Below are 54,260 nucleotides of genomic sequence, written 5' to 3'. Positions count from 1 at the left end.
ATGGCGTGGGGTGTGGGTGAGATAGGCGGGTACGGGGTGGGCGGCCACGTCGCGCAGCCACGCCTCGACGCCCAGGGTGTTCTCCAACGCGGCACCGCCGCCGGTCTGAAGGCCGGGGCTGAGCAAAGCGCGTCGTAGCCCGTTCTCTTCCGCGACGCCTGCGGCGACCAGGTGCGACGTCTCGGCCCATGCGGCGAGTTGACGCCGGTGCTCTGCAATGCCGCGGTACCACTCGATGTCACAGTGGTCCTTGGTGGTACGCAACAGGAGGTGTTCGGGCACCAAGCCCTCCATCGCGGCGGCCAACAGAGGTTTGTAGGACCAGGGGTGACCGGCCTGGTGCGCGCGTACGGACAGGCAGGCGTCCAGCACCGTGTCGTCGCAGAAAGGGCTGTCCGCCGGCAGTCCGTCGGCCGTGGTGTCGTCGTGGACGAGCCCGGCGATTCTTCCGGCTTCGCGCATCTGGTGGATCCAGGCGTGCCGGGAGCAGTCGGCGGCCAACGGGATCGTCTGCTCGGCGGCGGAGCGCAACAGTGCGGCGAACTGGTCGGCGGCCTGTGTGCTCGCCCACTCCGGAAGCACCGGCCGTGGCCCCCACGTCTCGCATGCTGGAAGGGGAACTGCGGCCTCGCGGAGCCTGCTGCCCCCTGCCCTGTTCAGCCAGTCCGCATAGGAGCCGCCCCTCAGCAGCACGCGGGCGGTGGCGCCCAGCGGCCAGCGCCGTTGCGCTCTGAACCCGGCCGTATGCCGCAGCGCCAGTACCGGATTGCGGCGCACCAGGGCATGGATGTAGGAGGCGGGGGGCACGACGACGTGGTCGCCTCCGTGCCCCGTGAGGCGCAGCTCGGCTCCCCGGGCACGCAACGCGCGGGTGATGTGCTGCTGGATCTCCCGGTCCCGCAGAGCGGGGGAAGGCTCCTCCGCGGGCTCCTGGCGGCGCTTCAAGCCCGCGAAGCAAGGCGGGAGTTCGGCGGACGGGAAGAGCAGGGACTCTACGTCGGGCAGGCGGTCCACCGCATACCGGGCGTAGTGCTCATCCTCGTTGCCCAGTGCTTCCCAGCGCAGGGTCGCGGTGACCAGCGATGCGCCGGCCTCGGCGGCCAGGAAGCACAGGGAGGTGGAGTCCATGCCGCCGGACAGGTCCGCCGCGAGCACTTGCCCGGGGCGCACCCGCAGGGCGACCGCGTCACTCAACGCCTTACGCAACGCGAGCGCCGCCTCGGCCAGGGACAGTCCGGCCTCCGGTGCCTGCCACCACGCGACGGTACGGCAGCTTCCCCCGGGTTCCAGGTGCAGTGCGTGTCCTGGTGAGACGGTGTCCACTCCGCCCCACATCGCCGCGCCTGCCAGCGGGTGCGGCAGGGAGGAGGCGAGGCGGCCGGCGAGTTGGGCGATGTCCGGCCCGGCGTCGGTGAGCCAGGCCAGAGTGCGCGCCCGGTCCGCGCACACCGTCACACCATCGACCACGGCCCGGTGGACTCGACGGGCCCCGGAGGCACTCCCGCGCACATAGCCACCCCCTTTCAGGGACGCGATCACATGGAAACTGCCATGCACGCCACGCAGTGCACCCTCCACGTCCGCGACCGTACTCACGCCCTTCAGACGAGCCTGCAGGTCTGGGGTGGTCACCGAGGACCTGCCCACCAAGGCCAGCGACTGCTCGCCCGCCGACGCCACCACCATCCGCTCCGGATCCCAGTCCCCCAGCAGCCACGGCCGCCCCGACGGGTAGCGCACCACTCTGCCGACTCGCCGGCTCAACCGGCTCAGCAGGCCGGGTGGCAGTCTCTGATCCGGGACCACGATGAACCAGCTCCGCGAGGTACCACTCGCCATACTCAGCTCCTCATGCCTGCCGCTCCGCCCGGGGGGATCGGCCGTGCTCTGTGGTGTAGTGGCAGTCGAAGCCAAGGCCTCGTCCCGTGTGCTGGGAGTGTGTCGGGACTCGGCTTCGCTTGGCGTACCGGTTCGGATGTCGAGGCGGGCGGACACAACGGCGACGCCCCCGCCGCCCCGGCCGAAAGGCCAAGGCGACGGGCCGATCTCGGGCTCATCAGCGATGGGTGTCGGTGCGGACCCCGATGGTCGGGGGCCGACACCCATGAAAACCGGTCAGCACCAGTAGTACCTGTTGTACAAACCTTCGGCACACCCCGTGTACGAGGAGCCCTGCGTGGCTTCGGCGAACTCGCCCGCCTCGACCAGCAGCGGCGGCTCGTAGACGTCCTCGGTCTCAATGTTCGCCAGCGCTTCACCCACGGCACTCACCTCCATCGGATGGGAAACGGAATGTCCGTCTCCCCGCTGCAGTAAGGCAGACTGCGCGGAACCTGACCAGAGATACTCACGCCAGTCCACCCGTGTGAGGTAACGGCGCGTGAGGCACAGCACCAACAGGAACGCACCCTGGGCGCCCTCGCCCCCGGCGCGACAGAAGATCAGCTCACCCGAAGAGGCGTTCGGACACACTAGGGGACGAGGAGGAAGAACGGCGTGTGGAAGCCGCCGCCATCACATCTGGCGGGCTTGTTGAGCTCGGAAGTGAAGTCTGGCCGGCCCGCCTGCATGGGGCGAACGGCCCGTCACGGTGCGCACGTTGGCACGGGACGCTGTACGTCGGCAGGGAGGAGCGGTACCCCCTCTCCCGCGGGGGTATAGGCCATCCCCAGGTGTCGGCCGAGCACTGCGGTAGCTGACATCGCTTTCCTGGCGGCCGTAACGCAGGTCATCGGCGTATGCGCCGGCAACCGGTCCGGGTCGTCCGGCGCAGTTGTGCATGGAGTGCGAAGTCGGTGTCGGGAGCGTCCTTCCGGCCGGGGGAAGCATCCACCGGCCACGGCAACGGCGAAACGTTCTACATGCGAGACACCGGCACCGGCCAGACCGCAGGTGGGCACCGCCAGGGCACCGAGACCGTCCCGGACAACAGCGTGATCATCCGCAGAGGAAGGGCACTTGGCACCCTCGACGCACCGCAGGCCGGGGCAGCGACGGCGCGTACAGCCACCTGCTCGGCCTCGTCTCGCGTGCAATGCTGGTCATCCGGTGAGGAGCAGTCGCATGCCAGGAGCCAGGCCCGAGCACACGTCCCCGCCGCAGACGGAGACCCGCTACATCCTGCACGAAGATGGCGCGCTCTTCCGGTTCACGCTCCAGGGCGGTACCGAGCCGCCGCCCCTGCCTGACGGCGCCCAATGGGTCACCCAGGCGGCGTACGAGGAGGCCCGCGCAGCGATGCAGGAGCGGCACGAGGCCCAAGTGGCGGGCAGACAGGCGGCTGAGGCAGCAACCCAGCGCGCTCACTTCGACGCACTCCTGGCGGCCGGCAACGCCGAAGCCACCGCTCGCGCCCTGTCCGGCTACGCGGGACCCGTCACCGACCCAAGCGACAGGTGAAATTGGGTCGGGTGAGAGGCCTCCAGGCGGTTTTCGGGGATCGGTCTGCGCGCGAGGATCGCCGCAGACGGTGTTCGGCGCAGCGCGGGAAGGAGCGGGGAAGGTGGAGGACACGGCGTGGCGGCGGTGGCTGGGACAGATGACGCACGAGGTGACCGGCGCCGCCCTGTACCGCCTTGCGGACAGACGGCTGTTCGGGGATGGCGTCTGGCAGATCACCCGGGAGGAAGCCGAGGCCGCCGGAAAGGTGCTGGACGGCCTGCGGGCGCGCGCGGCGTTGCAGGGTGCGGGAGAGACTCTGATGCTGGCCGGCACCCGGTTCGAGGTAGGGATCAGGCACACGGGGTCCGGCCCGCAGGATCCCGAGCGAATCCTCGCCCTCGCCGACGGCCACGCCCACCGGGCCACGGTCGTCTGCCTCGCCCGGACCCCGCAGGCCCTGGTCCTCGGCAAAGTCAACGGCACGCTTCTCAGCGGCCAGTTGGATGCCGCGGTCAAGCATGTCGCCGTGCGCATCACCATGACCGGCTGACCTTGCACGTACCCCTCGGGCGCCACCGGGACTTCCGCCCAGGTGCCCTGCCACGGAGTCATCGCGCCTGACTGCCGACCGTCCCGGTCCCGCCGCCCGGCACATGGCTGTGCCAGGCACCTCACAGCGGCCGGGCTGCCGCGCCGCGCGCCCGCACCAGGAAGCGAACCGTCGCGCTCGTCAGCGGCCGACCGCGCAAATGGCGGCCAGGGTCAGGACGCCTACGGCGCCGAACAGCACCGGCCGCCACCGGCCTGGCCGCACCGGTGACGACCGGCCGTCCAGGTGACAGGCGCACAGTCCCGACCGCCGCAGGACGGGGGCATGCCGCTGGGGACTGGACGGCCATGCGGCCGTCCCGGGTGCGGTGTGTCCATGAGTCATGCCGTAGTAAACGAGGCGGTCCCGTCGCACGTACGGGCGCCGCGGGCGGTCTCACTTGCTCTTCACCGCGTCGCATCGACGGTGCAACCCGCGTGAGCGGTGAGTGTCAGGGAAGTGTCGGGCGTCAACGCGGAGTTCATGGGATGCCCGCAGCGCAGGGGCGACAAGGGGGTGGTGCAGGCGTCATGGCGCGTGGGGCGAGTGGTGGTTGGGCAGATCCTTCAGGCCGTCCGGTGGTGTTCGTTCCCCCACGGGCCGTCGGGCGGCGCACCGCGAGGCGGGTTGTCCGGCGGGCGGCTACGGACCCGCGCGCGGGTGGGGAGGGGAAGAGGACAACCCGGGAAGGGCCGGTGAGGAGCCGGGGTCTGCCGTGACCCGCTTCGCAGCCGGGCGTTGGACCGGCCGAGCGCGCGTTGCCCCTCCCCCGGGGAAACTGCTCGCCTGCGGGCCCGGCACGGCGGACGCCTCGACCCGTCCGCCGGGTCCGCACCCCTGCGACTGCAACACACTGCGTCCCGAGCTCTTCCCGTACCCGCGGCGCGGACGGTACAGGTCAACACATCGTCAAGCGCGGGTAGCACCCCTTCGCCGGCCATGCGGGAGGCGGTAGAACATGACCACCCCGCAGCACAGCACGCGCGCCGTGCCGGTGAGGTCGGGCGCTTCACTTCCTGCGCGCGAAGCCGGGCGGGGGTGCCGGGCCCTGCTCCGCCCGGCGCCCCGACCGCCACCGCCCGTGGCCGCTTCACCAGAGGAGCAACGCAGACGTGGGCACACCATCCCCGACCGGCCCGCCCGGCCTTCAGGTGCAGGTCGTCGACGCCGGTGCCAGTGTCCTGGTGCGGGTGGGCGGTGAACTCGACATCGGCACCGCGCCCCGCCTGCAGAGCGTCCTGGCCCCGCTGGCCGGCCGCCGCTGCGAACTCGACCTGCAGCACCTGACGTTCATCGACTCCAGCGGCGTCAACCTCCTCACCCTCCACCACCGCCACACCACTCAGGCCGGTGGCCATCTGCGCCTGGTCGCCGCCAGCCCCGCCGTACGCCGCATCCTGGACATCACCCACGTCACCGACCTGCTGACCGGCGAGCCCGGCCCGCCGCCACCCGGCGACCGCCCTGCCCTGTGAAGCGCCCCTGGCACACCATGCGCTGGGGTTACGGGAGCGCGGAGAGGGTGCGTACGCAGCGTGGGAAGCGGCCCGAATGCGGTACGCGGGCCTTATCAGCACCAGGCCGGGGTTGGTGCGCTCGCCCGTGTCAGGGGTGCGGAGCCGGACCATGGCCTGCTCCATGGCGTCGAAGGCCCGTTCTTCCTCCTGCAGACCGCCGCGCCCGACCGCCAAGAGACGGTTACGCGCGGGGTGTCCGTTGCCGCGGGTGCTTCGTCGCTTATGCAGAGGCCCGCACCGACTCGACTGTCGATTCGGCGACATTGTCCCGGAATATCTGACAGGGTGCCGACCCACGGCGTGTTGCCAGGCGAGGACGCCCGCGAGTACCTGGCGGTTGGCCGGCCGCTCCTGGTTGCGGGCGAGGCAGGTGTCCAGGGGCGGCAAGAAGCGCAGGGCGACGACGGGCCGGTGGTGACGGCGGGCGCGTGCGATGAGTTCGGCGCGGACGTGGGGCTCAACGTTCATGGAGTCGAGGTAGAGGGTCGTCCCCTCGCTCAGGTACGCCTCCAGGAGGCGGTTCTGCTCCGCCACGGCGGCCGCGGTGAGCGCCGGGTTCCCGGCGGGCACGCTGGCCAGGGTCCTGGGCGGTGGGGTGCCCCAGTGCTCGGCGAGGAGCAGCAGGTTGTGCCGGGCCACGGCGAGGGCTTCGGTGTCACAGGGGCGGATGACTGACCTGTACGGATTCTTGCAGGGTGTGCCAGCCTCCTTGACCACGCCGGGCAGGGTGCCAGTGAGGGCCGGAACGGCGGCCGCCACCACCTCGTGAGTTCGGCCGGTCCACCTGGCCGGCTCCACCGTTCGCATCGACGCCGACGCCAGACGCCGTAGAGGGGATCTATCCGCCCCAGGCCCACCAGAGAGACGGGACCAGGATTCAGCTCCTGGTGTTCATGGCGGGCGCGCTCGCCGCGGAGTGCACCGCGTGCTGAGCCGCTACCTGCTCCAGCACCGCGTACAGCGCCTGCGCACGCTGGCTGCGCCGGCTGCCGAAAGACGCACGGTCAGTGGTCAGCAGCAGGATCCAGTGCGCGCCGGTCATCCGCATCCGGCTGGCCGCCCGGACCGCGCGCAGCAGTTGTCGGTTGTCCCGCTGGTCCAACGGCCCCTGGGGTGGTGAGAGGAACTGGTGTGCGGGTCCCCGCAGCCGTTGGCGCAGGTGCAGGGGCACCGTTTCCCATGTTGGGTCCTCCGCCTGCGGCAGCCATCGGCCCTGGGCGGCCCCGGACTCGGCCAGCGACGCTGTAGCGGGGCTGGTGACGCCGAATCCTGCGCTTGCTCCGGCTCGGGTCCAGGTGTGGCGGGGTGACCGGCGGTGCAGGTGTGGGGGGCCGGCGTATGGGCGTATGCGCACGCGGGGCAGGGCGCCCCGTTCGTCAGCTCGGCGGCCAGCTGCACCACCGACCGCTCGGGGCCGAACCCCAGTGACATGAGTTGGTGCGGCAGGCGCAGTTCCTCCACAGCGCGCAAGGCTGCGGCCGCAGTGACATCGTGGCCGGCCGTGAACCATCTGCCCGTCTCTGCGTGCTCGCCGCACCCGCAAAAGCAGCGCCGGTGTCCTCTCGTCTGTGTCACGCTCGGGACGCTAACGGTTTCAGCAGCCGCAGATCGGCCACGCCACGCGGCCTCGCCTCGATACGACCCATGGCTGCGCGGGGAGTGGGTGTCGAGACGGTGCACCGGCGTGCGCCCGGCCCTCAGGACGGCCCCGCGGAACGTAGGGCGCTGCGGGCGGCTTCGCCCGCTCCTTGGCTGGGGCCCAGCGCCGACGTCGTGTCCGTCGCCGCCGCCCACCTGCGCGATGTGGTGGTGCGGCTGAGACGTTGATGGACCAGCCAGTCGAGTGCCGCGTGACCGAGGCATCCGCCGCCAGGATCGAGCCCGGAGCGGCAGCCAGGAACGCCAAATTATGACCTCGTGAGATAGATCACCCGGCAAAAAAAGAGATCGCCTTCCTTACACTTTGCACGAGAAGGTCACACCTAGATCATGAACACCCCTCGCCCTGCGCGGATGCTTCGGCGTCGCACGCAGTGGTCCGCGCTCGCCGCAGGCGGGATATCCGGCGTCGTCTCTCTTGCGTTGCTGGGCCCGGCTGTACCGGCGACAGCGGAGCCCCGACAGCCGGTAGACCCCATAGCGGCCACGGTGTCGCCTCCCCACCCCTCTGTCGTCACTGAGGCAGTCACCGCTGACTCGGCACTCGCTGCTGCGGCTGCCGGTGGAAGGCGTGTGGAGGTCCTCGACCGCCGCACGGAGACCTCCACCACCTGGGCGCTGCCCGATGGGTCGTTGAGCACAGAGCTCAGCTCCGGTCCCATTCGGATGATCCGCGACGGCGTGTGGACCGACATCGACACTAGCCTGATCCGCGACGCCGGCGGAGAAGTGGCGGCGAAAGCGCATCCGAACGATCTGCGCATGTCTGCAGGCGGCGGCAAGACGCTCGGCTCGGCACAGGCGGCAGCGACGGCCCCGGACTCGGCCAATCGTGACCTTGTAACCCTGGGCATGGGACGCCAGCACGTGGCGATGCAGTGGAAGGGCGGCCTGCCCGCTCCCCAGGTACGAGCGGACAAGGCCACCTATCGGGAAGTGGTCCCCGGGGCTGATCTCATCGTGGAGCCCACGCGGACGGGGTTCGAATCGTTCCTCTCCCTCAAAGAGCGTCCCGCGGGGGCCGGCGCCCCTTGGGTGATCCCGCTGCGAGTGCCCGGGGTGGATGCACGCCAGCAGAACGACGGGTCGGTCCTGTTCACCGATGAGAAGACCGGTGACGAGGTAGCCACCATGCCGGCACCCGTGATGTGGGACGCCGCGGTGGATCCCCGTTCGGGCGAGCACACGCACTCCCAGCAGGTCCCCATGACGGTGCACCAGGACGGCGACGTCGTGGAGCTGTCGCTGACCCCCGGGCAGGACTTCCTCGACGACCCGGACACGGCCTACCCGGTCACCGTGGATCCCGCCACCGACAGTCTCGACACCCTCTTTGACACCTTCGTCCAGCAGGGCGACACCAGCGACCAGTCCGCCTCGACAGATCTCAAGCTCGGCTGGCCCGGCGACTGGGCGGACACCGCCCAGAAGCAAAAGCGCATCGCCCACTCGTACATGACGTGGGACACTTCCATCTTCGCGGACGCGCTTGTCAGCAGCGCGAAGCTGTCGCTCTACAACTACCACTCCTGGTCCTGCGACAGCCGCCCTTGGGAGGTGTGGGCCGCCAACCCTGCCGACGCCAGCACCCGTTGGACGAAGCAGCCCTCCCTGCTGCAGAAGATCGCGACCTCGTCGGAGACCCGCAGCACCGCGTGCAAGAACGCCGGCTGGGTCAGCGCGGACATCTCCTCCCTGGCCAAGACCTGGTCCAGCGCGAAGGCAGAGACCGGCAGTATCGCCCTGAAGGCAGCAGACGAGGCTGACACCTACGCCTGGAAGCGCTTCTACTCCTCGGAGTCGACCGAGGATCAGGTCCCCACACTCACCGTGGACTACAACTACCGGCCCCGCGCGGGACGAAACCTGCAGGCGGGTGCCCCGTTCTACACCGTGGGCGGCGTCTACCAGGTGAATACCAAGACTCCGGTGCTGCGCTTCACCCCGGAGGACTTCAACGAGGACGACCTCGTCCGCGGCACCTACCAGATCACAGACCAGTCCACCGGTGACGTCGTCACGACGCTGACCGCCGATCCGGTACCCACCGGTGAGACGTCCAAGGTCACGGTCCCTGCAGGCAAACTGGTCAACGGGAAGACCTACACCTTCCGCACCACCACCGACGACGGGACCCACTGGAGCAACGGCTGGTCCGAGCCGGTCACCTTCAGCGTGAACACGGCCCTGAAGATGACACCCGAGCTGCAAGCCCTCTCTGCGGTCAACAGCGCCGTGGACGCGGACGACATCGTCCCTGCCACCAGCAACGACGGCAACTACGCGGCGATCGCAGACGACGGCAAGAACGTCGTCGGGGTGCCGTGGGAGACCCACAACGCGATCAGCGTGCAGTCGGCCGACCGCGGTTCGATGGCGATGGGCCTTCCCCTCGGCCAGCCCCGAGGCGCAGCGCTGAACGGCAACGTCATCTACGCCAACCCGAGCGGCCCGGTCGACACCGTCGCCCAGCCCACCCCGGACGGCGGGGCGCGCACCTTCCAGGTCATCAAGAACGCCACCGCCCCCCACGAGTACACCTCTTCGATGAAGCTGCCCGCAGGGGCGAAGCTGTCATCGTTCGACGGAGGCATGACCCTCATCTCCTCGGGTACCGACGACGCCCCCGTCACACACGGGCTCATCGACGCTCGCGGGCCAAGGACGCCCAGGGCAACGAGGTCCCGACGTCCTACCGGATCGAAGGTGACCGACTGATCCAGGTCGTAGACTTCTCCAGTACGACGAAGTTCCCGGTCGTCGTCGATCCGAAGCTCACCTTCGGCTGGGGCATCTACTTCAACGCCACCGGCGCCGAGTGGAAGGCCTACGCCATGGCCGGTGCGACCGCCGGCTGGGCAGGGTGGCTCTACGGCTGCACGGTTGGCAAACTCCCCGCCAAGCTGGCCAGTCTCGGGAAGATGGTGTGCGGAGCCGCGGGACTCAATGCCTGGAAGAACCTCGTCAGCGTCCTCAAGAAGATCAACAAGAAGAAGCTCTCCGCGGTCGGCTGCTACCAGGTGAGGATCTGGCCCGGCGGCAAGGGGCTGACCAAGGTCAACAAGAAGAATTGCCGGTAATGCCGCATGGAGAACCGTGTGACCGTACGCACCCCCTGGTGGGTCAACCTCATCGCACTTGCCATCGCTGTCGCGATCTGTGTGGCACTGGGCCTTCCCTGGTGGGTCGCGGCTCTGGCGGCGCTGGCCACCGGCACGGCCGCCGACCGCATATGGGCGGCATTCGCACACCGTAAAAAGCGCGCCAGGCAGCACGACCGCTAAACGGCCGCCTGCACGCGCCGACCGGGCCGGACAGGAGTCTCTGTCCGGCCCGGCCCGTTCCCACGCCCGCGCACCGCGCCGCCACTCAGCCACTGTGCCCGAATGGGAAGCCAGGGCGAGGAGGACCCGGAAGTGTTCGGCAGGCGGGGAACAAGACGGCCCGGCGCGGCCACGAACGGGTGGCAGGAGCCGACCATGTTGTTGGACGCGTTGCCAATGAGGCGGCCGAGCCCAACACCGTGCGCACCGTGAAGATCCTGCCCTGGGCACTGCGCCCGCACCCCGGACCGCGCGCGTCACCCCAGCCGGGGACGTCGTAGCAGTCCTCGGCGAAGCGACGGGCGGTGCGGAGCATCGGGTGCAGCGCATCGCCACACGCGAGTGCCGAGCATCGCCGCACGATGCGGTACGCCGCCTCGGTGGCGTCCATCGTCATCCGGCGCGCCAGAGCGGAGGCCACTCAGTGGAGCCCACCCGATGTCGTGCATCGCCATTGGATGCCGAGTGGAGCCCACTCGATGCCCGGCTTACTCCCTTCACCGGCCCGCTTGCCGGGCCGCGAGCGCGGAGGCCCCGGCCGACGCGCCACCAGAACAGCGACCGCGGCCACATCGAACCCCGAGCACGCGCGCGCCGCCGTCCTGCCCTGTCCTGCCTTCCTTCTTGTTCTTCTTCTGTCTGTCCAGCCTGACGGTCGGTGCGTGTGTGTGAGGGGTTGTCGACGCCACTGGTACGCCTTGGCTTAGGGCCTGAGCTGCGGTTTCGGGCGGGAGGCGCTTGGGGTGGGGGTAGTGCTGTTGACCCCTGGTGTAACCCTGGCTTCGGTCGTCGACCGGTATGGGATACGGGGGCTGGGTGCCGTACGCCGGGCCCAACCACGGTGGGCGCACGGCACCCGGCGCCTGCCAAGGCACCGGTTCAACGCGGACGCGGCGGCCAGGTCACTACACGCCGGCGTCGGCCGCCGGTTCCAGTTCGCCGGTCCCGGGATGAAGAGCGACCTCCATGGAGCGAGGGCGGCCACCGCGTTCGGCAAGACACCACCTCCCCACGGCCCGCGCCCCTGCAGCCGGAAAGGCTTTTTGTTGATCTCAATGGCTGCTGTACCTAGGTGGACCGTAGGCCCGCGACGGGGGAGACACGGGCCTACGGTCCTGATCAACTCTACTGTCCGGATGCGTCGGTCAGACTGGCTTCGAACTGGCCGACCATCGCTACCTCGTACGCGGTGTGCCAGGTCCGGCCCGCGTGTTCCAGGCACCACTGCTGAGCCACGCCCCCTGACGTGACGTCGGGGCTGGGCTCCAGGCAGGTCAGGCACGTCGCCCTGAAGCGGTTCGGCGTCGGTGACTCGCGCAGTCGCCATGGTGCGAACGCGAACCTGCGGCGGGTCACCCGTCGTCCTCCTCCTGGTCCGCGCCCGTCTCCGCGTCCTCGATGGCCGGCGGTGTCAGGCGGGCGCCGCGGCTGTCGGCCACGCGCAGCACGTCACCCAGGGCTCGGGTCACGAGGGCCAGGGAGCGCCGTAGTGCCTCCTTTCCGGCCTTGGGGTCGTCCAGGACGGCGCGGGCGCCTTGAAGGACGTGCGCGCCGTCGGTGAGCTGTCCGTCCTCGATGCGGTCGGCCAACCGGCTCACGACGCTGCGGCTGTAGCCGAGCTGTTCGGGGTCGGCAGCCAGATAGCACGCGTGCCCCATGTCGCTTTCCCACGGCAGTATCCGCAGCCCTCGAGCGACCATCGGCGCGGCGTTCGACCGGTCGTAGCTCACGAGGCCCTCACCGCCAGGGTGAGACCCCGGGGCACGACGTGCAGCGTGCGGCGGCTGGCCGCCCGCAACGCCATCCGGCGCTCATGCGCGACGGCGTACGGGCGCACGTGGCCGCTCTCCTCGCCGCTCACGGAGGCGGGCGGCGGGGTAGCAGCGGCGGGCGCGGCGGTGGGAGGTGTGGGGTGCGTATCCGGCGGTCGGTGGCGTCGGGTGGCGAGTGTCAGCAGGCGCAGTGTGCACCGCCAACGCGGGCCGTTAGCGTGGAACATGTCGTCAACCTCCGGTGGTTGGTGACCGTACCCCGGGTCCGTTCGCGCGGTCGCCGGGGCCTTTCATGGGATGGCTTCATGCAAGCGCGGGTGACTGGTTGCGAGAGGAGCCGCGCGGGGGGCCAGCAGGGGGCCAGACTGGACGCGGATAGGGGGCCCCGGTGAGACAGAGGCGAGCGGCGGCGGCATGTCGGTGTGTATCTCGCGGGCCTGCGCCGCGTCACGGGCACGTCGCAGCGCCAGCTGGCGGCGCTGCTGTGCGCGGTCTCGGGGACGCAGCCGTCACCCGCACGGAGGTGTCGCGCTGGGAGCGCGGCCGCCGCGTTCCCGAGGTCTGGCTGCCCTGGCTCGCGCAGCTGTTGGCCGTGCCGCTGCGGGAGATGGAGCAGGCTGCCGCGTACGCCCGCGGCGAGGAGTGGGCCCGCCTGCCTGGCCCTGCGGTCTCGGCGGTGCTGCTGCCGGAAGGGGACCTGCTGCGGTCATCGCCGGATATGCGAGGGCGCCGGATCGGAGCCGCGGACGTCGGCGCGCTCGCCGGGCGGGTCCATGCGCTGCGGATCGCCGATGATGTCCTGTCCGGCGGCGACCTGATCGACCCCGCGTTCCGGGAGCTGGGGTCAGCGCTCGCCCTGTACCGGGAGTCCACGTTCACCGAGGACACCGGACGCGGGCTCCTGGTGCAGATCGGCGAGTTGAGCCAGATCACCGGCTGGATCGCCTCCGACGCCGGTCGCCTCGAGGACGCGGAGCGCGCCTACCGCGTCGGGCTGGACGCCGCCCGGCAGGCGGGTGATGCGCCCCTGGCGGGGAATCTCGCGGGGTCGCTGGCCTACCAGTGGTCCAACAACGGGCGGCCCCGCGAGGGCATGGACCTGGCCGAGGCCGCGCTGCGGGAGGCCGGGCACGCGGCGCCGGCCGTGCGGGCGCTGTTCGCGGACCGAGTGGCCTGGGCCCACACGCGCGCGGGCACCCCCGAGGGGGCCCAGGCCGCAATGAAAGCGCTCGGACAGGCGCACGAGGCGCTCGACAGCCAGAGCGGCGGCGAACAGGCCCCGCCGTGGGCGTACTGGGTCTGCCGTGAAGAACTCGACGTGATGGACGCCCGCGTGTTCACCGAGCTGCGCCGGCCGCTGCGCGCGGTGCCGCTGCTGACCGACGTCCTCGCCCGCTACGACGGCACGCACGCCCGCGAGTTGGCGCTGTACCGCTCCTGGCTCGCCGTCGCCCTCGCCGACGCGGGCGAACCCGAACAAGCCGCAGACGAAGCACGCCGCGTCATCGCACTCTCCGGCGACCTGTCCTCACAGCGCACCACGGACCGGACCCGAGTGGTCCTGCAACGCCTGGCGCCGTACGCATCGGTGCCCGAGGTCCGCTCGGTCCTCACCGACCACGGACACCTGCTGCACGTCGTCTGAGCAGAGCGCTCTCGGGAGCAGCCCTTCGGTTGGCTGACCGGCGCACAGGCCGACACCCCGTGTGCGGTGGCGTGCTGGCCGGGCGAGGAGTCACAGCAGCCGCTGTGCCCGCACCGGGCGCAGCGGCGCAGGTGGAACCACCAGCCCGCGCCCTCGCCCTGCAGGCATTCCACGCATCCGTCGCCGCTGGGCAGGGAGGATGGGTTGGTCCCGGGAACCGCCGTCTCATTACTCAGCCGGTGACACCTCCTGCTGCGCGTGGGCGGCGAGTTCGACATCGCCACCGCGCTCCGGCTCCGGGCGGTCCTGGCCCCGCTGACGCAGCGGCGCTGCGAACTCGACTTCGGACACGTGACTTTCCTCGACTCCACCGGCATCAACCTCTTCACCCGCCATCGCCGCCACGCCGTGGCGGCCGGCGGCCACCTACCTCACCGTGACAGAGGGATCTGGGGCGCGTGACACTCCACCGGGGCTCTATCTCCTACGCGCCCTCGCCATCAAGAACGCCCCTGCGACGATGGCGATCAAGGCGATGGCGATGACCCAGAGGGGCGGAGAGCCCTGCCCCGCTCCTTTGGCCAAGAACTGCACGTGCGACATGTCTTCCCCGATCCGTCCGTAGCGGCTGTCTGTGGCAGTCAGCCGGGTACCGGATGCACGCGTACCCCGTGAACCCGTCCAACTTCGCTTCGGGGTGGTCAGTCCAAGTTCACTGGCACGGAGCGCAGTCACTCAGTGAGAGTTGGGGTCTGTACCTCTCAGGTCGATCATGGGGAGGCTGCGACGTCGGGCAACCTGCGGTGTGCCTTGACCGATCGTCCAACGGCATTCGGCGTCGACCGCCGCTGTCCGTCTCTGTTGGTGTCAGGAACTGAGGTCAGCGGCGCATGGCTCCCTTGACATAGCCAAGACAGCGCTCACGGCCTGTACTACCTCATAGGCTCCGCGCCATGAGCAACCGCGATCACGCTGCAACGTTCATCACCCTTGGTGTCCTGGTCGTCGTGTTCGGCATCACCTTCACTGTGTTCGTCATACCGTCTGGCCGGGAAGCCCAGGCGGATGAAGACGCAGCCACCAATGCCGCCAACACGCTGCTGCATGCGCTCGGCCGAGGAGACGGAGCAGAGGCCTGTGACCTCCTGACAAAACCTGCTGCCACTGCCCTGACCACCCAGCAGGGAAAGGATGGCTGCCCCTCCGCCGTACGAGATCTGGCCGACTCACTGACCGCTGCGGACCGCGAAGCCGTGGCGGTCATGAAGCTGACCGACGACGACACCAGAGCGGAGAAGCGGGGAACGCAGCACACCGTACGCCTGGGCGCCAATCCCTTCGGCTACTCCAGATTCCTGGTGGACCGGCAGGACGGTGCGTGGCGCGTGATCCGCATGGAATAACAATCCTTCACCGTCCGTACGAATGACGGTCGGCACCCATCACCCTCAACCCACCACTCACCCCCGCTCCCATCCCGTCCGCCGTCGACCCACACACCGTGGAGCGGGCGTGGTCCAGGGCGTCCAGGTGGAGCGCGCCAATGTACGAACGACCTGGACGCCCTGGGCCGCGTCTGCTCAGCTCTGCCTGGGGCGACGGCGGACGCGGCGCGACGGCGCACCGACCGGCGACGTGACTGCATGCTGCGTATGCACTGCTCCCGCGCAGCGCGGCAACGCGGCAGGATGGCGGTGCACGTCAGGTGCAGAAGGTGCTTGCCGTGCGGCATCGCCCTTGGTCAGGGTCGGAACTGGCCGGCCGCCTGCCGTTCGGCCAAGAGTGCCCGCATCGCGGTCGGGTTGCCCGCGGCCTGGTGGTAGCGGCCGCACAGGGCGAGGTTGGCGTCGTAGTGCGGGCCCTTCTTCTTCGCCGGGGGGTGGTGGAGGGTGTAGACGCGGCCGGGGTGCCGGGCGAGGGGGGCGCCTTTGAGGGTGTGGTGGGCAAGGTGGAAGGAGGGGTCCTCAAAACCCCAGCCGCGAAAGCGGGTGTCCTGGCCGCCGAGGGAGAGCCAGGTGGCGGGCGCGGTGACGTAGACGGTGCCGACAGCCCCGTCGACGGTGACGGCGTCGCAGGCGGGCAACGGCACCCCGGCGAGGAACTGCTTGCTGCCCCGGGGCCCCAACGCGCGCAGTTCGCTGTAGGGCAGGTGCACCCGGCCGCTGGTCGCAGCCTCAGCGATGGCGGCGGCGACGGGTTCTGCTTCGGTGAGGGCGTCGGCGTCGGACAGGATGACGACGTCGGCGCCGACCTTCTGCGCGTGCCGGACGCCGGCGTTACGGCAGGCCGCGATGTTGAACGGCTTGTCGTCGGTGTCGATGTCGATGAGGTCGGCGTCGGGCAGCAGGTTCTTCCAGTGCGCGCTCGTGACGCGGTGGGCGTAGGCACGGCCCCGGGCCGGCCGCCAGACCACGGCGATAAGGACTCTGGCCGCGCCGGGGCCGGTGGGGCGAGCGGGCGTCGTCGAGTCGGGTGCGGTGTCGTCCATGGGTTTTCCGATCTGGCTGTCAGGGGCCGTCGTGCGTGCGGGGCTGCATGGCCCCCGGCCGGACGGCCCGTGGTGGCAGGAGGTTCAGGTGCGGTGCCGGGGCCGGGCGCCGCGGGGGCCGGCACGGCCGAGCGCTTCGACGGCGTCGCACCATCCATCGAGGTCGTCGGTGGCGCTCAGGGCGGCAGAGCGGGCGGCGGCCCGACGGGACGCCGCCCGCCAATGGCGGGGCCGACTCAGGTGGTTGAGGGCATCGGTCCAAGCGTTCAGGTCATCGCGGTAGGCGAAAATCCCGGCCTCGCCGAGTGCCTCGACCAGACCCGGGGTGGGGTGGGCGATCACCGGGATGCCGGAGGCACAGGCCTCGATCGCGACCCGGCCCCAGGACTCGTAGATGCTCGGCATCAGCACCACCCGGGTACGGGCGTAGACCGTCTCGCGCATCTGGTGGCCGGGCACGCCGTCGATGACCTCGCAGTTGGGCAGGTCGGTGGGGGGGCTTGAGCTGCTGGCCGTAGGCGCCGCGCACGCCCAGGAAGTGCCACTTGGGGGACCAGGCGGCCACCTGCCAGAACATTTCCGCACCCTTGTCCGGATTGAGGTTGACCAGGGTCGCGCTGTTGCCGGGGGCGGGTGGCGTAGTCGGCGGCGGTGACCGGCGGGCGCACCACGATGGCGCGGCCGGGCATCAGGTTGTCCGGGTAGCGGGCGTAGTGGACCTCCGCCTCGCGGCGGATCCACTGGCTGTTGTAGACCACCAGGTCGGCGCCGGCCGCGTTGTGGAACGTGGTGGCGAAATTGTCGTGGCAGAGCACCACGGTCGGGGTCGCCCGGGCGCGGGCCAGGCCGGCGACGACCGGCACATTCTCGTAGTGGGACAGCAGTACGTCCGTCTGCTGGGCGGCGGCGGCGAAGGCGGCGCTCTGCTGGAACGGGATCACGCGGACGCCCTCGAAGTCGTACGCCTTCTTGATCTTCCCCGGGTGGGAGAGGTAGATGCTCACTTGGTGGCCGCGCTCGATGAGCGGGCGGAGCATGGAGTGCAGCATCCACTCCGAACCCGCGTTGTGCGCGGGCGGATAGCCGAACACCCGCCCGACCAGGTGCAGGCTGCGCTGCCGGGCGGCCGGCCGACGCAGCCTCGACGGCGGCCCCGGCAGGGACGGCGGAGACGGTGAGGGCGGGGAAGAACGCGAGTGGAACATGAGGGGCACTTCCTAGGTGAGCGGGCGGGACGGCGGCAGCGCCGGACGCGTCCAGTGCGACGGCAGGACAAGGGCCGCCTTCGGGCGTCCCCGCAGGCGGAAGGGGGGTGCCCCGCGGGCGGGTGGGGGTGTGGCGGCCTCCCGCCATGCCAGGGGCGCGGCGGGAGGCCGCCTGGGAGCGGGCGGGCGGCTTTCAGTCGGTGACGTGGATGGTCGAGGAGCGTCCGCTCTGCTCGTCCACCCGGAAGTCCAGACTGGTGTCTCCCGTCTGGGCCCCTTCGGTGGCCTTCACCAGGACCAAGGCGGTGACCTTGGCACCCTCACCGCTCAGGCCCAGGTCCACGTCGGTGAAGGTGAGCGTCTGACCGTCCCGGGACAGGCTGCCCTCCGCGCTGTGAGTGCCGTCCTTGCCCATCACCATCAGCCCGTAGGTAGGCTCGCCGACGAACTCAAGGCCCTTGTCCTGCGGCAGCGACACCGTGACGGTGTGCTTGCCCGACGCGCCATCCTTGCCGGCGGACAGGTACACGCCCGGATAGCCGGGCTTTCCGCCCCGCGTGAGCGTTACCTTCCCGCCCGGCTCCACCTGCACCTTGCCAGACGGCGGCTTCGGAGCCGGGGTCCCGGACGACTTCCCGGCACCCGTGACCTTGTAGACCTGCTTGGCCGTGTTGATGGTGTAGGCGGTGCCCTGGCTGTCCAGCGCGATGTCGTAGTCGACATCGCCGAGTCCGGTGGCGAGCTTGACGGCCGGGGAGGCCTGCGCGCCACCGGCGGGCGGGGTGAAGCGGAACAGCTCGCCGCCGTCGGTGGCATAGATCAGATTGCCCGCGCCGTCCTTCTGCATCCCCGACATGTCCCCGAGGTTGTCGGCGATCTTCTTGGGGGCGTAGCCCTTCTCCATCCTCTGCCGGTACAGCCGGCCCACGTCGGTGCCGACGTACAGGTACTGCCCGGCGTCGTCCAGGGCGATCCCGCTGGTGGTGTCACCCACCGTGGCCACCTTTTCCGGCGGCGACGTGGCGCCCAGCGTCTGCTTGTACACGTCGTCGTCCTGCGCCACATACAGGTGCTTGCTGCCGTCCAGGGCCAGAGCGCGGACGCCGTACTGGCTGTCTCCCGCGTAGGCCTTCTGGTAGGTGAGGTCGCTGCTGTTCAGGTCGGCGGAGTAGACGATCCCGTCAGTGGTGCCCGCGTAGAGGGTGTTGGTGGCTTCATCCACCATCGCCACGCTCATGTCCTCCTTGCTCAGACCCTTCAGCTCCCGGTTCTCGTCCGCATTGACCTCGAACAGCCGGGTGTCCTTGCTGCCGCTGATCGAGTCGTAGGAGGCGGCGTAGACGCGGCCGCCCTTGTCGGCGCCGCCGACGGCGATGGCCGCGCCCCACTGGTCGGAAGCGTCCAGCGTGGACAGCCGCGTGCAGACCTGCTGGTCCGTCTTGGAGCAGTCGGCCGCCGCGGGCGGGTTGGAGTTGTCGGCGGCCACCGCCGGCAGCGCGGCCAGGCCGCCGGTGGTGAGCGCGGCCACCGCCAGCGCCGCGGCCGCCGTGCGGATACGGCCCCGGCCCCGGCCGCGAGTGCGGGTGCGGGTGCGGGTGCGGGAGAGATGAGAACGCATCGTCGTCTTCCTGTCTGTGCAGTGCGCGGACGGCGGCTACGGAAGGGAAATCCCGAGACAGACCGCCGTCCCTTCTCGGCTATGCGCACCCCTGGCCCGCAACTACCGCACCCACGTGTGTTGTTGGACAGGCTGTCCTCACCTGCACCGCCGCCCGTCAGCCCCGCCGCCACCCGGGGATCTTCACCGCACGGCAGGCCGCAGCAGGCGGCCGCCATCACGCGACGCCAAGGGAGATCCCCGATGTACTACAACCCGATCAACAGCATCGTCCGCTCGGCGTGCGCGCAGAACCCGGTCCTGATCGTCCACCGGCACTCCGGCAGCCACTTCAAGCAGGGCGGCGACCTCCAGCTCGTCGGCGACGTCTTCGACCCCGACAAGCCCGACAACGCCGCCCTGTGGCAGTTCCAGGTCATCCAGGTCGATAAGGCCGGCAACGCGCTGTACCAGATCATCAACCAGCAGTCCAAGCTGGCGATGGGCATCAACAAGGACAACCCGCTGGACGGCATCCAGTTCCTCAAGCCGCACGCCGCGGACGAGACCACCAAGGAAGCCCGCGCGCAGATGTGGACCGTCGAGGTCTTCGACCAGTGGAGCCAACTCCTCGTCCCCATCCTGCGCCCGGACCTGTACCTGGCCCCGATGGGCAAGAACCCCGGCGCCAACGGCGGCTGCTTCCGCCCCACCCAGAACGCCGGCGACCAGCCCTGCGACCTCAACCCCGTCCAGGTCGTCCCCCCGAAGCCGCCCAAGGACCCGGCCTGCAACGCCGACTGCACCACCTGCTGAACCAGCCGGGCGCCGGACACCGGCCACACGCCGGTGCCCGGCGCGGCGTCCCGGGGCGGCCCCCGTGAAGCCACCGCCCCGGAACCGGCCAGGACACCCGCCCCGCCGCCGGGTGTCCTGGCCCCAACCGCCTCGAGAACCCCGGGCGCCACTCACCCCCGGGCCCGCGCCCGCCCCCGTTCCTTGCGCGGAAGTCGTATGAGGCCGGGGGAAGAACCGTCGGCCGCAGTTCCCCGGCAAGGTCCTGGTGATGGGCGTCGACGGGGGCGAGTACCGGCTTGTCCCCGGCGGTGTTGGCGCGATGGCGGTTGAGTCGATGACGCCCGCACGCCACGCCCACCGCGGCCGCCGCTCGTCCGGGACCAGCCGCCTCGCCGGCCTGGCCGAGTTCCTGTGCACCTGGGAACGACGATGAGACGCAGTTGCCACTACGGCACTGGTCCTGCTCCGCCGCCGGTTGGAGGCCCGCGACAGGGTCAGGACTGTCACCTGGAGGCTCCTCGAACTCCGCATCCACGCGGCGTTGGTCCTGGACGGCGCAGGGGCTTGCCCGTCTCACGGCGTTCCACGGCAGCATGTTGTCCACCGGCGAAGAAACCGAGCGGCCGTCTTCAGCCGGGCCCGCTGCGGGGACTGAGCCCTCATGGCCGGGCGGGCCACCGCTCCTGCCGCGCCGGGCCGAGTGGGCTTCGTACCGGTAGTCGACGACGTCGTGCGTGCTGGAGCGGGGGCGGTAGGCAGCGCGCTGGCGGTCGGCGCCGGTTCCTTCGGTGCGCAGGCGCTGCCACTGCTCGCGTACCAGGTCGAGGTCTTCGTGCCGGCGCAGTGCCGGGGTGATGGTGTGCAGCAGGCGCTCGACGAGTGCCCGCTGTGGTGCCAGGTGGCCGGTGAGCGGGTCGATGCCGTGGCCGGCCAGTCCGTCGCGTGCCGCGCGCCAGCAGGCTGCCCGCAGGAGTTCCGGTGCCGGGCGCGGGGTCGGTTCTGCGGCCTGGCAGGCGGTGAGGGCGGTGGCGGTCAGGGCCCGGACGACGGCGGCGAGCAGGAGGGTGTCGTCCGGGCTCAGGGCGGCGTCGGCGACGCGGATCTCGATGGTGGGCAGGTGGTGGGAGGGACGGATGTCCCAGTACAGGCCGCCGCGGTCGAGGAGCACCTGTGTTTCCAGGAGGGTGTCGACGAGGTCGTCGAAGTGGGCGGGTGATTCGAAGTAACGGGGCGGGCCGGCCACCGGCCAGCGCCCCCAGGTCAGGGTGCGCCAGCTGGCGTATCCGGTGTCCCGGCCCGTGTGGAAGGGGGAGTTGGCACTCAACGCGGTCAGGACCGGCAGCCAGGGACGCAGGTGGTTGCTGACGTGGACGGCGTCGCGGGGGTCGGGCAGGCCGACGTGGATGTGGCAGGCGCAGGCGGTCTGCTCCTCGTCCAGGACGCGGAAGTGGGCGGCGCTTCGTGCGTAGCGGGCGCCGGGCGTGATGGGGACGGGGGCTGCCTGACCGAGGACGGGAGTGCCGGTGGAGGCGAGGCGCAGGCCGAGGCGGGCGGCGGCGCGGGCGGCGGACGTTCTGGTGGAGCGGATCAGGTCACCGGCTTCCTTGCAGCAGGTGTGCGGGTCGGTGCGCAGTTCGACCTGGTAACAGGTCAGCTCGGTGCCCACCCGGTCACCGAGCTCACCGGCTGCCTCACCCACCAGCCGAGGATCTTGCGGGCTGAGGACCCGGCTGTCCGGTTCGATCAGGAGGAACTCTTCTTCCGTCCCGACGGTGAGCGGGGCCGGGGCCAGGCCTCATCCCGGGGTGCGGGCCGGTGCGGGGGCGTCTGTGGGGGCGGACTCGCCGTTGCCGTGAGGTTCACTGCTCATAGTGAGGGAACTGTCTCAGACAGTAGCGGGATTCGGTGTGCGGTCACGATCTTTCACGACGGGTGGGGAGCACAGCATGCAGGAACAGACCGACGTCCTGGTGGTCGGCGGCGGCCCGGCAGGCGCGACCGCGGCAGCCCTCCTCGCCCGACAGGGGCATCAGGTGCGCGTGCTGGAACGCGAGCGGTTCCCGCGCTACCACATCGGCGAGTCCCTGCTGCCGTCCCTGCTGCCGCTGCTGGACGTGCTGGGCGCACGCGAGGCGGTCGAGGCGCACGGTTTCGTCCAAAAGACGGGGGCGTACTACAGCTGGGGCGGCCAGGAGTGGTCGCTCGGCTTCGACGAGCCGGGCAGACCCGCGGCCTACAGCTTCCAGGTGATCCGCTCCCAGTTCGACCAGCTGCTGCTGGAGCACGCCCGCGCCCAGGGAGCCGACGTGCGCGAAGAGGTCCGCGCCAGGCAGGTCACGTTCGAGGACGGCAACGCCGGCCCCGGCCGGCGGGCCGTGGCAGCGGCCTGGAGCTCTCACGGCGGGGCTGAAGGGCGCATCCGGTTCGCCCACCTCGTCGACGCCTCCGGCCGCGCCGGGCTCCTCGCCGCCCGGCAACTGCGCACCAGGCGCGTTCACGACATCTTCCGCAACGTCGCCACCTGGAGCTACTGGCACGACGCGGCACCCCTCGCCGCCGCCCCGAAGGGCGCGATCGGGGTGTTCTCCCTGCCGGACCACGGATGGCTGTGGGCCATCCCCCTGCACGACGGCACCCTCAGCGTCGGCCTGGTCACCGACCAACGCTCCTTCGCCCACGCCCGGCAGGCAGCCGGCGGCTCACTGCAGCGCGTCTACGAGGAGGCCATCGCCCGCTGCCCGCTCCTGGCCGGCCTGCTCACCCACGCCCGGCAGGCCGCGCCGCTGAAGACCGAGAGCGACTACTCCTACGTCAGCGATGCCTTCACCGGACCGGGGTGGTTTCTCGCCGGGGACGCCGCCTGCTTCCTGGACCCCCTGCTGTCCACCGGAGTGCACCTGGCCATGTACAGCGGCCTGCTCGCCGCCGCCATCAGCAGCATGCTCACCGGCGACATCGACGAAGACGCCGCCCGCGCCTTCTACCAGAGGGCCTACCAGCACGCCTACGAACGACTCCTGATCCTGGTCAGCGCCTTCTACCGCATCCACGACGGCCGCGACACCTACTTCCGCACCGCCCAACAGCTCAGCCGCCGCGACCAGGCACCCCTGCGCCTGCACGAAAGCTTCCTCAACATCATCACCGGCGCGGAAGACCTCCACGACACCCAGACCGACGACGCCGTCGACACCTTCCTGCGCACCGTGCGCCAACCCGTCAACGGCCGGCCCCCGCACGGACTCGCAGGCCACGGAACAACCGACCTCCTGCCCCTGCCCACCACCCCCCAACTGGCCGCCGCCGGGCTCTACCTCACCCTCACCCGCACCCCCACCTCACGACCGACACCGCATGAACGCGAGAGCGGCGCCAGCCCCGGACCCCCCGCGGCCAACTGCACGCCCTGGGCTGAAGCGTCCAAAGACAGCCATCGTCCTCATCGCCGACGGCCTCGCCCGCCCCCCACGCGCCGCTTTCGAGCGCGGGCTGACCGGTCATACGGCATGCCGCCGCCGACCGCCCACGAAAGTGCCGGCCCCCAGGCGCCGTCCAATTCCGTGCCGGTCCGGTCCCGCCCCGGGTAGGAGCGGTCAGGCAGAAGTAGTGGCGCGGCGGTTGCCCCGCGCGTCGCACGGCAGCTTGGCCGCGCGGAGCTGTGCTGGAAGAAGTCGCGTTCGGCCTGCCGCCCCGTCTCAGCGATCGCGCTCGGACTCACCGAGGTAATTCCGCCGAAGGGCCGGTCCACGTCCCGGATGATGCACAGCGTCGTCGTCAGCAGCGCCGTGATCACAGCCTGGGTGATCATCTGGCCCCGGCTGTTCCGGTGGGGCAGACACACGGCCAGCGCCATGACGGTGACGATCAGCGTGGCCAGCAGGAACCAGAAGATGGCGCTCGGGATGCTGGCCGTGGCCTGGGTGAGCCGTTCATCGCGCTCCTCGGAGCGCTTGTTGTCGGCCGCGACCAGCATGCCGAACACCGGCTTGCCCTCCGCCTGGCCGAAGGTGCGCCGCAGATCCGTCGACCAGACACTGGGGGCGGGCGAGCCGTGTCCGTCGGACATCGCCGGCCACTCCTGGGCCCTGACGGACCGGGCGTAACAGAGGGCATCAGCCTGCACCATGGCGCGTTGCTTCGCGGGGGGGGCGTACCACCACCCAGGCCGAACGCGGACAGCAGCAGGCCCAGCAGTCCGCAATGGACGCGCAGGGGACGTCGGCAACCCAGGAAGCCAGCAACGGCGCTTCGGCCAATGCTGAACGGTCCGCATCAGCCCGCGCGGCGCCCGGCCCTCGGGCCGGTGCGCCACCCTCAGGGTGCCGCTCTGGCTTGCCAGCAGAGTCGGCCGATCAGCGGGCAGTGGGTTTCAGAAGTCGGGTGAGAACCGGGCGAGCGGGGCGCCCTTGGGCTTCACTGGGCGGCGTTGGTCTGCTGGGCGTGGGTGAGGGTGATCCTGCGGGCGAGGCGTCGAAGCTCTCACGGTCCTGGCGGTAGTTCCGCGTGGCTTCGTTGTTCAGGACGGTGTGGTCGAGGTTCGGCTCGGCCAGGAGTTTCGGGAGCAGGAGAAGCACTGCCTGGACGGTCAGGGCTGGCGACCACTTGTCCTTCAGGACGTCCAAACCGATGGGACCCAGGGGGGTCGATGTTGAGATGGTAGATCGGTGTCTTGAACTTCAGCCGTGGCGCTGTGAGGGGGTATCCATGGGGAAGGAAGAGTTCGAGATGGAAGGTGCCGGACTCGTAGGGTGAGCTCGTAGGGTGAGCTCGTAGGGCCCTTCATGTATACGTCCCTCTGGCGATCGTCGGAGCTACTGCGAACGTGAAGGGAAAAGCCCTGCGGCGGTTGCTTCTTGAGTCGTTCGACCTCGTGTCGATCCTATTTGTGGCCATGGCTGTGTTCCTCGCGGCAGCGTGGTGAGGTGACCGGAATCCTTGTCCCGTCCTGCCGTCGTGTGAGGCAGCCAGGCCGGGCCCTCAGGCGGGGCGGTCACCGGCTCGTACACCGCTCACCACCGGCCACCCGGCCGAGCGGCTCGTCTGGCCGGCTCGGACACGGGATGCGACGGTGTCCCCAAGGGGGCCCCACGCCAGGAGTCCCAGATCATGACCATGGACAACCAAGCCGAGCACTCTGTTCACGTCTGGCCTGGTCGGCGGCGGCCTTCTTGGGGCGCGCCGCACCGTGCGGAACGCACCCGCGAACTCGATCCCGCTCCTGTGACGTTCTCCGGCTCCGGCCCGCCTGGTGAACACCAGGCGGGCCATTGGCCGCGTCCTGGACCTGCCTGCTTCAACACGGCGCTCTCGTAGTCCGCCTCGGCCGGGCAGCACAGGGGCCGCAGCCTTTCCGTAGACCGGGGCCGGAGGAGCGCACCCTTTGATTCCCCGCTCGGCCGCACTCGACCTGTACAACCCCTCGGTTGACTGCACCGTGCTCATCGGCACCCGCGACGGTGCCCGCTGATACAGGTTTCCCGATGCACTGATGTGCACCCGTGGGAAACTTCTTCCTTCGCCATATGAGGCGCATGGCCAAGGCCATCCTTGTCCCGGGACGTCAACGCTGAAATCAGGTAAAACCTTTCTGCATGCCCCGGTGGAGTGAATGAAGACGTTCACGCATGCAATCTTTTCGTAGTCACTATACAGTCCGTCCTGGCCGACGGGATTGCACGATCAGCCGCTCATGAAAAACGCTGGACTCGAAGGGGAAAATCAATGGAAGTCAGGCGAGATCGCACCTATCGACTCCGGAACAGGCAGTACAGCGACAAGTATCTTTGCATCGCCAATTTCGCAGACACGAAGGTGACGATTTGGCGCAAGGAAGAGAATGGCGCCGGTAGGAAGGCAGAGTCCTGGTATTTCTTCCCGCTGGGGAACAAGGAGTATGTGATTGCCCAGTTGAGCCGTGGCCTCCTCCTCACGCCCAACGAGTTCAAGCAGGATGCCACCACGGTATGGCTTTACAAGCCGGTGCCGGAAAAGATGCAGGGGCAGATCATGCAGGACGCGGGAGACGGGTACATCACCCTACAAAACGGTGGGGGATCCTATCTGACTGTCGACAATGAAAATAGGTGGGAGGTGACCACCTACAGTCAGCTCGACGATCACAACCAGAGAAGTCAGCACTGGATGCTGGAGGAACTCGACTCACTGCCCGACGTCAAACGGGCGGAAGACATCGAGGTGCACGACAGCATCGGAGACGTTATGCGACTGGAGGGCTTCAAGCCGCCCGCCAAGAGGACGACCCGCGAGGTGCTCGTCGGTAAAACACTCCTGCCCTACCCGCTTGTTGCAGACCGAGGAATTCGGGACCCGAAGTGGCAGGCCAAGAACAGTCCGTACTACGTGCTGAAGCGGTACGGTTATTGGAGGTGCGTGGCCGACGACGAGAAACCCGGAAACGTCGAAGAAACCGTCAAGAAGGTTGTGACGGTCGGAACCAGTAAGACTCAGGCGTCCTCGGTCGAGGAGACGACGGGTATTTCCGTCACGGCTGAAGCGGAATTCAAATATTCTGGCTTCAGTGCGAAGTTGAGCACGACGATCAGCAATGAGCTCAAGGTAAGCAGGAGTCAAAGCGCGACCAACACCACCACGCGTGAAGATACGCAGGAGCTGAAGTTCCCGGCAGGCAAGCGCACGTATCAGGCGTTGTGGCTGCGCGGTGACCGCTTCGATCTTGAGAGGCTGGACGGAAGCGTCGCGCTCAGCTGGGAGAGCCTCGACGGAACGAGTCAGGTGCGCGACGCCTGGCCCAAGGCGTGACGCGTCCCGAAAGGCCGTGACTTCGCGCCTTGAGGCTGAACTGAGCGGCGGTGGGCTGCCACGGACTGCCATCGGGATGATTTCACGCAGCGAGCGTGAGCCATCCGGCGTCATCGACTTGCGTGCGGTATCCGCAAAGCCGCTGCCTGTGGTCGCCTAAGGGTAAAAGGGGCGGACGCCCCACTACTCGGCGCACCAGGAGAATCTCGTGAACACCGAGCATGACGGAGACCGCGGAGACGGCAGTTCGGCGACGACGATTGTGAACCTCATGGACGAAAACGAACGCGGCTGGCTGAAGGGGGTCCCGGAGGACAGAGCGGCTCGCTACCTGCAGACCCTGGCGGAGCAAATGAAGCGGGATGGACTGACACTGGAGTCCGAGGCAGGCAAGCACGCATTGCATTACTACATCCAGCTGGCGCGGGAGGAAGAGAGCAACACAAGGGCCACGGAGAATAAAAACTGGTCGCGCTGGTGACACCCCGGCGCCCCCGCAGCACCCGGCGGCCGAGCTTGGGCGCGGCCGCCGCCCGCCCCCGTCACCGACGCTGGGTGTGCTGCGCAGCCCGACGGCCGGCGGCGGGGTCGTCAGCGGCGAGCGCCTGACGCTCAGAAGTTCACCGGCGCTCGGCTCGGGATTTCCGGGCGAAGACAGCCCGGCGCCAGCAATGACGAGAGCCGAGTCTCCGGGTGAGCTCGGCCAGGCCGGGGCAGAATGCGGAGGCTGTGGGTCCGCCCCCGGGCAGCGTGGCCACCCGGCCGAGTGTCGCATCACGGGCGACAACAGTCGGTTGCGAGACACCGGATGAGGCCAGCTAATGCCCGATGCAGGCAATATGTTCAGCTTGGTGATGTTAAAGGCGGGTAGCTCACGTACGGGCCGCTTGCGGGAAGCCGCAGGCCGCACGGCCCGGGTTCGGCAGCGCAGCTTGGGGTGCTGTTCGCGTGGCCGGCCGACCAGCCGCGGGCCCGGTGCCGCAGGCCCGCTCTCACGTGCAGACTGCGGCGTCATCGTGGAGGGGCAGCGACGTGCGTACACCCTTGCGTGCCAGTGCACGTTGGACACTGGGGCTGGGGTTACCGAGCGACAGACTGCCGCCCATCTCGTGCAGGGCCTGCCGCACGCCGGAAAGGGTGTAGAGGGCGGCGTTGTCGCAGCGTGTCACAGCGGACAGATCCACCAACAGGTGACGGCTTCCCTCTGCCAGCACTTCGGAGACGAGATCGCAGAGCGTGGGCACACTGCGCACATCCAGCTCGCCGCAGACGGCCAGCACCATGAAATAGCCGGGGGTGTCAGGCGTGCGGGACACCGACATCCGCCGTCCGCTCGCCAGTCGTTGTGGTTCACGGCACATGCGCCACGCACCTGAGCGCCGGTACAGCCGTCGCGGCGCGCCAGGACGGACATCGCGGCGGCTTGTCGCTGACCACCGACGCACCCATGATGCCCCCGGTTCGAGACGCGCACCGATCGTTCCACCGTCCCGTCTGAAGGGTTACCCGAAGCGGCGCGACATCACCCGAAAGGACCCGCGTTGACGCTGGACAAGCCGGTCAGACAGGTCACGGGTCAAGCGACGGGCTGGGGCGCTTCAGGTTCAGCCGGCCCGTTATCCGGGATGAGAGAGACAGGAGGAGGGCAGGACGACCGTGTCAGGGACGGGGCTGCCGACGGCAGCGGGGAGCCCACCGGGGAGCGGGCCTCGCGTGTTGTCGAAGGACACCCGGCCGCCGGAGAACTCCGTGTCGGTCCTCCTGCACCCGCACGCGGCCGCCGCTCGCCGGGGCCGCTACGCGCCGTGCGGCGTCTGCGGGCCGCCCCGGCGCACCCCCGCACGTACCGCCTGCACCATCAGGCGCTGCGCCCGGCTCTGTGCGACCAGGTTCTTCGCCTGCTGGCGAAGCCGCGCCGAGTGCTGCCGCGTCGCCTGAGCCCTGCGGTAGGCCTGGCGCACCGCGTCCTCGGCGTCCTGGGCGTTGTCCGCGTTGTCAGTCTGCTCATCGTGGGAGGCGGCGGGGTGGCGTGCCGGTCTCATGCGGACCCGCTCCTTCTCGTGCTGGAGGCGGCAGTGCGCCGCTGCGCGCCCGGGTGGCCGGGCGGATGCCCTGCCGCCCCTCCCTTACACACCGCGGCGACCCCGTGGCGCGCTCCCCGATGCGGGGGCCGCTGGCGCAGGCGGGCGGGCGGCGGCGTTCGATGATTCCCTTTGCGGGTCCTGCCGCCTCCCCCCGCCGGCAGGACCCGCTCCGCTGCTACGGGCAGCGCAGACGCAGGGTGTGGAGCCGGTCCCAGCCGCGTTGCCGCAACCGCACCCCCAGGCCCAGGCCAGGATGGGCCACGAGGCACAGCATCTGGGGCGGGCGCATAGTGCGCGCGAGGCCCACCAGGGTGGCCAGCGCACTGTTGGACAGGTACTCCACCAGGCGGAGATCGACCGTTATCTTCTGGGCGTGCTGCGCGCATTCGGCCACCGCGGTGGCGAGGGGGACCTGGTGAGCGCCAACGACTTCGCCGAACAGCCGCACCCCCTCCTCACGGAGCAGCGAAGTGATCAGACAGCGGTCGTCGACGCAGAAATCAGGCATCCGGGGTCCAGGGACGACAGGCACCGCACACCCACACGGGGGCGACAAACTTGTGGGGGAAGGCTTCGAGACGGGCGGGCGTGGGCGGTGCGTATGAGGCGGGCACAGGCTCCCGCCGAGGGCAGCCGCTGGCGCGGAGGACCCGCCCCCACGGGCCCCGTGAGACCGCCTGAATAGACCCGCTGCGCTGACGGCGAGGCATATTCACGGACTGCCCAGGACGCTACTCCCCCATGGACAGGGCCGACAGTCCTCAACGGAAGCAGAACGAACCCGTACACGCTCCCTCAACCCCCGTGCACCGTCGCACAATTGGAGGCACGCGACGGGCACTGCGGATACCGGCGGGGCCCGCCGGGCTCCTTCTGGAGTCAACCGGGCCTGCGGCGGCCGGCGCGTCTTTCTCGAGCGGCGGTGTCGCCCCGCAGTGCCGGGCGGCGCTACACCAGCGTCCCGCCTCCGCCCCTCGCGGCCGCCGGGAGAGTTCAGGTGAGACCGAGGGGCAGGCGGGCGGCCGCGGAGCCGCCCGCCCGGGTGCAGCCGGCCATTGCGTATCCGGGCATCGTCGCGCCGGGACCTGGGACTGAGGGGGCGGGGCGTCAGGGTGCGCGTATCAGCGGTGTCCGGAGCCGAGTTGCCGGACGAGTTCGGTGTGCAGGGCCGGGGGCAGGACGCTCGGGGTGTGGGGCCACTGCACCAACAGCGCGGCCACCCGCCGGAGCCGGGTGTTGGTGTGCTGGGAGACGGCCACCAGGATGTCCCAGGCGCGGGCGGGCGGAACGTGAGCGAGGGCCATGACCACACCAATCGCCTGGTCGACCTCCGCGTGCGCGGTGACCGCCTCTCTCAGCTGGGCGATCTCGCCCTCCAGCTCGGCCACACGGGCTGCGCTGTCCTCCCGCTCCTGGGGCTGGGTGGCCGGTTTTGTGGTGGTCGTCATCGGGCGCCTCCGGGGTTCAGGGGCGGCGGCGTCAACTTCCCGGTCCCGTTCCGCCTACCCCGCAACGCGGAAGCGACCCACGCCCCATGGCCGGACGGCAGGCCGCACACGCACGCCTGACCTGCCCGGACACCGACGCAGGCACGCACCTCGCACACGTGCGCGATTCTTCGCATCAGGCAGGAAATCTGCCTGATGCGGTATACGTGGTGCGCTCGACCATGCCTACCGCCGTCCCTGCGCCCTCCCCGCTCCCCGAACGGGCCCGGCCACCCAACCGCCAGCCCCGTCACCTCTCCACTGTCGGCTGGGGGCGCGGGCCACGGCAGCATCATGCCGGATTGCCTTCCGGCCCTTCGCCCGGGGTGGGGCGGGGCGGCCGCTGCCGGTGTCGGCAGCTTTCTCACCCCGCATGCGTGGGTGCTGCTGGCCCTGGCCCGCGACCCCGGCGCCTCGCTGCGAGAGATCGCCCAGGTCTGCCGGCTCTCCCCGCGGACCGTGCAGCGGATCCTGCGCGACCTCACCGCCAGCGGCTACCTGACCCGGCACCCCACCGGCCGCAGCAGCCGCTGCACCCTCACCCCGGACGGACTTCACCGGCGCCCCACCCGAGCCGACCCCCCCCCGCCGAACTCCTGGACGCCACCAGCAGGCACCGGCACGGTGTGACGGACACCGGCGGTGTGGTCCGGGCGAGGGAGACGGGCGGTTGAGCGGGCAGCGCCCGCCACCGGCAGGTCTTCGAAGGCCTGTTCAGGCGGGATCCAGGTGGAGAGGGTCGGCGACCACCTCGTGCGCGATCTCTTGCAGCGAGTACCCGTCCATCCAGGCGTGGGCGCGCAGGCGCAGCAGGGCCGCGTCGACGGGGAGGTTGAGGTCGACGGCGGTGATGCCGGCGGCCTGGTGCACGGCTGCCCGCTGCAGATCGACCACTCCTGCCTGCCCATCACGGTGCGCGGGGCTGTCTGATCCGGGCCAGTGGGCCAGCACATGGGCGATCAGCGCGTGGGCGAGCTGCCGGCCGTGGGTGCGCTGGGTGGGGGTGAGCGGGCCTGGGGCGCGGCGGAAGCCGGTGAAGATGCCCGCGCCCGGGGCGCCGGCATGGACCGGCCAGACGAACATCGCCGCGACGCCCAGGGCCAGGGCCTCGGGTACGAACTGCGGCCACACGCGCAGGGGCAGGGTTTCCAGGGCGGGGATCTCCAGGAGTATCTGGGCGCTGGGGGTCTCGAGGCCGGGGCCCTGTCCCAGGACAACCTGGATGTCCTCCAGGCGGGTGCTGGTCGGATCGCTGAACCACAGCAGTTCCCCCTGCACGGATACCGCCACCCCGTCCAGCCCCAGCATCTGGGCGCAGCCGGCCGCCCACCGCCGCCGCTCACCGGCGCCGGCTGCTGTGTCGAGGCGGCCCACAAGATCCTCGACTCCCATGCCGTCGCTGTTCACGCCCCCTGCCCCGGACAGTTGGGCGTACCGGGCCCGGCCGGAGCCGGAGCGCCGGGCGGGCCGCCGCGTGCGGCGGCCCGGCTGTGTGGTGACAGCCCGGCTCCCGCCCGGGGTGGCGGGCGGTTCGCGTAGGCGGCCTCAAGCCGGTGCCGGTTGGCCGTCCGCATGACGGTGGCGATGGCGGCGGCGGTGCGGGCGGCCTCCCGCATCCGCCGGGCGCGCGCACTCGCGGCGAGAGCACGGGCCTGCATCGCCTCCGCCTGCACGCGCACGGCCGCCTGGTCCCCCCACACCGGTTCCTCCACGCCTTCCTTCACGACGACGGCCCCGCTCCACCGGCACCCCCGGCTTTCCCGGCGCGCGGGATGCGCAGGCGCAGGGCGGCGCTCTCTTCCCAGCCGCGCTGTCGCAGCCGCAGGTGCAGCAGCAGGCGTGGGCGGGCCACCAGGCACAGGGTCTGGGGTGGGTGCAGCGCGCGGGCCAGGGCGATCAGCGCGGCCAGGGCATCGTGGGAAAGGTCGTCGACGCCGGTGAGGTCGACGGTGATCTCATTCGCGCGCTCAGCGGAACCGGCAGCCGGAGGCGTCAGGGGCGCCTGATGCCGGCCGGTGGCCTCGCCGGAGCGGCGAACCTTCTCTTGTCTGCGCAGCGGCGTGATCATGCAGAGGTGGTCGGCGAGGAAGTCACGCATGGGGGCAGTTCCGTATCGGCAGGCACCGCGCAAACAGTGCGGTCACGGAAGCGCCGGCCGGAGTACAGGCCGGGGCTCCGTGTGCAGGGTTGGTGCGGTGCGTATGAGGCGGGCGCAGACTCCCGCTGCTGGCAGCCGCTGGCGTAGGGACCCGTCCACGGGCCCGAGAGATCGCCGAAACAAGAACCCGCCGCGCTGACGACGAGGCAATTCACGGACTACCCACGACGCTACTCCCCCGCCGGAACCGAACGAAAGCCCTGGCCGGAAGCAGACCCAGCCCGTACGCGCCCCTCGGCTCCGCCGTCCTGCCAACTGCCCCTCGGCCGCGGCGCGCGGGTCGCGAGGGCAATGGCCTCACGATCGCGCTCCAGGACACCGCCGCGCGCCGGAGCAGCCTGTTCTAGGACATCAGGCGGCAAGGACATCAAGCGGCAAAGAGAGGTCGCGGCTCGCCTTGAACCCGCTATCGCTGCCGGTCCTCTTGTCGGCCAGCAGGGTCCACTCTTTCATTTCGGGGCTGGTCGTCGTCGTTGTATGTGCTGCAGGGGCACGGTTCCTCAATGACCCAAAGGGCGAAGCTCCGCGTCCCTGGAACATCGACCCGTTTCAGTAACACCACCGGCAGGGTTCAGGTGGTGACGGTCAGGCCGGGAAGATCGGTGGGTGGGACTGGCATGTTGAGGGTGTCGGCGTCGCTGATACCCAGCCAGTTGGCCAGGTGCGCCAGTGCGCGGGTGCGGGCGGTCGTCGTACCGCCAGGGTCGCGTCCGGCGAGTTCCTTGTGGGTGACGGTGAGCACGGCGGGGTGACGGGAGAGCCATCCGGTGTGCCGGGCCTCTTCGTTGCCGGGGAAGTCGGGATCGGTCAGGGCGAGGATGAGGCGTTCCTCGGTGCCAGGCAGGGCGGTGAGGATGTCGCGATAGATGAGGTGGCCGGGGATCGTGCCGACGTTGCCGTCGTCGCGGGTGAGGTGCTGGATCAGGGCCAGGGCACGGTCGCGGGGTTCACGGTGGTGGTAGAGGATGGCCGGCTGACCGGTGGCCGCCCAGTGGCGCAGCAGTCCGCCGTCAACATGGGCGGGGTTGAGGCCGGTGACGTACCAGGCGTCGCGGCCGGGCAGCAGGCGCAGCAGGCCGGCATCTGTCTGCGCGTTCAGGCGGGCCTCGGTTTCTGAATTCAGGGTGGTGTGCGCGGTGACGGGCTGTCCGAGTCTCTTCCACCACACGCGCCACAGAAGGTGGAGGGCGTCGGTGTAAGCGTGCTGGAGCGAGCCGGTGTCCCGGTGGCGGTGGTGGGCCTGCAGGAGCGCGGCGGCCCGTTCGGGGCCGTAGGCGGCTTCCAGAAGGGCGTAGACCTCACCGGGTCCGGGCTGGGCCGCGGTTTCGGTGCTGGGGCTCATGGTGCCGCGGGAGGTGTAGCCCAGGGCCGTGGTGATCTCATGCAGCAGCTCGGTGCCGCTGCCGGGCAGGGAGACCACGATGAGGTGCTGGGGCGGGGACATGGGCTTAGCTGCTCCTGTGGTCAGGCCCGGGAGGCTGCACGTGCCGGGCGCGGCGGGCCGACGCAGTGGGCATCGGCGGGAGCGGGGATCGGCGCTGGTGCGCGCCCGGTGGTTGGCCGGTCGGTGCGCGGGGCCAGGAGGAGGTCTTCGTAGGTGTGGTGGCGGCGTGTGGTTCTGCGCTGCTCCAGCAGCGCGGCCGCGCGGCCGTGGTGGCCGGCGTCGATCAGGGCGCGGGCGAGGGTGTCGGTGACGATTTCGCGTTCCACCCGTACTCCCTCGAGCCGGGTGAGGGAGGCGCCCAGGGGCTCAAGGAGATCAATGGCGTCCTGCGGGGTGCCGGAGCACACCTGGGCCAGAGCGGTGACGACCGGGGCGAGGACCTCGCGGTAGGCCGGGCGGGTATCCGTGGCGGCTGCCGCGGCGAGATGGTGGAGGTCTTCGACGGCGCTCTCGCAGGCCAGGGCGAGAGCGAAGTTGAAGGTGTGGAACACCTCGGCCATGCCGCCCGGTCCGGACAACAGGGCGCGCACGTGTGCGGGTTCGCTCAGGCGGGCCGGTTGCTGCCCGGCCAGCAGCAGACGCCAGTTCACCGCCGCGAGCATCCCCACATCGGAGCGGCGCAGCACCGAGTCCGCCCGGGCGCGGGCCGTGGCGAAGTCGCCGCAGGCGATCGAGGCGAGTGCGGCGTGCCAGTTCAGATGCCGCACCTGTACCGCGCGGGGGTTTGCAGCGAGCCAGGCGTCCACGCGTGTGACGGCGTCCGGGCCGGCGCCCTGCTCGTGGTCGGCGTGTGCCCGGGCGTGCACGGCCACGCCTGAGCGCGGGAAGAGGTTAAGGGCGTGCTCGGCGAGCTGGACGGCCTCCTCGCTGCGTCCCTGCTCGGCGCGCACCCACGCCAGCCGGGAGGCCCACGTCCAGGACTCCGGCCCGGCCAGCCGGTACTGGCACGCCACCAGGTCCTCCCCCGCCTGCTGCCAGGCGGCATCCTCACTGGCGTCGAAGGCGCCCACCATCAGGCCGGCGATCTCGTCGGCGGGATGGGCGGTGAAGTGCCGCAGCAGGTGCTCGGCGGCCAGCCGCCACTGGCGCAGCGCACAGAGGAAGATGCCGTACACCAGGCTCGCCGCCCGCTCTCCCTCCCCCTTGGCCGCCTCGAACGCCTCGGCCAGTAAGGATTTCAGCTCCGGCTCCGCAAGCTCCTCGGCACGGGCCCACACCAGCAGCGCCCGCGCCACTCCGGCCCCCGGTTCACGGCGGACGTGCTCCTCCAGCAGCCCGGGTGCGCGGTCGCTCAGTGCGGCCCATTCCTTTACCGCCGCTTCCATGCAGCTCCCCGTTCCAATGCCGCGTCACATGCCGGCGGTGCTCTGTGTGCCGGGGCGCCCGCCCCGGCACACCACGGGCCCGTCATACCGGGGTACCGGGCGGGGTGCGGCGCACGTCGGAGCCGGCATCCGAAGCCTGCTCGCGCAGGAAGGCGACCTCCTGACGCAGGTCGGCCAGCTCACGATGCAGGGCCTGGATGGCGACCAGGGCGACGCCATTGGCATCCGTGCTGCAAATGGTCGTGTCACTGCCGCCCAGGCCGAAGGCCGCCCACCAGTCCTGCGCCATCGGGCCCAGATGCCGAACTTCCGGCGGGTCCCAGTGATACCGCCAGGAACTCACCGGCAGACGCACCACTTCCTCCAGGACGCGATACCCATTGACCGCCTCCCCCGGCTCCACCGCCGACGCGGTGGCCCTGGACGCCAGACCCGCACCCGGAACACCCGGGCGCCGGCGCGTGTGCGTGCGGGCCCGTGCCCAGGCCGACAGTCCGCGAAGCGACAGCACGCCTACCGCTCCCACACCACCGGCCGGACAGCCGTCTTCAACCGCCGGTCCGAGGGCTTGCAAATGATGCCGCTTTCCCCGCAGGTGACCTGTGGCAGGTCCAACGGCAACTGCGCAAGGTCGGTCCCTAGAATCCCCGGCCCGGCTGCGGTCCCGCCAGCCGCCTGCGCACCGCCCTTCGTCACACAGGAGTTGCCGAACACCGCGTTGCCCACACTGACGACCCCCGCCTGCGCCGGAGCCGCGGACGCCGCCATCGCCCCCACCGCCGAACCCACCAGCACCGCCCGCTTAGGCCACATCCGCGCATCCGTCACCAACGGCCACCTTTCCCTGCACACGTTCAACCACTGCCCGGCAACGCCTGCTCACCCGAACAAAGACCCCCGGGCTATCCACTTCTCAACGAAGTCCGGCCCCCTCACGTCACGGACCGCCCGCAGGCAGACACCAAACAGCACCAGCACCCCGGCCGCGCGCCGACAGCCCCAAGCGACATCGGGTTGCACGGGCCGGCAGGGACGGGCGTCGGGCCCGTGGCCGTTCGGACGCCCATGTGCGGGAGCAGCGCGCAGGCCAGGCGAAGCGTGCCCAAAGGCTGCAGGTGAGAGAAGAACGCCGGACCGCGAGGGGCCGTGCCTGAGTGGCGTGGCCCCTCGCGCTGTGTCAGGCGCCGGTCCTCTTGCCGCGGGCGGTCAGCGCGTCGCGCAGGATCCCGTCGGACGCGCGCGCCATGCGCAGCAGTTCACGAATGACCTCGGCCTTGTCCCAGCGGACGCCGGTCTGGACCCTCAGATCCAGGAGCCATTGGTCGATCTGGTGGGACTCGCTCGGATCGAAGCGGACTGTCGTCGGGATGGCCCCTTCCGCCTTCGGAGCTGGCCGGGGAGCGGTGTCGTATGTCGTCATGCCCAGCCCAACGAGGCAGCTATGCGAGAGGACCTGCGGCACCCTGTCCAGGCTGTGGAGAGGCGCCTGGCGTCAGCCGTGTCCGCGTGGGGCAAGGCGCAGGTGGGCCGGGGGGGCTGGGCGGGGCGTCGGGCTGCGGGGTGCGTGCCCAGCCGTGGGCGTGCATGGTCTCGGTCTCCCAGTCCTCGAAGAGCGTGGGGAGCACCTGGGGCCGAGGGTGGGGTCGCGGTGCCACTGGATGAACGCGCGGGCGGCGGGGTGGTGGGCGTCGGAGGCCGGGCAGAGCTCCATTCAGACGCCGGTCATCAGCGGGGCGTGCCAGTGCAGCAGCAGTTCGGTGCCGCAGCGGGAGCAAGGCCGGGCCGGCTGTTCGTCTTCAACCCGCTCGGGGTGAAGACGGGCGAGTTCGTCGTCGGGATCGTTGTCGAGGCTGCCGTCGAGGTTGCCGATGCGGCAGAAGGAGCCGTCGAGGCTTACGACGTAGCGCCAGGTGAACGACGTGCAAGGCCCCCTTCCGGGTGGAGCCTGACGCGAACGGCCACGATCCGCCCGCCCGTCGATCACCGTCAAGAGGGCTGCACTGCAAGGGGTGAGGGCTGAGTTCCCTTCGATGAGCCTGGACGGAGTATCGGTTCGCGGGCGCTGCTCTGCCGCAGGATGATCATGCAGGGCACGACCGGAGGGCGCACCGGGGCTGAAGTCTTGTCTGTAGGTGCCGAGTTGGGGAGGTAAGCACATGCCCACAGGTGTGGCTGTCGTGTGCGACACCGACGACTGCTTCGCCATCTACCTGGCGGTCGAGACCGGTGACGACGATGATGCGCGCTCCGCCTCCGAGGTCTCGCAGCTGGCGCGTGACGCCGCCCAGGGCGACGGGTGGGTGGTCAGCTTCGGCTTTCAGCAGCCGGTGATGACCTGTCCCGGTTGCGCGGACGGCCGGGGGCCTGTGCGTGAGCGCGGGGAGTGTCGGCGGTGCATGGGCCGGGTCGATTCGGCGTCCAGGTGCATGTACTACCTGCGCCCCGTGGGGCCTGAGCCGGGGGTGTGACGGCGTCGCCCCGTCGTTGTTGAACAGCGCGACTCCATAAAGCCGGGCCCCGGGGATGTCTGATCCCCCGTGGCGTGTCCGGCGCTCGGTCAGCTCTGGGTGTCGTCCGGGTCGGTGAGCCAGGTGACGACGTCGGCGTCGGTCATCCAGATCGTCTGCGTCTCGTGAGCCTCACCGTCCTGGATGACGTGCCCGCGGCCCCGGTGCTTGCTCGGCTTCGGGGCCGGGCCTGCGAGCGGGGCGAGGCGCTGCCAGGTGCTGGCGGCAACCCGGGCCAGGACGACTGTGCCGAACAGCTCGTGCGGCGCCGCCCCGAGAATGCTGGCGACGGGCGTGCCGTCGAGGATGACGTGGACGCGGGCCGCGCGTCCGGTGTACAGCGCGGCCTCGAGGGCAGAGACGGCCGGGGACATGCGCGGGTCGTCCTTGCTGCGGAACGTCGCCGACTCGGCTGTGTCCTCCACTTGCTTGTCGAACTTCGTCTGCGCCATCGGTCCAACGCCCTTCGTGCTGCTGCTTGTGCGTGCGGGCAACGGTGCCGCCAGAAGCGGACACCGACGCTCAGGCGCAGACCGTAGAACGGATCACCTGTGGATAAACCGTACGAACAAGGAGATAAAACCGCACCAAAACGGGCTGAACAGGGTGTAACTACTTGGTCGGTGTGGTGCGACGCCGAGGTTCTCCGACAGGTCGCAGTGCCCGTTCAAGGCACGGACCTCCAGGCTGCTCCCCGTGGTGGTTCTCCGGGGGATACCAGGGCAGTTCGAAGTGCCTTCTTGCCGCTCCGTCCGGGGCGCCGCAGGCTGGGAGTGGTATTCATCAGGAACCACCCCGTCGAACACTGATGGTTCGGCGGCGAAGGGAAGCGCGTGTCCAGCAGCAGCGACATCCTCATCACCGGCGGCCACGTCGTCACCCTCGACCCGGCGCTGGGCGACCTGCCCGGCGGTGACGTCCTCGTACGCGACGGCAGGATCGCCGCCGTCGGGAACGTCCCCGAGGAGCAGGCGGCCGGCGTCCGGCGGATCGACGCGCGCGGCCGGGCCGTCATCCCCGGCATGGTCGACACCCACCGGCACGTCTGGCAGGGCGCGCTCGCCGGCAGCACCCCGAACGCCTCCCTCCTGGGCTACGTGGGACGTGTCGTGCAGGGCATCGCCCCCGGCTACACCCCCGAGGACGTCTACGCCGGCACCCTGTGGGGCGCTCTCCAGGCCCTGCACAGCGGGGTGACCACGATCGCGGACTGGGCGCACAACGTGCGCAGCCCCGAGCACACCGACGCCAACGTGCGCGCACTGCGCGACTCCGGAGTCCGTGCGCTGTTCCTGCACGGCGGGCCCGGTGCCGACACTGCGGGTTTCTTCGGCACCGGACACCACCCCGACGACGCCCGCCGCGCCCGCGACGAGCTGTTCGGCGCGGGTGCGGACGAGCGGGTGCGGATGGGCCTGGCGCTGCGTGGCCCTGCGTTCACCTCGGTCGAGGCGACGGCGGAGGACTTCGCCTACGCCCGCGACCTGGGCCTGCCGATCTCCGTGCACGTCGGCATGGCCGGCTTCCCCGGCTCGGTCGAGGCACTGGATCGACACGGACTGCTCGGGCCGGATGTCAACCACGCCCACGCCAACCAGCTGACCGAGCGGGAGCTGGGCCTGATCGCCGACAGCGGCGGCTCGGTCTCGATCACTGCGAGCACCGAGATGCTCATGGCCCTGGGCACCTACCCGGCGACCGGAGCCGTCCTGCACCACAACATCGCCGCCGGTCTCGGCGTCGACACCACCACGAGCGCCGGCGCCGACCTGTTCGGCGAGATGCGCCTGGCACTGGCCGCCGAGCGCTCCCGCGCCACCCGCGAGGCCGTCGAACGTGACGAGGCGGTCGCCGAGGTGCCCCTCGGCCAGCGCGACATGCTACGCCTGGCCACCCTTGGCGGCGCCCGCGCCTGGCACCTCGACGACGAGATCGGAACCCTCACCCCCGGCAAGCGGGCCGACATCACCGTCGTCGACATGCGCGCCCCCCACCTCGACGGCTACGGCGACCCCGTCGCCACCCTCGTCCTGGGCGCCGGGCCCTCCGACGTCGAGACGGTGATCGTCGGCGGCGATGTCGTCAAGGACGCCGGCGTGCTCGTCGGACCCCACGCCGAAGCCGCCCGCGCGCTGGTCGCCGCCTCCCGGCGCCGTATCGCGGAACGAGCGGCACGCTGACGACCGCCCTCGTGCCCGCCGGCAGTGCCGCTCACCCTCGGCCACGAGATCAGCGGCCGCGTCGCCGCGACCGGGCCCGGAATGACCGCCTGGCCACCCGGGCGTGCGGCGGTCGAGTTCGCGCTGGAGTCCTGCGGCACCTGCCGGGCCTGCCTGGCCGGCCGGAGAACCAATGCCGGGTCAGCCCGACCGGGGTAACGGCCTCACCCGGGACGGCGGGCTCACCGACCACCTGGCGGTGCAGATCCTGCGGCCCACCACAGCCGCTGAAGTGATCGCCGTCGACGCCCACGACGACGCCCTGCAACTGGCGCGCCGCGTCGGGGCCCAGCACACCGTCCGCTCCGGCCCCGACACGGCTGCCGCTGTCCGGCGGATCGCCGGCCCGGCACCCGGCGGCGCCGACACCGTCATCGACTGCGTGGGGGCGACCACGACCTTGGAGCCGTCCCGCGCCGTCGTCGCGAAGGGCCGGCCACGTCCTCATGGTCGGTTCGGACTGGGCGGCGGCCGGCTGCTCATCAGCCCCGAGCCGGGCAGCCCATCCGTCCCGGCCGAGGCGAGCCTGCGCCAGTCCTTCTGGGGATCACGCGGAGAACTCGCCGACGTCGTAGCCCTTGCGGCGACCGGCCGCCTCACCCCCGCCATCAAGCGGTTCGCGTTCGAGGACATACCGGACGCCTACCACCAGCTACGCCGCGGCGGCATCACCGGACGCCCCGCCGTCGCCCTGCGAAGGCGCCGCGCTGCGCGCGTCGTGCGCGGCACGAGCCCGCACGATGCCCTCCAAATGCCCCTCGGTCCACTGGACCAGGCCGTAGAGCACCGTGTGCAGCGAGTCGCCCGACCCGGTCAGCGCGTACTCCACCCGCGGCGGCACCGTCGGGTGGACGGTCCGGATCACGAGCCCGTCGCGCTCCAGATTCTTCAGGGTGCGGCTCAGCATCCGCTGCGTGATCCCCTCGGTGCGACGCCGCAACTCGTTGAACCGCACCGGACCGTCCGACAACCGGCAGATCACCGTCACCGACCACTTGTCACCGACCGTGGCCAGCACCTCCCGCAACATCCCCGAGGCGCCACCCGGCCCCGCCGTCACCGTCTCCGCCATGCCCACTCACCACCATCCACAGCTACCTGCAGGAGGTCGCCCGTGCAGTATCTCCGGTATACCACCTCGCAGCGCCGCGGCGGCCAGCCGCCGTTCGTTGCCCGCACCGCTCTACCTGCCGCTCACCACCGGGCCCGCTCCGCCGGGCCACGCGCGCGGAGGCACCGCCGACGCGCCACAGCAACCACCCCCGCGGCCAGGCACCGAACCCCGAGCACGCGCGTGCCGCCGTCCTGCCCTGTCCTGCCTTCCTCCTTTCTTCTTCTTTCTGTCCCACCTGACGGTCGGTGCGTGTGTGAGGGGTTGTCGACACCACTGGTGCGCCCTGGCATACGGCCTGAGCTGCGGTTTCGTGCTGGAGGTGCTCGGGGTGGGGGTAGTGCCCTTGGGAAGGGGTGCGGCCGGGACCTGGTTCACACGGCGCGTCATCGCGCTCTCCAGCGACCTGTCCTCCCAGCGCACAGCAGGCCGGACCAGGGTGGTCCTGCAACGCCTGGCGCCGTACGCCTCCGTACCCGAGGTGCGCTCGGTTCTCACCGATCACGGACGCCTGCTGCCTACGGTCGGGTAAGAAGTCATCTGCTCGCTCGGCTCCTCCAAATAGATTTCCGGAACTCGGCTTCAGCTGATCCCGTTGAAGTCGACGGCATCTACTACTGGCTGGGTGCTCCAGAGCGCCAGCCCTTGGATGCGGCCAGTCGGGGGTGCGTGGTGTGATGCCACACTCGGCACCTTCGGTACCTGGACACAAGGGGGATGGGCGTGCGTTTTCCGAGACGCCTCAAGTTGTGGCTGTTGCGACGAATTGTGGGCAGAAGCGATCGCGCTCTGTTTCACGACATGGCCGAGGGGCAGAGGGACGCCTTCCGCCGCGCAGTCCAACACTTCGATCCGGCCTACCGGATACCGCTGCGGATCAGTGGCGCGGTCTGGACCGGCGCCTATGCACGATATGCCTGGCTCAAGGTGCGGCTGGTGGCTGGTCTCGCTGGCTTCGCCACGCTGGCCCTCTTGATCAATCCGCCGAGCATATTCGCCGACGAGGCGTGGAAGGGCAATGAGGGATGGAGTCAAGTAGGCGGCCTCGTTTCGTGGTCCCTGAACATGTCCATGCCTGCGCCGTCCCCTTCGGCTGTTTTATGGTGGATTTCGGCGTCTGTGTGCTTGTGGTTCATGGCTGCTTCGCTGCGGCGATCCGAGTCCCTGTCAAGGCTCCGGGGCAGTTACCGGCTTATGCATGTGAACCGCGTGCCGTATGCCTGTTCAGTAGCTATCCGTCATTGCAGCCAACTGAGCAAGAGAACGCCGTATCAGACACAAACCGAGCTTGCAGCCGTAGAGATGTCTGTCTCACTGCTCATCCATGAACTGCGCAGGGTTCCTCATGACCGGTCATGGCTCCAGCGTCGCTCCGCGCGTCGTACTGCTATCCGCCATCACGTCAATCTGGTTGCTGCCGCACTCCAGAAGCAGACGCTCCGACTGGACTCCGACCCGTCCGGGGCAGCCCGGGAGATCGCGAGTATGGCCCTGACAATCTGCAACGCATACGTGCTGCAACAGCATGGCCGTTTCCTCAGCGAGGCCCAGCTAGCCGGCCTGGAACCGGCACGCAATCGAGAAGTGCTCAGGATCGCCGCGGCCGGAGTCATCACCTTCTCTGTGTCTTACCTCGGCGCCGTAGTCGGAGTGCCTGGCACTGTACTCCCCCTGCTCTTCGGGCTGGTAGGTGTCATCGCCTTCAACACCATCGTCGGCCGCACGTCGCGCTCGCTCGAACTGCTCGACTCCGTGCGCGGTCTACAACGCCCTTGACCCAACACGTCAACGAACGCGCCGCGGTGACAGTCTCTGTTGTGCGAGGCGTACGCGCCCACGGCGCTGCTGATTCATGGGCACATGCTCCCCTGTGTTCACAGAGGACACGGCTGATCTTCTTCCGGTCTCCCTCTAGGAGCCAATCCCTCGGCCGTACAGACGCTGGGCCGGACATCGGCATGCCACGCGTGCGCCCCCGCATCCAATCCTCGGCCCCGCCACCAACTTCTTTCTGAAACAGCTGAGCCCAGGAACCGACGGTGCGGCAGAACCTCGTGCGGCGCCGGACCCGAAGGTCCGGCGCCGCTTCATGAGTGCATCGCGCAGTCTGCTACTTCCTGCCGTGGCTGTTGCCGAACACCACGTGGACAACAGGCAGGGGCGCCAGCACCAAGGCCAGCGTCCAGGTCCCGTACCAGGGCACCATGAGGTCCACGGAGCACTTCAGCAGCATGACAGGACCGGCCACGGAACCGACGAGGCCCGGAGTCGGGTAGTGACGGTTCAGTCCGCAGCATCGGCTCCGGCACAGCCTGATAGCCTGCGATCTTCGCCGGTTACCCGGACGGAGTCCCCCGGCGGGTCGCCATGTCACACCATCAGCAGCTCATGACAGCCCTGGATGCACTGGACCGCGCCTTCGCCTCTGAAGAGCCGTTCCCCGTCGGAGGTTGCACGTACTGCTACGGCGAGGAGGGACTCGCCGAACTCTCCAAGCCGCTGCACCTCATACCCGACGACATGGTGTCCGCGGCCGCCGGAGAGGTGCCCAGCCACTGGGACGACTTCCCGCGTCTCTACCGCCGTCTTGTCCCGCGCATCATCCGCCCTCTTGTCGCCGGTCAGTTCCACGTCTTCGAGGAGCTGATCGCCACCCGCCTGGTCGAGGCGGGTTGGAGCACCTGGGACGCGCCCCTGGCCGACGCTCTTCGCAACGTCTGGACCGCATGGTGGCAGGCCACATTGCACACCCACCCCAGCCCGGTGTCCATCAGGGACACCCTCGGCCTCATCACCGTCGCCACCGACAGCCTGCGCCCCTGGCTGGACATATGGACCGCCACCCGGACCCCGGCCGCTGACGCGCACTTGGCGGACCTGATGGTCGACGTGCTGTTCGAGTACGAGATCACCGACCTGAGCCTGGGGTTCCACAGCGAGTACCACGCCACCGCGGAGCTGGTGGAATGGCTCCTCACCGATGTGCGCGACCGTGTCACCGACTCCCGTCTCGACGACCCGGACTTCGTTCACCACCTCCAGCAGCTGATCAGCACTCCAGCTGACGTCTCAACCGACGCGCTTCACAATGACGGCTTCTGAGCTCTGGGGGTTGGTGTCGGCTGGTTGGTGAGTGTGAGTCCGGTGCCGGTGAGGCAACCGTCGATCAGGTCGGGGCGGAGTTGGATGTGGCGCAGGCCCCGGCGGAGGGTGCGTTCGAGGTGTTCATCGTCGGTGAAGGCGGTATTGGCCAGCGGCCCACGCCGTAACAGCGACCAGACGCCTTCGACCGGGTTCAGGTCTGGCGCGTACGAGGGCAGTTGGATCATGGTGAGCCATTCGTGTGCAGCCGCGTACTCGCGCATTGATGTGGGCGCGGACGACCAGGTCGCGGTAGTCGCTCCAGGCGGAGGTGTCGCGTCCCTTGCCCTTGTGCTTGCGGTGGCGTCGCGGCCGGTAGATCAGCCGGGACGTCTCGCCCGGTTTGTAGCAGCACATCGCCGCGATCGACCAGCGGCGCCAGGAGCGGCCCCGCACCCGCACCGCCGGCGTGTGTCCACGCCGGCCCCAGGTGCGGGCGCGTGGCGGTGTCATCGAGGACCCGGCCTCGTCCTCGAAGACGATGTACGCCGCCAGCGCCGCCGCAGTCATTCCGCCTGCGGCCACACATCCTTCTTCCACAGACCCACCGCCTCCTCGTCGTGCTCCAGCGCCCGGCGGGCCGGCGGCTGCCAGGACCAGCCGTGTCGGTGCAGCAGCCGCCACACCGCCGCCGACGAGCAGTCCAGCCGGAACCTTCGGGCGATCAGCACTCTGATCCGGCCACCGCGGGGGATCTCAAAGCGAGGAGGGCTCGGGGACTTCGCGTTCCCCGGGCCCGTCCCTGGCGACCGACCCAGCAGGCAGCAGGTGGCAACCTCGCCGGGCTCCCCATCGGCAGCCCTCTCAACCACTGCGGCGGAGCAGACACCACCCCCTCCAGCTCACAGACGCAGTGGACGTCCTCGACTGACTTCGGCGGCGACCAGTAGGGACCGCGCGCCGGGCCCGGGCGGTCTCCCGTAGACCTCGTCCGGGGCTTCGGGGACGCCCGCGCTCGGGAAATCGGCGGGGAGGGGCGGCTACCGGACGCGGTCAACGCGGCTCGGCCTCCTCTCGTCGTTGTCAGACGGTCCGACCGGTGGCCGGACCATCACGACTGGTCGGTGAGGAAGTGGTCGATCACCGCCCTGGTCAGACCTGACAGCACCGCCGAGGCGACGGCGGCCGCGCCCTTCTTCACCACTTGATCCTGAACGGTGTCGGCGCGGGGCGCCGGCGCGTGCTGGGTCCGCTCACGCTGGTCACTCATTGGTCCTCCGGTCTCTCGGAGTAGTCCTCCCGTCCCGGACAGCACTATCGACCGACCACCACCGGCCGGCTGAAGGTGTGTCGGGGCACCGCGGACACCAGAGACTGCGGATCGGCCATATCCCTCACTACATGGCCGATCAACAACTCGATGAAGGCCACCTCCCACACATAGTCGCCCCCACGTTGAGGTCCCGGGTGGGCTGGCAGACCGGGCCTCTGGAATGCTGCGCCCACCTGCAAGTCCCCACCGAAAGGCCCCCCATGCCACAGTCCCTGTGGAAACGCCACGGCCTGGTGCTGGCCGCCGGCGCCGCGTGCATCCTCGTCAACGGCAAGGGCATCGGGCCGTTATGGCTCGTCGGGTTTGCCCTGCTGGTGACAGGTCTGCTGATGCGGCGGGCGATGACGCGTGCCCAGCGCCCGCCGAGTGAAGAGGCCCCGCCGTTGGCACTGGACATCCCCGTGAACGGCCGCTGGATGGCCCGCAACGGGCCCGCCACCAAAGTGCCAAGCCACACTCACCACCTCGCGCAGACTTACGCGATCGACCTGGCCCGCCGCCCGGCGCCCGAACCCGTGTGGCTGTGGCCGCTGACACGGCGCCCCGAGTCCTACCCGTCCTTCGGTGAACCGCTGCTCGCCCCCGCGAACGGCCAGGTGGTCGCTGCCAGAGACAGCCAGCGTGACCACCTGACGCGTACTTCCCTGGCCGGCCTGCTTTACGTGCTGCCGGAGGGCTTCATGCGCTCCCTCGGCTCTCCGCGCCACCTGCTCGGCAACCACCTGATCCTGGACTTGGGCAACGGAGCGTACGCCGTCTTCGCGCACCTGCGGCGCCACTCGCTGAAAGTGGCCACTGGGGACCATGTGACAGCCGGTCAGCCACTCGCGGAGTGCGGCAACTCGGGCAACTCCTCCGAGCCCCACCTGCACTTCCAGCTCATGGACAGCCCCGACATCACCTCAGCCCACGGCCTGCGCTTCACCTGGCGGTACCAGGACGACGACGGCCACGAGCATGAAGGCGTACCCGCCGACAACACATGCTTCGTCCCCGTCCGGACCGCCCCCGCCGACTCGTCAGACCCCTACGCCGCGTCATAGCCGGGATCGAGCGCGAAGCGGACCGACCGGACACGGCCATCAGGGGCGAACTCGCCGAAGGCGAAGACTTCCTGCGGCCACGCCGGATTCCCATCCCGACTGGTGGTGTAGCGGGCTGCGAAGCGGTTGCCTCCCGCAGCATCTCGTGCACGTCCACCGGATAGGTGTGGCCCAGCTTGCGCCCCTCCTCCAGCGCCTTCAGGACGCCCGAGCGCTGCATCACCTTTCAGCAGCACTCAAGCACCCGTGTCCTCTGACAGGTGATCTTGGCCGTTTGCCAGGTGAGTTTGACCGGCAGGAAACCGCAGGTCAGGTGTAGACGTTGCGTCCGTACTCCTCGCGGCTAACCTGGAAGTCGTCCGGCTGGTCGCGGCGGAGCTCCTCGTACCGGACCTTGAAGATGTCGATCGCTTCGTGCAGCGTGCAACCGGACGCATCCATGATCGCCTTGAGCGCCAGGACGATCCGATGGTCCAGGATGTGGCGGTCCACGCTCTCGGGCAGGTCTTCCATGGGCTGACCGTACCGACAGGCCCTCGACCGCGCCGATCAATATCGCCTGGCAACCGGTCAAGATCACTTATCAGAGGGCAACTCTGGGGCCAACTGAGTCGCTCCGTCACAACTGATGCTGCGTTCCCGTTTGGGCGTGTACATCTGTTGGGAGTAGGCAGCGGGGAGGTGGCGGGTGGATGCTGAGGGATGGTCCTGTGGGCGCGGCCGTGCCGCGATGAGCAAGAGTGCAGGGTCGTGCACCGGTTGGTGCGGGCCCGGAAGGCCCCGCGCGATCTGGCGGTGCGGGCCCGGATGATTCAGCTGAGTTGGTCCGGACAGCGAGTGTCGGCCATCGCGGCCACGTTGGGGTGCAGCGCCAAAACCGTGCGCTGCTGGCTCCACCGTTTCAACTGCCGGGGTCTTGCGGGGCTTGAGGATCTGGGCGGGCAAGTCCGCGTTCGTTAAATTCCCACGACCCATGCCCCCAGCCTGACCACAACACGCCTGTCATGTCAGGAGATCCGAGAAACAGCGCCTACTGAGGTTTTCGTTAGTTCTGTGGTGTTTTTGTATGGATGGTCAGTCTGGTGTGGGTGAGGAAGGACCACGGGAGCTGTTCGTCGGAGCAGACGCGGTGGATGCCGCGTTCGGCGGCGTCGGCGACGTCGGCGAGGTGGTCGCCGGCGAGGTGGTCGCCGGCGAGGTTGGCCAGTTCCCGGGTCTTGATGGCCGACCAGAGCAGTTCCACCGGGTTGAGTTCGGGGGCATAGGCGGGCAGTCGTTCCAGCGTCAGCCAGTGCTGCTCGGCCGCGGCCCAGGCCCGCATGGCTCGGCTCCAGTGGGCCGACAATCCGTCCCAGACCAGCACCACGGCCTCGCCGGCGTAGAAGGTTTTGATCTGTTCGAGGACCTCGATCAAGCTGGTGGTGTCGTAGCTGCCGGGCTTGAGGTGGAAGCACAGCCTGGGCCCGCGTCCGGTGTCGGCGGCGTGGTAGCCCAGAGCGGCGGCCATCCCGGCTCGTTTCCAGTTCAGCCGGTGCCGCAGGAGCGGGGCGTGGCCGCGAGGTGCGTAGGTGCGGCGGACCTGAGGCAGCAGCGACACCCCCGATTCGTCGAAGAAGACGATCCACGCACGTTTCTTCACCGCCCCCTTTTGATGCGCGGCCATTCCTGGGCGACCCACCGGGCGATCTCCGACTCGTCCCGCTCGACGGCCTGGCGCCGTGGCCGCTGCAGGCTCCAGCCCAGCCGCCCGGTCAGCAGCCGCCACACCGATGCTCTGGCCAGATGCACCCCGGTGACCCGCTCCACCACCACACCGACCCGCTCCAGCGTCCACAGGTCCGCCTCGAACCCGTGGGCCTGGGAGCCCTGTTGAAGTGCTGAGCGGACCACCTCGACCTGGGCGTCATCCAGCTTGGGTGGTCGGCCGGTGGCCGGTCGCCGTCGCAGTGCTGGAGCCCCGCCCTGTTCCCACTGGCGTCTCCATCGGCGCACGCTCTCGGGGTGCATTCCCAGCATCCGCGCCACCTCGGAGGACGTGCGTTGTTGCTCGAACAACTCGACCGCGCGCATGCGCCGGGCCTCGGCCAACTGCGGCCGTGTCAACGGCGGAACGGAGACCTCAGCAGCAACGGCCTGCGACTCATCAGACACATTCACATGCTGGCACCGCCGCAGCTTCAGCACAGAACTAACGAGAAACTCAGTAGTACTGCAACGGTGCTTGCCGTGACTGTTCGCCGGTTCGCTCGTTGGTGCGGTTATGGGTGGAGCCCTCCTGGGTGGCGCGCACATTGTCCTGACTCACGCGGAGTTGCCGCCAGGTGGCGTACGCGCCCAAGAGCACGACCAGGCCGCCGACCAGCTGCCATAGCGTCGTGCGGACATCGTTCACCGCCTTCAGCCGGTCCTGCGCGGCGACGCCCGCCCCGGCGAGATCGTGGTCGACCACCACCTCCGGCAGTACGACGAACACCGTGCCCCGCCTGACCAGCCTGTCGCGCAATGCCCGCCGCCCGCGGCCCGGTTCCCTCATCTCCATGGGGGCAGTGCCCCGTCCGGCATCTCGTGGCAGGTCGCGAGCGGTCGTACGGCGAGCAGCAGCGGGCCGGGGCGAACTGGTCGGCGCGGCGGCCCGCCCGGAACGGGACGAGCACCACCATGCGTGCCGGGCCAGCGGTCTCCATGGCCGGGCCGGATCGAAGCGCCCCTGGGAAGGTGTGTCCGCCATGCGTCCCATGCGTCGTGGTGGATGAGACACCCCGTTGTACTGGTGCGTGACGCCCGCCATGTGGTTATCTGGCCTCATGACCGTGCTCGTGACCCGCCGCCACGTCGATTACGTGCGTGTCACCACCACGGGTTGTTCCGCCGCGAGCTGACGCCAGCGCTCCGGCTTCTGAACAGCATTTTTCTCACCGCTTCGCGCTGACAGCCGACCTGTTGCGCCCTCGTACCGGGCGCGGTCCGCGGCGCTGCGGTTCCTTCACGTCTGCCCACCCCCACCCTCCGCACAGGGAGCAGCATCATGAGCCAGCCCATCGACTCCGTCACCGCCGGTCATACGCCTGAGGAGGCGCCCGCCGGTCCCGACACCTCGGCCTGGTCCTTCGAGACCAAGCAGGTCCACGCCGGGGCCGCGGCCGACCCGACGACCGGCGCCCGGGCGACGCCCATCTACCAGACAACGTCGTTCGTGTTCCGCGACACGCAGCATGCCGCGGACCTGTTCTCACTGGCCGAGCCCGGCAACATCTACACCCGCATCCACAACCCCACCCAGGACGTCTTCGAGCAGCGCATCGCCGCCCTGGAGGGCGGGGTCGCGGCCGTGGCGCTGTCCTCCGGGCAGGCGGCCGAGACCCTGGCGATCCTCACGCTGGCGAGCTCGGGCGACCACATCGTCTCCAGTACGTCGCTGTACGGCGGCACGTACAACCTGTTCCGGCACACGCTGCCGAGGCTGGGCGTCGAGGTGTCCTTCGTCGACGACCCGGACGACATCGAGAGCTGGCGAGCCGCGATCCGGCCGAACACCAAGGCGCTGTTCGCGGAGACGCTGGGCAATCCTCGCGGGAACGTGCTGGATGTGCGGGCGGTCGCGGATGCGGCACACGAGGCGGGCGTACCGCTGATCGTGGACAACACCGTTCCGACCCCCTATCTCCTGCGGCCCATCGAGCACGGTGCGGACATCGTCGTGCACTCGGCGACCAAGTTCCTCGGCGGGCACGGCACCGCGATCGCCGGTGTCGTGGTGGACGGCGGCACCTTCGACTTCGGGTCGCATGCCGAGCGCTTCCCGGACTTCACCGAGCCCGACCCGAGCTACCACGGTCTGCGATATTGGCCGGCGCTCGGCCCGGGCGCCTTCGCCGTCAAGCTCCGGGTGCAGCTGCTGCGGGATCTCGGCCCGGCCCTCTCGCCCCACTCCGCGTTCTTGCTGCTGCAGGGCGTGGAGACGCTCAGCCTGCGCATCGAGCGGCACTCCGCGAACGCGCTGGCGCTCGCCGAGTGGCTGGAGCAGCGGGACGAGGTCGCCGTGGTCCACTATCCGGGCCTCGAGTCCAGCCGCTGGTACGAGGCGGGACAGCGGTATCTGCCGCGCGGTGCCGGTGCCGTGGTCTCCTTCGAACTGCGGGACGGCGTCGAGGCGGGCAAACGGTTCGTGGACGCCGTCGAGTTGTTCAGCCATCTCGCCAACATCGGCGACGTACGCAGCCTGATCATCCACCCGGCGTCCACCACCCACAGCCAGCTCGACGAGGAACAGCTGGCTGCCACCGGCGCCTCCCCCGGCCTGGTGCGCCTGTCAGTCGGCATCGAGAACCTCGCCGACCTCAAAGCCGACCTGGAGGCCGGGTTCCGCGCTGCCAAGGGTGCGTCCTGAACACCGCACTGACGCCCCACCAGGTCCCCCTCCCTCCGGCCACCGGCGCCTGGCAGGAGGGGGACCCGCCGGGGCGGCGCCAGTGGTACGACCGTGCCGAGCCGCTCCCTCTGGAGGCGGGCGGTGAACTGCCCGGCGTGCGGCTCGCATTCGAGACGTGGGGACGGCTCGCACAGGACCGTTCCAACGCCGTGCTCGTGCTGCACGCCCTCACCGGCGACAGCCATGTCGCCGGCCCCGCCGAACCCGGTCACCCCACCCCCGGCTGGTGGGACGGGCTCATCGGACCCGGGCTGGCGCTCGACACGAACCGCTGGTTCGTCGTCGCCCCGAACGTGCTCGGCGGCTGCCAGGGCAGCACCGGCCCGTCCTCCCCGCGGCCGGACCGTCGACGCTGGGGCGGCGGCTTCCCTTTCCTGACCCAGCGCGACCAGGTCTCGATCGAGGCCGACTTGGCGGACGCGCTGGGCATCGACCGCTGGGCACTGGTGGTCGGCGGCTCGATGGGCGGGATGCGGGCGCTGGAGTGGGCCGTGTCGCATCCGGAGCGCACCGGCGCGCTGCTGCTGCTCGCCACGACAGCCGCAGCGAGCGCGGAGCAGATCGCCTGGGCCGGCATCCAGCTGCACGCGATCCGCTCCGACCCGCACTGGCGCGGCGGCCACTACCACGACACCGGTCAAGGACCACACGCGGGACTCGGCTCGGCCCGCCGGATCGCCCACGTCACCTACCGCAGCGAACCGGAACTCGCCCTCCGCTTCGGGCGTACGCCCCAGGGCACGGAGGACCCTTGGAGCGGCGGCCGGTACCAGGTCGAGTCCTACCTCGACCATCACGCCGCCAAACTGGTACGCCGCTTCGACGCGGGCAGCTACGTCGTGCTGTCGGAGGCCATGAACAGTCACGACATCGGCCGGGGCCGCGGCGGCGTTCGCGCCGCCCTGCGCCGGGTGACCGCCACGACCCTGGTGGCCGGGGTCGACTCCGACCGCCTCTACCCACCGTCCCAGCAGGCGGAACTGGCGGTCGGCATCCCCACGTCCGACGACCTCCGGCTGATCGAATCACCCTACGGCCACGACGGCTTCCTCATCGAGGTCGAGCAGGTCGCCGCACTCGTGGCCGAACTCGTTCCCCGGACACCGGGCGGGAGAGGGCCATGACCATCCACCATTCCGCCACCGGCATCGACATCGACGCCCGCACCGCCTTCACCGCCTTCACCGCCCACCTGATCGACGGGCGCCGACGGCGTCACCGTCGTACTCGGCGAGGTGGTGTCACCGTCGTACTCGGCGCGGTAGCGGGCGGCGGCCAGCGGGTTGATCGCAAAGACCTGGTTTCGATCGCCGGGCGACGTCGTGCGTCTTCTCCGCCCGGTCGATTCCGCAGCAGATCACGGCGTTCCTCTCATGGAGCTCGGGTGTTATGACGCTGCTGACGGCTGGGGTGTCGTCGTAGGCCCGGGACGCCGGGTCGCCCAGGGCGGCGAACGCGAAGAGGAGGCAGGCCCGTTCGAGCTGCTTGTCTCCTCTCCGCTCTCCGGGCGGGTTGTTCGCCACGCATCGCAACGGCATGGCCTTTGTCGTGTTGCTCGGTACGGTGGCGGTGCTGGGCATTCACGCGCTTGTCCTGGGACGCGTGCCCGGTTCATGGCTTCAGCGCGGTGTGCGCGCTCTCCGGCTCTGGGGCGCAGGTGGTCCCGCCGTGCCGGCGAGCTGGTATCTGCGTTCGCCGAGCGTGCTGGTCGTGGGTCCAGGTCTGCCGGCGTTGGGATACACGGTGAAGCCGACCCGCTGATTCCACAACTCGCCAGCTTGCGGGGTGACGGGGCGGGCGTGGCCGTGCGCTGGGCGCGACAGGTCGATCGGTGGCGGAAGGCACGGTCGGGGTCACGGGCGCCTTCGGCCGGAACGGCTCGAACCACTCCTCGGCGGCGAGGTTCACCATGCCCATGGCCTGGTGGATGCCGCTGTCCGGGACGTCCATGCCGTCGTGACCGGCGTCGTAGAGCATCGACACGTCGTGGTCCACTTTGCCGACCGTCGAATTGACCGGCTGGTCCCTGAGCTGAACCGCCAACTCAAGCCTGCTCGCGCGCCTCACCACCCGCTGTCGCACCCCGGGCAATCCTCTTCCGGACTGCCCCTGAGCAGTCCCGGATGCGACCCGGAAGCATCCCTGACAGGGGCACCGAACGGTCGTCAGCGCACCTACTGAGCGTTTCGTCCTGTCTCATTGCGGCTCTCGGGGGTTTGTCCACTCCGCCGGCTCGGGACGGAAGAGACCTATGAACCGGCCGGTGTGAGGTGTGACGGCAGAGGACTGTTTCCTCCCGGCACCTCCCGTCTCCTCCCGCGACGCGGCGGTCTTCAGCCCTTCGCCCCCTCGCCAAGCCGGCCGCCGCGCAGTACATCGCAGACATGCCCCCGCGCGACCGGTACCCCAGCGACCTGTCCGACGACCGCTGGATGCTGATCGAACCCGCCCTCACCGCCTGGCGGACCCGACGCCGCCACCACGCCCTGGACATCGGCCGCCCGCCCGAGCACGATCTGCCGCGCATCATGGACGCCATCCTTTACGTCGACCGCACCGGCGTCCCCTGGCGCTACCTGCCCCACGACTTCCCGCCCCACCAGACCGTCTACGGATACTTCGCCAAGTGGCAGAACGACGGAGTCCTCACCCAGCTCACCGGCCTGCTGCGGCGCCTGGTCCGCGAGGCCGAACGCCGCAACAGCGAACTCTCGGCCTGCGTGCTGGACTCCCAGAGCATCAAACCTCCGCCAACGTGCACCTGGCCGGCCAGGGCACCGACGCCGGAAAACGGATCATCGGCCGCAAACGCCACCTCGGCTGCGACACCCTGGGCCTGCTGCTGACCGTGCTGGTCACCGCCGCCAGCGCCTCCGACACCGCCGCCGGCGTCACCCTGCTGTCCCGCATCGCCGCCGCCCACCCACGCATCACGAAGGCGTGGGTGGACGCCGGCTACCGCACCACCGCCATCGAACACGGCGCCTGGCTCGGCATCGACGTCGAGCCCGTCGCCCGCCCGCCGGGCAGCCGCGGCTTCGTGATCATCCCGCGGCGCTGGACCATCGAACGCACTATCGGCTAGCTCATGCACCACCGCAGACTCGCCCGCGACTACGAAACCCACCCCCAACTGGCGCGGAAACTGACCCAGCAGAGGCAGACACCCTTCACAGAACGAAACGCTCAGTAAGTGGGCGTTTGATTTGGTGTTGTCTGTTTGGTTTGGGGTTAGGTGTCACGCCAGGTGGGGGTGTTTTCGCGGGTGAGGCGGCGGGTCATGAG

Annotated in this window: 60 protein-coding genes and 6 pseudogenes (1 of these 66 running past the window's edge); 28 read left to right on the top strand and 38 right to left on the bottom strand. The window is 69.9% G+C overall.

Going from position 1 to position 54,260, the window contains the following annotated elements:
• Both ABZ877_RS36955 and ABZ877_RS36950 read right to left on the bottom strand, forming a co-directional pair.
• Positions 1-1,509: the 5' portion of an asparagine synthase-related protein gene (locus ABZ877_RS36955; RefSeq protein ID WP_361080494.1), read on the bottom strand. Its footprint begins 39 nt before the window's first position; the window shows 1,509 of its 1,548 coding nt (coding positions 1-1,509); its start codon is at positions 1,507-1,509; the stop codon falls past the left edge of the window.
• Between the two features lie 606 nt (positions 1,510-2,115).
• Positions 2,116-2,262, bottom strand: a complete 147-nt coding sequence (locus ABZ877_RS36950) for a lasso RiPP family leader peptide-containing protein (RefSeq protein ID WP_361080492.1) — start codon at positions 2,260-2,262, stop codon at positions 2,116-2,118.
• Positions 2,263-3,063: 801 nt separating this feature from the next.
• Here ABZ877_RS36950 and ABZ877_RS36945 point away from each other — a divergent pair.
• From ABZ877_RS36945 to ABZ877_RS36935, 3 genes are all read left to right on the top strand, one after another.
• Entirely contained in the window at positions 3,064-3,399 is a 336-nt protein-coding gene (locus ABZ877_RS36945; protein WP_361080490.1) for a hypothetical protein, read from the top strand.
• Positions 3,400-3,502: 103 nt separating this feature from the next.
• Positions 3,503-3,931 carry a hypothetical protein gene (locus ABZ877_RS36940; protein ID WP_361080488.1) on the top strand — a complete coding sequence of 143 codons (429 nt, stop codon included), beginning with the start codon at positions 3,503-3,505 and terminating at the stop codon, positions 3,929-3,931.
• 1,151 nt (positions 3,932-5,082) lie between these two features.
• Positions 5,083-5,445, top strand: coding sequence for an STAS domain-containing protein (locus ABZ877_RS36935; protein WP_361080486.1), 363 nt, complete (start codon positions 5,083-5,085; stop codon positions 5,443-5,445).
• A gap of 351 nt (positions 5,446-5,796) precedes the next feature.
• Here ABZ877_RS36935 and ABZ877_RS36930 read toward each other — a convergent pair.
• Positions 5,797-6,294, bottom strand: a pseudogene (locus tag ABZ877_RS36930) (AAA family ATPase); the annotation flags it as partial.
• A gap of 70 nt (positions 6,295-6,364) precedes the next feature.
• On the bottom strand, positions 6,365-6,589 hold the full coding sequence (locus ABZ877_RS36925) for a hypothetical protein (RefSeq protein ID WP_361080484.1): 225 nt from the start codon (positions 6,587-6,589) through the stop codon (positions 6,365-6,367).
• Between the two features lie 1,130 nt (positions 6,590-7,719).
• Between ABZ877_RS36925 and ABZ877_RS36920 the strand changes: the two genes are divergently transcribed.
• From ABZ877_RS36920 to ABZ877_RS36910, 3 genes are all read left to right on the top strand, one after another.
• Entirely contained in the window at positions 7,720-9,864 is a 2,145-nt protein-coding gene (locus ABZ877_RS36920; RefSeq protein WP_361080482.1) for a DNRLRE domain-containing protein, read from the top strand.
• 203 nt (positions 9,865-10,067) lie between these two features.
• Entirely contained in the window at positions 10,068-10,226 is a 159-nt protein-coding gene (locus ABZ877_RS36915) for a hypothetical protein (protein ID WP_361080480.1), read from the top strand.
• A gap of 18 nt (positions 10,227-10,244) precedes the next feature.
• The gene (locus ABZ877_RS36910; protein WP_361080478.1) at positions 10,245-10,430 is read left to right on the top strand and encodes a hypothetical protein; all 186 of its coding nucleotides are present in this window, start codon (positions 10,245-10,247) and stop codon (positions 10,428-10,430) included.
• Positions 10,431-11,594: 1,164 nt separating this feature from the next.
• On the opposite strand, the gene ABZ877_RS36905 is transcribed toward ABZ877_RS36910, so the two are convergent.
• The 3 genes from ABZ877_RS36905 to ABZ877_RS36895 are packed head-to-tail and all read right to left on the bottom strand — an operon-like array spanning position 11,595 to position 12,330.
• Positions 11,595-11,825 (bottom strand): hypothetical protein, encoded by a 231-nt coding sequence (locus ABZ877_RS36905; protein WP_361080476.1) that lies wholly within the window; start codon positions 11,823-11,825, stop codon positions 11,595-11,597.
• Complete coding sequence (locus tag ABZ877_RS36900; RefSeq protein WP_361080474.1) at positions 11,822-12,199, bottom strand: hypothetical protein; 378 nt, start codon at positions 12,197-12,199, stop codon at positions 11,822-11,824. Before ABZ877_RS36900 ends, ABZ877_RS36905 begins: the two co-directional genes overlap by 4 nt.
• On the bottom strand, positions 12,196-12,330 hold the full coding sequence (locus tag ABZ877_RS36895) for a hypothetical protein (protein ID WP_361080472.1): 135 nt from the start codon (positions 12,328-12,330) through the stop codon (positions 12,196-12,198). The genes ABZ877_RS36900 and ABZ877_RS36895 overlap by 4 nt, the downstream gene beginning before the upstream one ends.
• A gap of 395 nt (positions 12,331-12,725) precedes the next feature.
• On the opposite strand from ABZ877_RS36895, the gene ABZ877_RS36890 reads away from it, so the two are divergent.
• Entirely contained in the window at positions 12,726-13,886 is a 1,161-nt protein-coding gene (locus tag ABZ877_RS36890; protein WP_361080471.1) for a transcriptional regulator, read from the top strand.
• Positions 13,887-13,945: 59 nt separating this feature from the next.
• On the opposite strand, the pseudogene ABZ877_RS36885 reads toward ABZ877_RS36890, so the two are convergent.
• A pseudogene (locus ABZ877_RS36885) lies at positions 13,946-14,164 on the bottom strand (hypothetical protein); the annotation flags it as partial.
• On the opposite strand from ABZ877_RS36885, the gene ABZ877_RS36880 reads away from it, so the two are divergent.
• Positions 14,145-14,348: an STAS domain-containing protein gene (locus ABZ877_RS36880; RefSeq protein ID WP_361080469.1), complete on the top strand. Its 204-nt coding sequence runs from the start codon at positions 14,145-14,147 to the stop codon at positions 14,346-14,348. The pseudogene ABZ877_RS36885 and the gene ABZ877_RS36880 sit on opposite strands and share 20 nt — an antisense overlap.
• A 491-nt stretch (positions 14,349-14,839) precedes the next feature.
• Positions 14,840-15,289, top strand: coding sequence for a hypothetical protein (locus ABZ877_RS36875; protein ID WP_361080467.1), 450 nt, complete (start codon positions 14,840-14,842; stop codon positions 15,287-15,289).
• 338 nt (positions 15,290-15,627) lie between these two features.
• On the opposite strand, the gene ABZ877_RS36870 is transcribed toward ABZ877_RS36875, so the two are convergent.
• The 4 genes from ABZ877_RS36870 to ABZ877_RS36855 form a co-directional block, all read right to left on the bottom strand.
• Positions 15,628-16,374 carry a hypothetical protein gene (locus ABZ877_RS36870; RefSeq protein WP_361080466.1) on the bottom strand — a complete coding sequence of 249 codons (747 nt, stop codon included), beginning with the start codon at positions 16,372-16,374 and terminating at the stop codon, positions 15,628-15,630.
• An 84-nt stretch (positions 16,375-16,458) separates the two neighbouring features.
• Positions 16,459-16,818: a glycosyltransferase family 4 protein gene (locus ABZ877_RS36865; RefSeq protein WP_361080529.1), complete on the bottom strand. Its 360-nt coding sequence runs from the start codon at positions 16,816-16,818 to the stop codon at positions 16,459-16,461.
• Positions 16,779-17,579, bottom strand: coding sequence for a glycosyltransferase (locus tag ABZ877_RS36860; RefSeq protein ID WP_361080464.1), 801 nt, complete (start codon positions 17,577-17,579; stop codon positions 16,779-16,781). Before ABZ877_RS36860 ends, ABZ877_RS36865 begins: the two co-directional genes overlap by 40 nt.
• Before the next feature lie 193 nt (positions 17,580-17,772).
• A complete protein-coding gene (locus ABZ877_RS36855) occupies positions 17,773-19,197 on the bottom strand; it encodes a hypothetical protein (RefSeq protein ID WP_361080462.1) in 1,425 nt (474 codons plus the stop codon).
• A gap of 243 nt (positions 19,198-19,440) precedes the next feature.
• Between ABZ877_RS36855 and ABZ877_RS36850 the strand changes: the two genes are divergently transcribed.
• Positions 19,441-19,992 carry a hypothetical protein gene (locus tag ABZ877_RS36850; protein WP_361080460.1) on the top strand — a complete coding sequence of 184 codons (552 nt, stop codon included), beginning with the start codon at positions 19,441-19,443 and terminating at the stop codon, positions 19,990-19,992.
• On the opposite strand, the gene ABZ877_RS36845 is transcribed toward ABZ877_RS36850, so the two are convergent.
• Positions 19,919-21,766: a glutamate--cysteine ligase gene (locus ABZ877_RS36845; protein ID WP_361080527.1), complete on the bottom strand. Its 1,848-nt coding sequence runs from the start codon at positions 21,764-21,766 to the stop codon at positions 19,919-19,921. The two genes, ABZ877_RS36850 and ABZ877_RS36845, sit on opposite strands and share 74 nt — an antisense overlap.
• A 154-nt stretch (positions 21,767-21,920) precedes the next feature.
• Here ABZ877_RS36845 and ABZ877_RS36840 point away from each other — a divergent pair, with 154 nt between their 5' ends.
• On the top strand, positions 21,921-23,561 hold the full coding sequence (locus ABZ877_RS36840) for an NAD(P)/FAD-dependent oxidoreductase (RefSeq protein WP_361080458.1): 1,641 nt from the start codon (positions 21,921-21,923) through the stop codon (positions 23,559-23,561).
• 765 nt (positions 23,562-24,326) lie between these two features.
• On the opposite strand, the gene ABZ877_RS36835 is transcribed toward ABZ877_RS36840, so the two are convergent.
• Together ABZ877_RS36835 and ABZ877_RS36830 are read right to left on the bottom strand one after the other, a co-directional pair.
• Positions 24,327-24,596 carry a ubiquitin-conjugating enzyme E2 gene (locus tag ABZ877_RS36835; RefSeq protein ID WP_361080456.1) on the bottom strand — a complete coding sequence of 90 codons (270 nt, stop codon included), beginning with the start codon at positions 24,594-24,596 and terminating at the stop codon, positions 24,327-24,329.
• A 25-nt stretch (positions 24,597-24,621) separates the two neighbouring features.
• Positions 24,622-24,723: pseudogene (locus tag ABZ877_RS36830) on the bottom strand (ubiquitin-conjugating enzyme E2); the annotation flags it as partial.
• A 972-nt stretch (positions 24,724-25,695) separates the two neighbouring features.
• Here ABZ877_RS36830 and ABZ877_RS36825 point away from each other — a divergent pair.
• Both ABZ877_RS36825 and ABZ877_RS36820 read left to right on the top strand, forming a co-directional pair.
• Positions 25,696-26,754, top strand: coding sequence for a hypothetical protein (locus ABZ877_RS36825; protein WP_361080454.1), 1,059 nt, complete (start codon positions 25,696-25,698; stop codon positions 26,752-26,754).
• A gap of 208 nt (positions 26,755-26,962) precedes the next feature.
• Positions 26,963-27,235 carry a hypothetical protein gene (locus tag ABZ877_RS36820; RefSeq protein ID WP_361080452.1) on the top strand — a complete coding sequence of 91 codons (273 nt, stop codon included), beginning with the start codon at positions 26,963-26,965 and terminating at the stop codon, positions 27,233-27,235.
• A 511-nt stretch (positions 27,236-27,746) separates the two neighbouring features.
• Here ABZ877_RS36820 and ABZ877_RS36815 read toward each other — a convergent pair.
• The 4 genes from ABZ877_RS36815 to ABZ877_RS36800 all read right to left on the bottom strand — a co-directional run bounded on the left by ABZ877_RS36815 (position 27,747) and on the right by ABZ877_RS36800 (position 30,286).
• On the bottom strand, positions 27,747-28,076 hold the full coding sequence (locus ABZ877_RS36815; protein ID WP_361080450.1) for an STAS domain-containing protein: 330 nt from the start codon (positions 28,074-28,076) through the stop codon (positions 27,747-27,749).
• 474 nt (positions 28,077-28,550) lie between these two features.
• Positions 28,551-28,796 (bottom strand): hypothetical protein, encoded by a 246-nt coding sequence (locus ABZ877_RS36810; RefSeq protein WP_361080448.1) that lies wholly within the window; start codon positions 28,794-28,796, stop codon positions 28,551-28,553.
• A 217-nt stretch (positions 28,797-29,013) separates the two neighbouring features.
• Positions 29,014-29,346 carry a hypothetical protein gene (locus ABZ877_RS36805; RefSeq protein ID WP_361080446.1) on the bottom strand — a complete coding sequence of 111 codons (333 nt, stop codon included), beginning with the start codon at positions 29,344-29,346 and terminating at the stop codon, positions 29,014-29,016.
• A gap of 613 nt (positions 29,347-29,959) precedes the next feature.
• Positions 29,960-30,286 carry an ANTAR domain-containing protein gene (locus ABZ877_RS36800; RefSeq protein ID WP_361080444.1) on the bottom strand — a complete coding sequence of 109 codons (327 nt, stop codon included), beginning with the start codon at positions 30,284-30,286 and terminating at the stop codon, positions 29,960-29,962.
• Positions 30,287-30,706: 420 nt separating this feature from the next.
• On the opposite strand from ABZ877_RS36800, the gene ABZ877_RS36795 reads away from it, so the two are divergent.
• A complete protein-coding gene (locus tag ABZ877_RS36795; RefSeq protein WP_361080442.1) occupies positions 30,707-30,955 on the top strand; it encodes a winged helix-turn-helix domain-containing protein in 249 nt (82 codons plus the stop codon).
• An 84-nt stretch (positions 30,956-31,039) separates the two neighbouring features.
• On the opposite strand, the gene ABZ877_RS36790 is transcribed toward ABZ877_RS36795, so the two are convergent.
• From ABZ877_RS36790 to ABZ877_RS36750, 9 genes are all read right to left on the bottom strand, one after another.
• On the bottom strand, positions 31,040-31,732 hold the full coding sequence (locus ABZ877_RS36790) for a hypothetical protein (RefSeq protein WP_361080440.1): 693 nt from the start codon (positions 31,730-31,732) through the stop codon (positions 31,040-31,042).
• Positions 31,729-32,037 carry a hypothetical protein gene (locus ABZ877_RS36785; protein WP_361080438.1) on the bottom strand — a complete coding sequence of 103 codons (309 nt, stop codon included), beginning with the start codon at positions 32,035-32,037 and terminating at the stop codon, positions 31,729-31,731. The genes ABZ877_RS36790 and ABZ877_RS36785 overlap by 4 nt, the downstream gene beginning before the upstream one ends.
• Positions 32,038-32,045: 8 nt before the next feature.
• A complete protein-coding gene (locus ABZ877_RS36780; RefSeq protein ID WP_361080436.1) occupies positions 32,046-32,423 on the bottom strand; it encodes a hypothetical protein in 378 nt (125 codons plus the stop codon).
• A gap of 631 nt (positions 32,424-33,054) precedes the next feature.
• The gene (locus ABZ877_RS36775; protein WP_361080434.1) at positions 33,055-33,927 is read right to left on the bottom strand and encodes a hypothetical protein; all 873 of its coding nucleotides are present in this window, start codon (positions 33,925-33,927) and stop codon (positions 33,055-33,057) included.
• A gap of 20 nt (positions 33,928-33,947) precedes the next feature.
• Positions 33,948-35,252, bottom strand: coding sequence for a hypothetical protein (locus tag ABZ877_RS36770; protein WP_361080432.1), 1,305 nt, complete (start codon positions 35,250-35,252; stop codon positions 33,948-33,950).
• An 82-nt stretch (positions 35,253-35,334) separates the two neighbouring features.
• Positions 35,335-35,655 (bottom strand): tail fiber domain-containing protein, encoded by a 321-nt coding sequence (locus ABZ877_RS36765; protein WP_361080430.1) that lies wholly within the window; start codon positions 35,653-35,655, stop codon positions 35,335-35,337.
• A gap of 110 nt (positions 35,656-35,765) precedes the next feature.
• Complete coding sequence (locus ABZ877_RS36760) at positions 35,766-36,080, bottom strand: hypothetical protein (protein ID WP_361080428.1); 315 nt, start codon at positions 36,078-36,080, stop codon at positions 35,766-35,768.
• Positions 36,081-36,429: 349 nt separating this feature from the next.
• A complete protein-coding gene (locus tag ABZ877_RS36755; RefSeq protein WP_361080426.1) occupies positions 36,430-36,672 on the bottom strand; it encodes a hypothetical protein in 243 nt (80 codons plus the stop codon).
• 291 nt (positions 36,673-36,963) lie between these two features.
• Complete coding sequence (locus tag ABZ877_RS36750) at positions 36,964-37,242, bottom strand: hypothetical protein (protein WP_361080424.1); 279 nt, start codon at positions 37,240-37,242, stop codon at positions 36,964-36,966.
• A gap of 187 nt (positions 37,243-37,429) precedes the next feature.
• On the opposite strand from ABZ877_RS36750, the gene ABZ877_RS36745 reads away from it, so the two are divergent.
• On the top strand, positions 37,430-37,720 hold the full coding sequence (locus ABZ877_RS36745) for a hypothetical protein (protein ID WP_361080422.1): 291 nt from the start codon (positions 37,430-37,432) through the stop codon (positions 37,718-37,720).
• 89 nt (positions 37,721-37,809) lie between these two features.
• Here the strand turns inward: ABZ877_RS36745 and ABZ877_RS36740 are convergent, their stop codons facing one another.
• Entirely contained in the window at positions 37,810-38,211 is a 402-nt protein-coding gene (locus tag ABZ877_RS36740; RefSeq protein WP_361080420.1) for a hypothetical protein, read from the bottom strand.
• A gap of 381 nt (positions 38,212-38,592) precedes the next feature.
• On the opposite strand from ABZ877_RS36740, the gene ABZ877_RS36735 reads away from it, so the two are divergent.
• From ABZ877_RS36735 to ABZ877_RS36725, 3 genes and pseudogenes are all read left to right on the top strand, one after another.
• Positions 38,593-39,939 carry an amidohydrolase family protein gene (locus tag ABZ877_RS36735; RefSeq protein WP_361080418.1) on the top strand — a complete coding sequence of 449 codons (1,347 nt, stop codon included), beginning with the start codon at positions 38,593-38,595 and terminating at the stop codon, positions 39,937-39,939.
• Between the two features lie 24 nt (positions 39,940-39,963).
• Positions 39,964-40,137, top strand: a complete 174-nt coding sequence (locus ABZ877_RS36730; RefSeq protein ID WP_361080416.1) for an alcohol dehydrogenase catalytic domain-containing protein — start codon at positions 39,964-39,966, stop codon at positions 40,135-40,137.
• Positions 40,112-40,597, top strand: a pseudogene (locus ABZ877_RS36725) (zinc-binding dehydrogenase); the annotation flags it as partial. The gene ABZ877_RS36730 and the pseudogene ABZ877_RS36725, both read left to right, overlap by 26 nt.
• A gap of 33 nt (positions 40,598-40,630) precedes the next feature.
• Here ABZ877_RS36725 and ABZ877_RS36720 read toward each other — a convergent pair.
• On the bottom strand, positions 40,631-41,050 hold the full coding sequence (locus ABZ877_RS36720; RefSeq protein WP_361080414.1) for a helix-turn-helix domain-containing protein: 420 nt from the start codon (positions 41,048-41,050) through the stop codon (positions 40,631-40,633).
• A gap of 840 nt (positions 41,051-41,890) precedes the next feature.
• Between ABZ877_RS36720 and ABZ877_RS36715 the strand changes: the two genes are divergently transcribed.
• Positions 41,891-42,865: a hypothetical protein gene (locus tag ABZ877_RS36715; RefSeq protein WP_361080413.1), complete on the top strand. Its 975-nt coding sequence runs from the start codon at positions 41,891-41,893 to the stop codon at positions 42,863-42,865.
• A gap of 334 nt (positions 42,866-43,199) precedes the next feature.
• Here the strand turns inward: ABZ877_RS36715 and ABZ877_RS36710 are convergent, their stop codons facing one another.
• A complete protein-coding gene (locus ABZ877_RS36710; protein WP_361080411.1) occupies positions 43,200-43,337 on the bottom strand; it encodes a hypothetical protein in 138 nt (45 codons plus the stop codon).
• Between the two features lie 119 nt (positions 43,338-43,456).
• On the opposite strand from ABZ877_RS36710, the gene ABZ877_RS36705 reads away from it, so the two are divergent.
• Positions 43,457-44,191, top strand: a complete 735-nt coding sequence (locus ABZ877_RS36705) for a hypothetical protein (protein ID WP_361080409.1) — start codon at positions 43,457-43,459, stop codon at positions 44,189-44,191.
• Here ABZ877_RS36705 and ABZ877_RS36700 read toward each other — a convergent pair.
• The 3 genes and pseudogenes from ABZ877_RS36700 to ABZ877_RS36690 form a co-directional block, all read right to left on the bottom strand.
• Positions 44,173-44,683: pseudogene (locus ABZ877_RS36700) on the bottom strand (transposase). The gene ABZ877_RS36705 and the pseudogene ABZ877_RS36700 overlap by 19 nt on opposite strands.
• Before the next feature lie 53 nt (positions 44,684-44,736).
• Positions 44,737-44,901, bottom strand: coding sequence for a winged helix-turn-helix domain-containing protein (locus ABZ877_RS36695; protein WP_361080407.1), 165 nt, complete (start codon positions 44,899-44,901; stop codon positions 44,737-44,739).
• Positions 44,902-45,281: 380 nt separating this feature from the next.
• The gene (locus ABZ877_RS36690; RefSeq protein ID WP_361080405.1) at positions 45,282-45,440 is read right to left on the bottom strand and encodes a hypothetical protein; all 159 of its coding nucleotides are present in this window, start codon (positions 45,438-45,440) and stop codon (positions 45,282-45,284) included.
• A gap of 263 nt (positions 45,441-45,703) precedes the next feature.
• Here ABZ877_RS36690 and ABZ877_RS36685 point away from each other — a divergent pair, with 263 nt between their 5' ends.
• Positions 45,704-46,546 carry a M23 family metallopeptidase gene (locus ABZ877_RS36685; RefSeq protein ID WP_361080403.1) on the top strand — a complete coding sequence of 281 codons (843 nt, stop codon included), beginning with the start codon at positions 45,704-45,706 and terminating at the stop codon, positions 46,544-46,546.
• A 309-nt stretch (positions 46,547-46,855) separates the two neighbouring features.
• On the opposite strand, the gene ABZ877_RS36680 is transcribed toward ABZ877_RS36685, so the two are convergent.
• Positions 46,856-47,059 (bottom strand): hypothetical protein, encoded by a 204-nt coding sequence (locus ABZ877_RS36680; protein WP_361080401.1) that lies wholly within the window; start codon positions 47,057-47,059, stop codon positions 46,856-46,858.
• A gap of 189 nt (positions 47,060-47,248) precedes the next feature.
• Here ABZ877_RS36680 and ABZ877_RS36675 point away from each other — a divergent pair, with 189 nt between their 5' ends.
• Positions 47,249-47,506: a helix-turn-helix domain-containing protein gene (locus ABZ877_RS36675; protein WP_361080399.1), complete on the top strand. Its 258-nt coding sequence runs from the start codon at positions 47,249-47,251 to the stop codon at positions 47,504-47,506.
• 85 nt (positions 47,507-47,591) lie between these two features.
• Here the strand turns inward: ABZ877_RS36675 and ABZ877_RS36670 are convergent, their stop codons facing one another.
• The 3 genes from ABZ877_RS36670 to ABZ877_RS36660 are packed head-to-tail and all read right to left on the bottom strand — an operon-like array spanning position 47,592 to position 49,085.
• A complete protein-coding gene (locus ABZ877_RS36670) occupies positions 47,592-48,185 on the bottom strand; it encodes a transposase (RefSeq protein WP_361080397.1) in 594 nt (197 codons plus the stop codon).
• Positions 48,182-48,697 (bottom strand): winged helix-turn-helix domain-containing protein, encoded by a 516-nt coding sequence (locus ABZ877_RS36665; RefSeq protein ID WP_361080395.1) that lies wholly within the window; start codon positions 48,695-48,697, stop codon positions 48,182-48,184. Before ABZ877_RS36665 ends, ABZ877_RS36670 begins: the two co-directional genes overlap by 4 nt.
• Before the next feature lie 49 nt (positions 48,698-48,746).
• Positions 48,747-49,085 (bottom strand): hypothetical protein, encoded by a 339-nt coding sequence (locus ABZ877_RS36660; RefSeq protein WP_361080393.1) that lies wholly within the window; start codon positions 49,083-49,085, stop codon positions 48,747-48,749.
• A 486-nt stretch (positions 49,086-49,571) separates the two neighbouring features.
• Here ABZ877_RS36660 and ABZ877_RS36655 point away from each other — a divergent pair, with 486 nt between their 5' ends.
• The 6 genes and pseudogenes from ABZ877_RS36655 (at position 49,572) to ABZ877_RS36630 (ending at position 54,168) form a co-directional block, all read left to right on the top strand.
• The gene (locus tag ABZ877_RS36655) at positions 49,572-50,933 is read left to right on the top strand and encodes a bifunctional o-acetylhomoserine/o-acetylserine sulfhydrylase (RefSeq protein WP_361080391.1); all 1,362 of its coding nucleotides are present in this window, start codon (positions 49,572-49,574) and stop codon (positions 50,931-50,933) included.
• Positions 50,930-52,099 (top strand): homoserine O-acetyltransferase, encoded by a 1,170-nt coding sequence (locus tag ABZ877_RS36650; RefSeq protein ID WP_361080525.1) that lies wholly within the window; start codon positions 50,930-50,932, stop codon positions 52,097-52,099. The genes ABZ877_RS36655 and ABZ877_RS36650 overlap by 4 nt, the downstream gene beginning before the upstream one ends.
• The gene (locus ABZ877_RS36645; protein WP_361080389.1) at positions 52,096-52,368 is read left to right on the top strand and encodes a hypothetical protein; all 273 of its coding nucleotides are present in this window, start codon (positions 52,096-52,098) and stop codon (positions 52,366-52,368) included. Before ABZ877_RS36650 ends, ABZ877_RS36645 begins: the two co-directional genes overlap by 4 nt.
• 143 nt (positions 52,369-52,511) lie before the next feature.
• Complete coding sequence (locus ABZ877_RS36640; protein WP_361080387.1) at positions 52,512-52,736, top strand: hypothetical protein; 225 nt, start codon at positions 52,512-52,514, stop codon at positions 52,734-52,736.
• A gap of 70 nt (positions 52,737-52,806) precedes the next feature.
• A complete protein-coding gene (locus ABZ877_RS36635) occupies positions 52,807-52,935 on the top strand; it encodes a hypothetical protein (protein WP_361080385.1) in 129 nt (42 codons plus the stop codon).
• A 424-nt stretch (positions 52,936-53,359) separates the two neighbouring features.
• A pseudogene (locus tag ABZ877_RS36630) lies at positions 53,360-54,168 on the top strand (IS5 family transposase).
• Positions 54,169-54,260: the final 92 nt, after the last annotated feature.

The sequence above is a fragment of the Streptomyces sp. NPDC046939 genome (assembly GCF_040644575.1).
Classification (GTDB): Bacteria; Actinomycetota; Actinomycetes; order Streptomycetales; family Streptomycetaceae; genus Streptomyces.
This window is presented reverse-complemented; position numbering and strand designations above follow the sequence as displayed.

What these genes read in the sequence shown, in the direction of transcription:
- ABZ877_RS36945 (WP_361080490.1), top strand. Translation starts at nt 3,064, where the DNA reads ATGCCAGGAGCCAGGCCCGAGCACACGTCCCCGCCGCAGACGGAGACC.
- ABZ877_RS36915 (WP_361080480.1), top strand. Translation starts at nt 10,068, where the DNA reads ATGGTGTGCGGAGCCGCGGGACTCAATGCCTGGAAGAACCTCGTCAGC.
- ABZ877_RS36875 (WP_361080467.1), top strand. Translation starts at nt 14,840, where the DNA reads ATGAGCAACCGCGATCACGCTGCAACGTTCATCACCCTTGGTGTCCTG.
- ABZ877_RS36870 (WP_361080466.1), bottom strand. Translation starts at nt 16,374, where the DNA reads ATGGACGACACCGCACCCGACTCGACGACGCCCGCTCGCCCCACCGGC.
- ABZ877_RS36865 (WP_361080529.1), bottom strand. Translation starts at nt 16,818, where the DNA reads ATGCGCGAGACGGTCTACGCCCGTACCCGGGTGGTGCTGATGCCGAGC.
- ABZ877_RS36860 (WP_361080464.1), bottom strand. Translation starts at nt 17,579, where the DNA reads ATGTTCCACTCGCGTTCTTCCCCGCCCTCACCGTCTCCGCCGTCCCTG.
- ABZ877_RS36855 (WP_361080462.1), bottom strand. Translation starts at nt 19,197, where the DNA reads ATGCGTTCTCATCTCTCCCGCACCCGCACCCGCACCCGCACTCGCGGC.
- ABZ877_RS36850 (WP_361080460.1), top strand. Translation starts at nt 19,441, where the DNA reads ATGTACTACAACCCGATCAACAGCATCGTCCGCTCGGCGTGCGCGCAG.
- ABZ877_RS36840 (WP_361080458.1), top strand. Translation starts at nt 21,921, where the DNA reads ATGCAGGAACAGACCGACGTCCTGGTGGTCGGCGGCGGCCCGGCAGGC.
- ABZ877_RS36825 (WP_361080454.1), top strand. Translation starts at nt 25,696, where the DNA reads ATGGAAGTCAGGCGAGATCGCACCTATCGACTCCGGAACAGGCAGTAC.
- ABZ877_RS36815 (WP_361080450.1), bottom strand. Translation starts at nt 28,076, where the DNA reads ATGTCGGTGTCCCGCACGCCTGACACCCCCGGCTATTTCATGGTGCTG.
- ABZ877_RS36810 (WP_361080448.1), bottom strand. Translation starts at nt 28,796, where the DNA reads ATGAGACCGGCACGCCACCCCGCCGCCTCCCACGATGAGCAGACTGAC.
- ABZ877_RS36805 (WP_361080446.1), bottom strand. Translation starts at nt 29,346, where the DNA reads ATGCCTGATTTCTGCGTCGACGACCGCTGTCTGATCACTTCGCTGCTC.
- ABZ877_RS36800 (WP_361080444.1), bottom strand. Translation starts at nt 30,286, where the DNA reads ATGACGACCACCACAAAACCGGCCACCCAGCCCCAGGAGCGGGAGGAC.
- ABZ877_RS36780 (WP_361080436.1), bottom strand. Translation starts at nt 32,423, where the DNA reads ATGCGTGACTTCCTCGCCGACCACCTCTGCATGATCACGCCGCTGCGC.
- ABZ877_RS36775 (WP_361080434.1), bottom strand. Translation starts at nt 33,927, where the DNA reads ATGTCCCCGCCCCAGCACCTCATCGTGGTCTCCCTGCCCGGCAGCGGC.
- ABZ877_RS36770 (WP_361080432.1), bottom strand. Translation starts at nt 35,252, where the DNA reads ATGGAAGCGGCGGTAAAGGAATGGGCCGCACTGAGCGACCGCGCACCC.
- ABZ877_RS36755 (WP_361080426.1), bottom strand. Translation starts at nt 36,672, where the DNA reads ATGACGACATACGACACCGCTCCCCGGCCAGCTCCGAAGGCGGAAGGG.
- ABZ877_RS36740 (WP_361080420.1), bottom strand. Translation starts at nt 38,211, where the DNA reads ATGGCGCAGACGAAGTTCGACAAGCAAGTGGAGGACACAGCCGAGTCG.
- ABZ877_RS36720 (WP_361080414.1), bottom strand. Translation starts at nt 41,050, where the DNA reads ATGGCGGAGACGGTGACGGCGGGGCCGGGTGGCGCCTCGGGGATGTTG.
- ABZ877_RS36715 (WP_361080413.1), top strand. Translation starts at nt 41,891, where the DNA reads ATGGCCGAGGGGCAGAGGGACGCCTTCCGCCGCGCAGTCCAACACTTC.
- ABZ877_RS36705 (WP_361080409.1), top strand. Translation starts at nt 43,457, where the DNA reads ATGTCACACCATCAGCAGCTCATGACAGCCCTGGATGCACTGGACCGC.
- ABZ877_RS36690 (WP_361080405.1), bottom strand. Translation starts at nt 45,440, where the DNA reads ATGAGTGACCAGCGTGAGCGGACCCAGCACGCGCCGGCGCCCCGCGCC.
- ABZ877_RS36685 (WP_361080403.1), top strand. Translation starts at nt 45,704, where the DNA reads ATGCCACAGTCCCTGTGGAAACGCCACGGCCTGGTGCTGGCCGCCGGC.
- ABZ877_RS36680 (WP_361080401.1), bottom strand. Translation starts at nt 47,059, where the DNA reads ATGGAAGACCTGCCCGAGAGCGTGGACCGCCACATCCTGGACCATCGG.
- ABZ877_RS36675 (WP_361080399.1), top strand. Translation starts at nt 47,249, where the DNA reads ATGGTCCTGTGGGCGCGGCCGTGCCGCGATGAGCAAGAGTGCAGGGTC.
- ABZ877_RS36660 (WP_361080393.1), bottom strand. Translation starts at nt 49,085, where the DNA reads ATGGAGATGAGGGAACCGGGCCGCGGGCGGCGGGCATTGCGCGACAGG.
- ABZ877_RS36655 (WP_361080391.1), top strand. Translation starts at nt 49,572, where the DNA reads ATGAGCCAGCCCATCGACTCCGTCACCGCCGGTCATACGCCTGAGGAG.
- ABZ877_RS36645 (WP_361080389.1), top strand. Translation starts at nt 52,096, where the DNA reads ATGACCATCCACCATTCCGCCACCGGCATCGACATCGACGCCCGCACC.
- ABZ877_RS36640 (WP_361080387.1), top strand. Translation starts at nt 52,512, where the DNA reads ATGGCCTTTGTCGTGTTGCTCGGTACGGTGGCGGTGCTGGGCATTCAC.